This window comes from Chryseobacterium sp. MYb264 (genome assembly GCF_035974275.1).
GTDB lineage: Bacteria > Bacteroidota > Bacteroidia > Flavobacteriales > Weeksellaceae > Chryseobacterium.
Window position 1 is genome coordinate 634,385 of record NZ_CP142422.1, and the last position, 57,671, is coordinate 692,055.

The 57,671-nt window shown below is 35.6% G+C and carries 58 protein-coding genes (2 of these 58 running past the window's edge); 41 read left to right on the forward strand and 17 right to left on the reverse strand.

Translation table 11 applies throughout. The features are described 5' to 3' along the window. Positions 1-659, forward strand: partial view of a type 1 glutamine amidotransferase domain-containing protein gene (locus tag VUJ46_RS02755; protein WP_326983481.1) — the 3' portion only. Its footprint begins 19 nt before the window's first position; only the last 659 of its 678 coding nucleotides appear in the window; its start codon lies beyond the left edge, outside the window; it ends in the stop codon at positions 657-659. Between the two features lie 58 nt (positions 660-717). On the opposite strand, the gene VUJ46_RS02760 is transcribed toward VUJ46_RS02755, so the two are convergent. The 3 genes from VUJ46_RS02760 to VUJ46_RS02770 all read right to left on the reverse strand — a co-directional run bounded on the left by VUJ46_RS02760 (position 718) and on the right by VUJ46_RS02770 (position 4,797). Continuing rightward, on the reverse strand, positions 718-3,567 hold the full coding sequence (locus tag VUJ46_RS02760; protein ID WP_326983482.1) for a heavy metal translocating P-type ATPase: 2,850 nt from the start codon (positions 3,565-3,567) through the stop codon (positions 718-720). 271 nt (positions 3,568-3,838) lie between these two features. Further along, positions 3,839-4,399, reverse strand: a complete 561-nt coding sequence (locus VUJ46_RS02765; RefSeq protein ID WP_326983483.1) for an AraC family transcriptional regulator — start codon at positions 4,397-4,399, stop codon at positions 3,839-3,841. Continuing rightward, positions 4,396-4,797 (reverse strand): acyl-CoA thioesterase, encoded by a 402-nt coding sequence (locus VUJ46_RS02770; protein ID WP_326983484.1) that lies wholly within the window; start codon positions 4,795-4,797, stop codon positions 4,396-4,398. Before VUJ46_RS02770 ends, VUJ46_RS02765 begins: the two co-directional genes overlap by 4 nt. Positions 4,798-5,276: 479 nt before the next feature. Between VUJ46_RS02770 and VUJ46_RS02775 the strand changes: the two genes are divergently transcribed. Further along, positions 5,277-5,645, forward strand: a complete 369-nt coding sequence (locus tag VUJ46_RS02775; protein ID WP_326983485.1) for an RNA recognition motif domain-containing protein — start codon at positions 5,277-5,279, stop codon at positions 5,643-5,645. Between the two features lie 193 nt (positions 5,646-5,838). Further along, the gene (locus tag VUJ46_RS02780) at positions 5,839-6,606 is read left to right on the forward strand and encodes a bulb-type lectin domain-containing protein (protein WP_326983486.1); all 768 of its coding nucleotides are present in this window, start codon (positions 5,839-5,841) and stop codon (positions 6,604-6,606) included. 41 nt (positions 6,607-6,647) lie between these two features. Here the strand turns inward: VUJ46_RS02780 and VUJ46_RS02785 are convergent, their stop codons facing one another. After that, a complete protein-coding gene (locus tag VUJ46_RS02785; RefSeq protein WP_326983487.1) occupies positions 6,648-7,130 on the reverse strand; it encodes a BlaI/MecI/CopY family transcriptional regulator in 483 nt (160 codons plus the stop codon). A 9-nt stretch (positions 7,131-7,139) separates the two neighbouring features. Further along, positions 7,140-7,742, reverse strand: a complete 603-nt coding sequence (locus VUJ46_RS02790; protein WP_326983488.1) for a phosphatase PAP2 family protein — start codon at positions 7,740-7,742, stop codon at positions 7,140-7,142. A 127-nt stretch (positions 7,743-7,869) separates the two neighbouring features. On the opposite strand from VUJ46_RS02790, the gene pdhA reads away from it, so the two are divergent. Both pdhA and VUJ46_RS02800 read left to right on the forward strand, forming a co-directional pair. Next, positions 7,870-8,871 carry a pyruvate dehydrogenase (acetyl-transferring) E1 component subunit alpha gene (gene pdhA / locus VUJ46_RS02795; RefSeq protein ID WP_326983489.1) on the forward strand — a complete coding sequence of 334 codons (1,002 nt, stop codon included), beginning with the start codon at positions 7,870-7,872 and terminating at the stop codon, positions 8,869-8,871. Positions 8,872-8,970: 99 nt separating this feature from the next. Beyond that, positions 8,971-10,566, forward strand: coding sequence for a 2-oxo acid dehydrogenase subunit E2 (locus tag VUJ46_RS02800; RefSeq protein ID WP_326983490.1), 1,596 nt, complete (start codon positions 8,971-8,973; stop codon positions 10,564-10,566). A 1,150-nt stretch (positions 10,567-11,716) separates the two neighbouring features. Here VUJ46_RS02800 and rpe read toward each other — a convergent pair. Then, positions 11,717-12,367, reverse strand: coding sequence for a ribulose-phosphate 3-epimerase (gene rpe, locus VUJ46_RS02805; protein WP_326983491.1), 651 nt, complete (start codon positions 12,365-12,367; stop codon positions 11,717-11,719). Between the two features lie 315 nt (positions 12,368-12,682). After that, a complete protein-coding gene (chrP, locus tag VUJ46_RS02810; protein WP_326983492.1) occupies positions 12,683-13,756 on the reverse strand; it encodes a chryseobasin maturation metalloprotease ChrP in 1,074 nt (357 codons plus the stop codon). A gap of 51 nt (positions 13,757-13,807) precedes the next feature. Between chrP and VUJ46_RS02815 the strand changes: the two genes are divergently transcribed. Next, entirely contained in the window at positions 13,808-14,512 is a 705-nt protein-coding gene (locus VUJ46_RS02815; protein WP_326983493.1) for a DUF4294 domain-containing protein, read from the forward strand. Between the two features lie 34 nt (positions 14,513-14,546). Here VUJ46_RS02815 and VUJ46_RS02820 read toward each other — a convergent pair whose 3' ends face one another. Beyond that, a complete protein-coding gene (locus tag VUJ46_RS02820; RefSeq protein ID WP_326983494.1) occupies positions 14,547-14,963 on the reverse strand; it encodes an NUDIX domain-containing protein in 417 nt (138 codons plus the stop codon). 215 nt (positions 14,964-15,178) lie between these two features. Continuing rightward, complete coding sequence (gene mnmD, locus VUJ46_RS02825) at positions 15,179-15,853, reverse strand: tRNA (5-methylaminomethyl-2-thiouridine)(34)-methyltransferase MnmD (protein ID WP_326983495.1); 675 nt, start codon at positions 15,851-15,853, stop codon at positions 15,179-15,181. 84 nt (positions 15,854-15,937) lie between these two features. Between mnmD and VUJ46_RS02830 the strand changes: the two genes are divergently transcribed. The 6 genes from VUJ46_RS02830 to VUJ46_RS02855 all read left to right on the forward strand — a co-directional run bounded on the left by VUJ46_RS02830 (position 15,938) and on the right by VUJ46_RS02855 (position 22,662). Next, positions 15,938-17,008, forward strand: a complete 1,071-nt coding sequence (locus VUJ46_RS02830; RefSeq protein ID WP_326983496.1) for a branched-chain amino acid aminotransferase — start codon at positions 15,938-15,940, stop codon at positions 17,006-17,008. 207 nt (positions 17,009-17,215) lie between these two features. After that, complete coding sequence (era, locus tag VUJ46_RS02835; RefSeq protein ID WP_267403165.1) at positions 17,216-18,091, forward strand: GTPase Era; 876 nt, start codon at positions 17,216-17,218, stop codon at positions 18,089-18,091. A 69-nt stretch (positions 18,092-18,160) separates the two neighbouring features. Further along, positions 18,161-18,589 (forward strand): DoxX family protein, encoded by a 429-nt coding sequence (locus tag VUJ46_RS02840; RefSeq protein WP_326983497.1) that lies wholly within the window; start codon positions 18,161-18,163, stop codon positions 18,587-18,589. 95 nt (positions 18,590-18,684) lie between these two features. Beyond that, positions 18,685-21,087 carry an alpha/beta hydrolase family protein gene (locus VUJ46_RS02845; protein ID WP_326983498.1) on the forward strand — a complete coding sequence of 801 codons (2,403 nt, stop codon included), beginning with the start codon at positions 18,685-18,687 and terminating at the stop codon, positions 21,085-21,087. Between the two features lie 430 nt (positions 21,088-21,517). Beyond that, positions 21,518-22,198: a Crp/Fnr family transcriptional regulator gene (locus VUJ46_RS02850; protein ID WP_326983499.1), complete on the forward strand. Its 681-nt coding sequence runs from the start codon at positions 21,518-21,520 to the stop codon at positions 22,196-22,198. After that, positions 22,156-22,662, forward strand: a complete 507-nt coding sequence (locus VUJ46_RS02855; protein ID WP_326983500.1) for a GNAT family N-acetyltransferase — start codon at positions 22,156-22,158, stop codon at positions 22,660-22,662. Before VUJ46_RS02850 ends, VUJ46_RS02855 begins: the two co-directional genes overlap by 43 nt. Before the next feature lie 94 nt (positions 22,663-22,756). On the opposite strand, the gene pncA is transcribed toward VUJ46_RS02855, so the two are convergent. Further along, on the reverse strand, positions 22,757-23,362 hold the full coding sequence (gene pncA / locus VUJ46_RS02860) for a bifunctional nicotinamidase/pyrazinamidase (protein WP_326983501.1): 606 nt from the start codon (positions 23,360-23,362) through the stop codon (positions 22,757-22,759). A 196-nt stretch (positions 23,363-23,558) separates the two neighbouring features. Between pncA and VUJ46_RS02865 the strand changes: the two genes are divergently transcribed. The 6 genes from VUJ46_RS02865 to VUJ46_RS02890 all read left to right on the forward strand — a co-directional run bounded on the left by VUJ46_RS02865 (position 23,559) and on the right by VUJ46_RS02890 (position 26,897). Next, positions 23,559-24,701 (forward strand): DEAD/DEAH box helicase, encoded by a 1,143-nt coding sequence (locus VUJ46_RS02865; protein WP_326983502.1) that lies wholly within the window; start codon positions 23,559-23,561, stop codon positions 24,699-24,701. A 229-nt stretch (positions 24,702-24,930) separates the two neighbouring features. After that, on the forward strand, positions 24,931-25,122 hold the full coding sequence (locus tag VUJ46_RS02870) for a hypothetical protein (RefSeq protein ID WP_326983503.1): 192 nt from the start codon (positions 24,931-24,933) through the stop codon (positions 25,120-25,122). 3 nt (positions 25,123-25,125) lie between these two features. Beyond that, entirely contained in the window at positions 25,126-25,467 is a 342-nt protein-coding gene (locus VUJ46_RS02875) for a DinB family protein (RefSeq protein WP_326983504.1), read from the forward strand. After that, positions 25,461-25,922, forward strand: a complete 462-nt coding sequence (locus VUJ46_RS02880) for a DUF1569 domain-containing protein (RefSeq protein ID WP_326983505.1) — start codon at positions 25,461-25,463, stop codon at positions 25,920-25,922. The genes VUJ46_RS02875 and VUJ46_RS02880 overlap by 7 nt, the downstream gene beginning before the upstream one ends. Then, a complete protein-coding gene (gene ytxJ, locus VUJ46_RS02885; RefSeq protein ID WP_326983506.1) occupies positions 25,919-26,296 on the forward strand; it encodes a bacillithiol system redox-active protein YtxJ in 378 nt (125 codons plus the stop codon). Before VUJ46_RS02880 ends, ytxJ begins: the two co-directional genes overlap by 4 nt. Before the next feature lie 4 nt (positions 26,297-26,300). Further along, positions 26,301-26,897 carry a Crp/Fnr family transcriptional regulator gene (locus VUJ46_RS02890; protein WP_326983507.1) on the forward strand — a complete coding sequence of 199 codons (597 nt, stop codon included), beginning with the start codon at positions 26,301-26,303 and terminating at the stop codon, positions 26,895-26,897. A 46-nt stretch (positions 26,898-26,943) separates the two neighbouring features. On the opposite strand, the gene VUJ46_RS02895 is transcribed toward VUJ46_RS02890, so the two are convergent. Then, positions 26,944-28,359 (reverse strand): aminotransferase-like domain-containing protein, encoded by a 1,416-nt coding sequence (locus VUJ46_RS02895; RefSeq protein WP_326983508.1) that lies wholly within the window; start codon positions 28,357-28,359, stop codon positions 26,944-26,946. Positions 28,360-28,451: 92 nt separating this feature from the next. Between VUJ46_RS02895 and VUJ46_RS02900 the strand changes: the two genes are divergently transcribed. The 14 genes from VUJ46_RS02900 (at position 28,452) to VUJ46_RS02965 (ending at position 40,864) form a co-directional block, all read left to right on the forward strand. Then, positions 28,452-29,336 carry a DMT family transporter gene (locus tag VUJ46_RS02900; RefSeq protein WP_326983509.1) on the forward strand — a complete coding sequence of 295 codons (885 nt, stop codon included), beginning with the start codon at positions 28,452-28,454 and terminating at the stop codon, positions 29,334-29,336. A gap of 84 nt (positions 29,337-29,420) precedes the next feature. Beyond that, entirely contained in the window at positions 29,421-29,639 is a 219-nt protein-coding gene (locus VUJ46_RS02905) for a hypothetical protein (RefSeq protein ID WP_326983510.1), read from the forward strand. 310 nt (positions 29,640-29,949) lie between these two features. After that, positions 29,950-30,546: a Crp/Fnr family transcriptional regulator gene (locus VUJ46_RS02910; protein WP_326983511.1), complete on the forward strand. Its 597-nt coding sequence runs from the start codon at positions 29,950-29,952 to the stop codon at positions 30,544-30,546. 54 nt (positions 30,547-30,600) lie between these two features. Continuing rightward, complete coding sequence (locus VUJ46_RS02915; RefSeq protein ID WP_326983512.1) at positions 30,601-31,197, forward strand: Crp/Fnr family transcriptional regulator; 597 nt, start codon at positions 30,601-30,603, stop codon at positions 31,195-31,197. Positions 31,198-31,416: 219 nt separating this feature from the next. Then, the gene (locus VUJ46_RS02920; protein ID WP_326983513.1) at positions 31,417-32,214 is read left to right on the forward strand and encodes a KGG domain-containing protein; all 798 of its coding nucleotides are present in this window, start codon (positions 31,417-31,419) and stop codon (positions 32,212-32,214) included. 79 nt (positions 32,215-32,293) lie between these two features. After that, entirely contained in the window at positions 32,294-32,899 is a 606-nt protein-coding gene (locus VUJ46_RS02925; RefSeq protein ID WP_326983514.1) for a YciE/YciF ferroxidase family protein, read from the forward strand. A gap of 66 nt (positions 32,900-32,965) precedes the next feature. Further along, positions 32,966-33,274, forward strand: coding sequence for a hypothetical protein (locus VUJ46_RS02930; RefSeq protein ID WP_326983515.1), 309 nt, complete (start codon positions 32,966-32,968; stop codon positions 33,272-33,274). 86 nt (positions 33,275-33,360) lie between these two features. Further along, the gene (locus tag VUJ46_RS02935) at positions 33,361-35,496 is read left to right on the forward strand and encodes a catalase (RefSeq protein WP_326983516.1); all 2,136 of its coding nucleotides are present in this window, start codon (positions 33,361-33,363) and stop codon (positions 35,494-35,496) included. A 50-nt stretch (positions 35,497-35,546) separates the two neighbouring features. Further along, positions 35,547-36,047: a CinA family protein gene (locus VUJ46_RS02940; RefSeq protein ID WP_326983517.1), complete on the forward strand. Its 501-nt coding sequence runs from the start codon at positions 35,547-35,549 to the stop codon at positions 36,045-36,047. 11 nt (positions 36,048-36,058) lie between these two features. Then, complete coding sequence (locus VUJ46_RS02945; protein WP_326983518.1) at positions 36,059-36,808, forward strand: SDR family oxidoreductase; 750 nt, start codon at positions 36,059-36,061, stop codon at positions 36,806-36,808. Positions 36,809-36,995: 187 nt separating this feature from the next. Beyond that, on the forward strand, positions 36,996-37,673 hold the full coding sequence (locus tag VUJ46_RS02950) for a response regulator transcription factor (protein WP_326983519.1): 678 nt from the start codon (positions 36,996-36,998) through the stop codon (positions 37,671-37,673). Between the two features lie 4 nt (positions 37,674-37,677). After that, positions 37,678-38,961, forward strand: a complete 1,284-nt coding sequence (porY, locus tag VUJ46_RS02955; RefSeq protein ID WP_326983520.1) for a sensor histidine kinase — start codon at positions 37,678-37,680, stop codon at positions 38,959-38,961. Between the two features lie 72 nt (positions 38,962-39,033). Continuing rightward, positions 39,034-39,819 (forward strand): phosphatase PAP2 family protein, encoded by a 786-nt coding sequence (locus VUJ46_RS02960; RefSeq protein ID WP_326983521.1) that lies wholly within the window; start codon positions 39,034-39,036, stop codon positions 39,817-39,819. Positions 39,820-39,829: 10 nt separating this feature from the next. After that, entirely contained in the window at positions 39,830-40,864 is a 1,035-nt protein-coding gene (locus tag VUJ46_RS02965) for a sulfite exporter TauE/SafE family protein (protein ID WP_326983522.1), read from the forward strand. Here the strand turns inward: VUJ46_RS02965 and VUJ46_RS02970 are convergent, their stop codons facing one another. Further along, complete coding sequence (locus VUJ46_RS02970) at positions 40,865-41,221, reverse strand: winged helix-turn-helix transcriptional regulator (protein ID WP_326983523.1); 357 nt, start codon at positions 41,219-41,221, stop codon at positions 40,865-40,867. 219 nt (positions 41,222-41,440) lie between these two features. Here VUJ46_RS02970 and VUJ46_RS02975 point away from each other — a divergent pair, with 219 nt between their 5' ends. Next, on the forward strand, positions 41,441-42,358 hold the full coding sequence (locus VUJ46_RS02975) for a DsbA family protein (protein WP_326983524.1): 918 nt from the start codon (positions 41,441-41,443) through the stop codon (positions 42,356-42,358). A 44-nt stretch (positions 42,359-42,402) separates the two neighbouring features. On the opposite strand, the gene VUJ46_RS02980 is transcribed toward VUJ46_RS02975, so the two are convergent. Then, on the reverse strand, positions 42,403-43,215 hold the full coding sequence (locus tag VUJ46_RS02980) for an AraC family transcriptional regulator (RefSeq protein ID WP_326983525.1): 813 nt from the start codon (positions 43,213-43,215) through the stop codon (positions 42,403-42,405). 69 nt (positions 43,216-43,284) lie between these two features. On the opposite strand from VUJ46_RS02980, the gene VUJ46_RS02985 reads away from it, so the two are divergent. After that, positions 43,285-44,421, forward strand: a complete 1,137-nt coding sequence (locus VUJ46_RS02985) for an Atu1372/SO_1960 family protein (RefSeq protein ID WP_326983526.1) — start codon at positions 43,285-43,287, stop codon at positions 44,419-44,421. A gap of 98 nt (positions 44,422-44,519) precedes the next feature. On the opposite strand, the gene VUJ46_RS02990 is transcribed toward VUJ46_RS02985, so the two are convergent. Next, positions 44,520-45,377 (reverse strand): AraC family transcriptional regulator, encoded by an 858-nt coding sequence (locus VUJ46_RS02990; RefSeq protein WP_326983527.1) that lies wholly within the window; start codon positions 45,375-45,377, stop codon positions 44,520-44,522. A gap of 139 nt (positions 45,378-45,516) precedes the next feature. Between VUJ46_RS02990 and VUJ46_RS02995 the strand changes: the two genes are divergently transcribed. Further along, on the forward strand, positions 45,517-46,485 hold the full coding sequence (locus tag VUJ46_RS02995) for a phytanoyl-CoA dioxygenase family protein (protein ID WP_326983528.1): 969 nt from the start codon (positions 45,517-45,519) through the stop codon (positions 46,483-46,485). 234 nt (positions 46,486-46,719) lie between these two features. Here VUJ46_RS02995 and VUJ46_RS03000 read toward each other — a convergent pair whose 3' ends face one another. Further along, positions 46,720-47,886 (reverse strand): helix-turn-helix domain-containing protein, encoded by a 1,167-nt coding sequence (locus VUJ46_RS03000; protein ID WP_326983529.1) that lies wholly within the window; start codon positions 47,884-47,886, stop codon positions 46,720-46,722. A gap of 259 nt (positions 47,887-48,145) precedes the next feature. Here VUJ46_RS03000 and VUJ46_RS03005 point away from each other — a divergent pair, with 259 nt between their 5' ends. Next, positions 48,146-51,034 carry a TonB-dependent receptor gene (locus VUJ46_RS03005; protein ID WP_326983530.1) on the forward strand — a complete coding sequence of 963 codons (2,889 nt, stop codon included), beginning with the start codon at positions 48,146-48,148 and terminating at the stop codon, positions 51,032-51,034. A 9-nt stretch (positions 51,035-51,043) separates the two neighbouring features. Beyond that, positions 51,044-51,868 (forward strand): tyrosine-protein phosphatase, encoded by an 825-nt coding sequence (locus tag VUJ46_RS03010; RefSeq protein ID WP_326983531.1) that lies wholly within the window; start codon positions 51,044-51,046, stop codon positions 51,866-51,868. A gap of 131 nt (positions 51,869-51,999) precedes the next feature. Here VUJ46_RS03010 and VUJ46_RS03015 read toward each other — a convergent pair whose 3' ends face one another. After that, on the reverse strand, positions 52,000-52,506 hold the full coding sequence (locus tag VUJ46_RS03015) for a pyridoxamine 5'-phosphate oxidase family protein (RefSeq protein WP_326983532.1): 507 nt from the start codon (positions 52,504-52,506) through the stop codon (positions 52,000-52,002). A 470-nt stretch (positions 52,507-52,976) separates the two neighbouring features. Between VUJ46_RS03015 and VUJ46_RS03020 the strand changes: the two genes are divergently transcribed. Continuing rightward, positions 52,977-54,089: a serine hydrolase domain-containing protein gene (locus VUJ46_RS03020; protein ID WP_326983533.1), complete on the forward strand. Its 1,113-nt coding sequence runs from the start codon at positions 52,977-52,979 to the stop codon at positions 54,087-54,089. A 163-nt stretch (positions 54,090-54,252) separates the two neighbouring features. Next, a complete protein-coding gene (locus VUJ46_RS03025; protein ID WP_326983534.1) occupies positions 54,253-55,440 on the forward strand; it encodes an MFS transporter in 1,188 nt (395 codons plus the stop codon). An 80-nt stretch (positions 55,441-55,520) separates the two neighbouring features. On the opposite strand, the gene VUJ46_RS03030 is transcribed toward VUJ46_RS03025, so the two are convergent. Then, positions 55,521-55,898, reverse strand: coding sequence for a winged helix-turn-helix transcriptional regulator (locus VUJ46_RS03030; protein WP_326983535.1), 378 nt, complete (start codon positions 55,896-55,898; stop codon positions 55,521-55,523). Between the two features lie 160 nt (positions 55,899-56,058). Here VUJ46_RS03030 and VUJ46_RS03035 point away from each other — a divergent pair, with 160 nt between their 5' ends. Next, complete coding sequence (locus VUJ46_RS03035; RefSeq protein ID WP_326983536.1) at positions 56,059-56,991, forward strand: alpha/beta hydrolase; 933 nt, start codon at positions 56,059-56,061, stop codon at positions 56,989-56,991. A gap of 17 nt (positions 56,992-57,008) precedes the next feature. Then, a protein-coding gene (locus VUJ46_RS03040) for an MFS transporter (protein ID WP_326983537.1) crosses the window boundary here: on the forward strand, positions 57,009-57,671 show its 5' portion. The gene runs 504 nt beyond the window's last position; the window shows 663 of its 1,167 coding nt (coding positions 1-663); it begins with the start codon at positions 57,009-57,011; its stop codon lies off the right edge, out of view.

Here is a 57,671-nt window from a genome sequence, read left to right on the forward strand (position 1 = left end):
TTGTGCTTACGAGCCACGACGAATTAGGAAATACAGGATTAAAAACAGGATTTTGGACGGAAGAACTTGCCGCTCCTTATTATGCTTTATCAGACAAAGGCGTAGAAATTACGATTGCTTCTCCAAAAGGAGGTCTGCCGCCTATCGATCCTAAAAGTGAAGATCCGGCTTCTCAGACAGATGCTACGCGAAGAATGGATAATGATGCCGTTTTGAAGAATAAATTAGAAAATACACTTGTGCTTTCCAGCATTGACAGTAAAGATTACGATGCTGTATTTTATCCCGGAGGTCACGGGCCGCTATGGGATTTGGCAGAAGATCAGTTTTCTCAACAGTTAATCGTAGATTTTTATACGAGTGATAAACCTGTTGGATTTGTATGTCACGCTCCGGGTGTTCTAAAAGATGTGAAAATCAATGGAGAGTATTTGGTGAAAGGTAAAAATGTAACCGGGTTTACCAATACAGAAGAAGATGCTGTTCAATTGACGGATATTGTTCCTTTTTTGGTGGAAGATATGCTGAAAAATAATGGTGGAAATTATAGTAAAATCGCGGACTGGAATCCTTATGCTGTAGTAGACGGAACATTGGTGACCGGACAAAATCCTGCTTCTTCAGAGAAGGTTGCAGAAGAATTATTAAAGCTTTTGTAATAGCAAGAGCATATTAAAAAAATTCCCCGAAAATTATCTTTCGGGGAATTTTTTATATTTAATTTTTCACATTTAAATCGACAGAATTGAGTCGTAAAGAATTTAAAATCACAGATAAAGAACTACAACTCATCGCTGCAGCCGCAATCATTGGTGATAAAAGAATTCCGAAGAAAGGATATAATAATCCAGCTGCAATCGGAACGCCCAATACATTATAAATAAAAGCAAAAAACAGATTTTCCTTTATATTTTTCAGAAGCTTTTCGCTTAGTAACTTCGCTTTCGCAACGCCTAAAATATCGCCTTTTAATAAAGTGATTTCGGCACTTTCAATAGCAACATCGGTTCCTGTTCCCATCGCGATTCCGATATTGGCTTGCGCAAGGGCAGGAGAGTCGTTGATTCCGTCGCCGGTCATTGCTACGATTTTTCCTTGTTGTTGCAGTTTTTTAACTTCATTTAATTTATCCTCAGGATGACAATTGGCTTTAAAATGCTTGATTCCCAATTCGTCTGCCACGGCTTTTGCGGTATGTTCATTATCACCAGTCATCATGATCACATCGATGCCTTCGCTTAACAATTGCTGAACTGCTTTTTTAGAACTTTCCTTAATTTTATCCGTAAAACTAATGAATCCCAACACTTCATTTTCCTGAGCAACATAAGAAATCGTATGTGCTTTTTCTTGAATTTTAATCGCCTTTTGTTTTAAATTTTCTGGAATGGTAATTTGATTTGAAGTCAGTAAGCTTTCGTTTCCAAGATAAATAGTTTTTCCATGAATATTTCCTTTTATCCCTTTTCCAGAAATATTTTCAAATTGCTCAACTTTTTCTGCAGAAATCTTCTCGTCTTTTGCTTTTTTAATCACCGCATTCGACAACGGATGTTCGGAATTTTGATTTAAAGAATAGGCTAATTTCAGAATTGAATTTTGGTCACTATTAATCGTTTCAATATGTTCTAAAGACGGTTTTCCTTCTGTTAAAGTTCCTGTTTTATCGGTGATCAGAACATTTACTTTGTTCATTTGTTCGAGAGCTTCAGCATTTTTAATTAAAATACCATTTTTTGCTCCTTTACCAATTCCGACCATCAAAGACATCGGTGTTGCCAAACCTAAAGCACACGGACAAGCAACAATTAAAACTGCAACAGCATTGATAAATGCAAATAATGTTTTTTGACCTTCGGGACCGAAAAACTGCCATAAAATAAAAGTAAGAACCGCAATTAAAATGACAGTCGGAACAAAAACTTTTGCCACTTTATCTGTTAGTTTCTGAATCGGCGCTTTGCTTCGGCTGGCTTCGTTTACCATTTTTATGATTTGAGAAAGCAAGGTTTCATCGCCAACTTTTTCAGCTTTCATAATGAAAACCTGATTTCCATTGATGGTTCCGGAAGAAACTTTATCGTCAATACTTTTTTCCACCGGAATGGGCTCACCTGTAATCATACTTTCATCAACATAGGAATTCCCTTCCATGATTTTTCCGTCAACAGGAATTTTTTCACCGGGTTTTACTTTTAATAAATCACCGATTTTCACCTGAGAAAGCAATACTTTTTTTTCTTCGCCGTTAATGATAAGATTAGCTTCATCAGGCGATAAATTCATCAGTTCACGAATAGCATTACCTGTTTTTTTATGCGCCGCAGCTTCCATCAACTGACCTAAAATAACCAACGTTAAAATCACGCAAACGGCTTCAAAATATAATGGGATTTCATGATTATGACCGCGAATTTCATGCGGAATAATATCTGGAAAAGCCAAAGCAACAATGCTGAAAATGAAAGCGGCAGCAACTCCTAAAACAATTAGACTGAACATGTTTAAGTTCCATGTTTTGAAGGAAATCCAGCCTCTTTTCATCAAAAACCACCCTGAATAAAATAAAACAGGAAGTGTTAAAATCAATTCAAAAATTCCCTGAATCTGATGCGAAAAAGGAAAGTTAATAAACATTCCGCCCATCGAAAGAATGAAAACTGGAATGGTAAAACCTAAAGAAATGAAGAATTTTTTCTTTAAAATATTGTATGTTTCGTCCTCTTCATCGTCCTTGTCAGGCATTCTGACTAAATCCATCCCACAAATCGGACAATCGCCCGGTTCATCCTGAATAATTTCCGGATGCATTGGGCAGGTGTATTTTGCGACTTTCTTCTCAGGATATTTCACCAAATCCATTCCGCAAACTGGGCATCCGACATTGGTGTCGTACACTTTGTCGCCTTCACAATACATCGGGCAGTAATATTTCCCTGCCATTTCATCCGTCACTTTTGGAGCTTCATGATGATGATGATGACTGTAATCATGAGAATGATTGTGTGAATGAGATTCTGCATTTTTAACCAAACCTTCGGTTATTTCCTCTAAATGCATATGACAAACGGGGCAACCCACATTGCCGTCGTAAACTTTATCGCTTTCACAAAACATCGGACAGTAATATTTTCCAATATTATCTTTAAAATTTTCCGGAAGATTTGTTTTGGAAAAAGTAGGTTTAAAGTTAGGATCTTTGGCTAATTTTTCCTCAATCGGAACCAAAAACATATTACAGGTAGGACATCTTTTTCCTTGTTGAAAATACACTTTATCACCTTCACATTCCATCGGACAATAATAAACCGAAGAAGGCGAAACCCTGTCTTGTGGCTTGATGAAAGCTTTTTCGGGATTATTCGGATCTTCTAATTTATAATTTCCGATTTCTTCTAAAGCTTTATTTAAAGTACTTAATTCAAATTCTTGCTCGGAAGAAATGGTTGCGGTGTTGTTTTCTAAATTAACATCCGCTTTTATATCTTCGATGCTGTTCAGTTTTTCAGAAATCTTTTTCTGACAACCGGAACAGGTCATTCCGAGGATTTTATATTGTTTTTCCATGATCCTTTTAATTTACTCTACAAATTTCCAAAATGCAAATGGAAACGTGTTATAAATATAAGGAATATGTTTACAGAATTCTGTCAGTTGGGGTGTAGGGTATTAGAGTTTGAGTGTAGGAGAGTGTGTTAAATTTCTCTCATAGATTTAACAGATCGCGCAGATCTTTGCGCATACCTTTACTATTTAAATTTAAAAAAAATCTGCCAAAGCCGCGAGATCTTAAACTCAAAAAACTCAAACGCTAACACCCTCCGACACTCAAACTCAACTAAACTTGGTCAAGTGGTTTTCTGTTGTGGATTTTCAATTTTTTAAACTCAGTAGGGGTGAAGCCTGTGCTGTTTCTGAACTGGGAAGATAAATGCTGAACGCTTTTGTAGCCCAGTTTTCCTGCAATTTCTGTTAAAGTAAATTCATTATAAAGAAGCAGCTCTTTTACCTTTTCAATTTTTTGAAGGATGAAAAACTGCTCTAAAGTAATGTTTTCGTTTTGTGAAAATGTTTTGGAAAGCGAACTGTAGTCTTTGTGAAGTTTTGACGTTAAAAATTCTGATAAAAGAAAGTTTTCATCAATATCCAATTCGCTGATTTTTACAATAATCAGGTTTTTAATTTTCTCGATCAGTTGATGAGCAGAGTCTTTTATTCTTTCAAAACCCGTCTTTTGTAAGTATTTTTCTAATGCTTGCAAGTTCGTTTCTGAAATTTCTGACGCTGTTTCAACTTCACCAAGATTAATATTTTTAACCTTAATATTAATATCATTAAAAATATTTTCAACAGCAGAAATACATCTGCCACAGACCATATTTTTTATAAAGATTTTCATATCGAATCTTTGTTGCTTAATCGGTCTTTCACAAATTCTACTTGTGTTTTCCCATGGGCAGCCGGATTTCCGTCCTGATCAAGATTTACCATTACAATTCTGTCGACCGTAATAATAGTCTGATGGGTCATCTTATTTCGTACTTCACAAGCCAAAGTAAGCGATGTGGAACCGAATTTTGTCACTTCAATTCCGATTTCGATAATGTCGCCTTGTTTTGCTGAACTTACAAAGTTGATCTCTGAAATAAATTTAGTTACCACTTTTTTATTTTCAAGCTGAATCACGGCATATAAAGCTGCTTCTTCATCGATCCATTGTAATAATCTTCCTCCAAAAAGTGATTGATTGGGATTTAAATCCTCGGGTTTAACCCATTTTCTTGTATGATAGTTCATATTTGAATTTTTCTGATGCAAATTTAGCTTTAAAAACCGGCTTTATCAAAGGATTTATATTTAGTTCTTAAAAGAAGACGATTTATTTTCTCAATCATTATTGCCTGCACCATAAAATTTCGTCAATAAAGAGCAGAAAAACGACCTTCGGTTTCTCTTGAACTTAAAATAATTAAGAGTTAATAGTGAAATCTGACGGTATGAAAATAGAGGCTTCGAGCCCCAGATTATTATAATTATATGCTAAATATTGATTTTTTAACAAATATTCATAAATATTTAGTGATAAATTAATACTATTTAACCAAATAAAAAATAAGCTGAAAATTATATTGAAATAATTTTCAAAAATGTTTTGATTTGAAATTAATAATTGTATCTTGCAGCTGTTTATATTTGGAATCAATATTTGTTCATTAATTTATGTTGCTTTTCTTTTATATACCAAATTATTATTAATTATTTAATTTATTTTTAAAATGAACATTTTTGTTTCAAACATCAATTACGCAACAAAAGAATATGAGTTGCACGATTTATTTGCAGAATTTGGCGATGTAGCATCTGCTAAAATAGTATTAGACAGAGAAACTGGTCGCTCAAGAGGATTTGGTTTTGTTGAGATGGGTGATGAAGAAGGAGCACAAGCTATCGAAGCTCTTAACCAGAAAGAATTTAACGGAAAAACACTTAACGTATCTGAGGCTAAGCCAAGAGAAGAGAAGCCAAGAAGAAGTTTCGATAACAACAGAGGTGGTGGTTATGGAAACAACAGAGGCGGAAACGGAGGTGGAAGTTATGGTGGTGGAAACCGTGGCGGAAACAACGGCGGAGGAAAACGTTGGTAAAAAATATAAGCGGTCTTTTTGAGATCGCTTTTTATTGAATAAGAAGCTGTGAATTTTTGCAGCTTCTTTTTTTTGTTAGCAGTGTGAAAAATATAATTGTGCTCGAAATCATTTGATTAATAAATAATCGTTTTGTGGTACCTGTTTTGGCATACTTTTAGAAAACTTTTTCTATATGTAAAAATTTATTAAAATGAGAAAATATATATTTACCGCTTTTATTATGTCTTGTGGGCTTTTTCTAAATGCGCAAAGTATTTATAGAGGGCAAAATATTGCTCAAAATAGAAAATATTGGGCTGATGATAAAAGATCTTACCTGATTTTTCAGAATGATGGTAATTTAGTTTTTTATAACAGGCAAGGAAAATCAATTTGGGATTCAAAAACTACAAATAGAGGAGCGAAGGCAGTTTTTCAAGATGATGGTAATTTAGTAGTTTATACTAATAGAAATGGTGTAGCATTTTCATCGAATACTGGTGGAAGAAATGCCGATAGATTGGCGATACAGAATGATGGTAATCTTGTGATTTATAATAGAAATAATCCGTTATGGGCTTCCAATACCAATCGGAATAATAGTCAAAACGGTAATAATGGAAATGGCTGGGGGTTTAGAGGGAGAAGTGGTAGTGTAAATCCAGGATATGAATTTAGAAGAAATAATAAAGTTTATTCCTCTAATGGTAATTTCTATTTAGTATTTCAAAATGATGGTAACTTAGTTTTATCAAGGAATAATGGAGAAGCCATTTGGTCAACCGGAACAACTAATAAGGCGAGTAGAGCAGAATTTCAAGATGATGGAAATTTAGTGGTTTATGATTCTTACAATAAAGCAGTCTGGAGCTCAAATTCATCAAGAAGAGGAGATACAAAATTATATGTTCAAAATGATGGAAATTTGGTAATTTATCAGAATTCTTCACCTATTTGGAGCTCAGGAACAGGGAGGTAATATATAACTAAAAAACGCATTACAAAAAGTAATGCGTTTTTTTATTTCAAATCTTTTTTCTTCTTTTTCTTTTTTTCTTTATCTTTTTCCTTCTTTTTATCTTTTTTAGGATTTAAGATTTCATTGGCGTATTCAAACTCAGGTTCTTTTAATTTGGTAGGTTTTATTTCTATTTTAAGATCAAAATATGCTTTAAGATCATCCTGAGAAATCATTTTTTCATTAAATAAAAATTCCAAGATCTCTTTTCCTGAATCGTTGAAAAAATGATGGGAAAGTTCCTTAATCAAAAATTTTTTATAATCGTCAAAAGGTACAACCACAGAATATTTGAAGATTCTTCCTTGTTTTTCAGTTGATAAATACCCTTTTTCAACCAATATTTTTACATAGGTGGAAACGGTATTCTGGTGCGGTTTCGGCTCCGGATGTTGCTCCATAACGTCCTTTAAATAAAAGGAGTCCAACTTCCAAAGCAATTTCATTAAGTTTTCTTCCGCCGCTGTTAGATGATTTATTTTCATGTTAAATTCTTAATGTTGAAACTGTATATTGCAATAAAGGTAAAGAAAAGATACCATAAAAGCAATTGCAGCGCCCATAAATACTTCTTTCGGGGTGTGTCTCTTTAAAATTATTCTTGTAATTCCTACTAAAGCAGCGATGCCTAGCCAAAGAAATCCGAATGTTGTATTTAATGAAAAAAATAAGGCTGCAACAAAAACATTAAATGCTGTATGCATGGAGCTTTTGATGAAATAATTACTGATCTGTAACGCTAAAAGAAGTATTAAAATAAATAACATGACTAGATCAATCAGTCCGTTTTTAAAATAATTATAGCCAATGTAAGCAATAACACAAATTCCTATAAAGATATACAGTGTTTTTCTTTGAACCCGATTAGAAACATCCATATTGGTGTATCTTCCGGTTTTTACATTCCACACCAACCAAATAATTACCGGGATAATAATCATTAATAAAATAGGAAGGAAATAGGTGAGAGAATTGTGAAATGATGAATTTCTAAGACTTGTATACAAGAAAAATATAAACAAAGAAACCAAAGGATTGAAAAAATCTGAAATGATTTTTGAAATTTTATCTACTACTGAAGGCCTTTTTTCTTCCATATTTAAGTTTGATGATGTAAATATAACATTATAACTAAAAAAACAATGGCTAGGTATACAATAAAAACAAAGTTTTTTTTATAATTTTGCTCTACTATTTCATAATAAATAAGCAAGAGCTCAACACATGAAAGAATTTTCTAAAGAGGTATACCTGAAGTGGTATGAAGATATGACAATGTGGAGAAGGTTTGAAGACAAATGCCGTTCTCTTTATCTAAAGCAAAAAATCAGAGGTTTTTTACATTTGTATAACGGTCAGGAGGCTATACCTGCTGGTTTCGCGCATGCAATGGATTTAACTAAAGACAGTATGATTACTGCTTACCGATGCCACATTCACCCAATGGCAATGGGAGTAGATCCTAAAAGAATCATGGCAGAACTTTGTGGCAAGGCTACAGGTACGTCAGGAGGTATGGGTGGATCTATGCACATTTTCAGCAAGGAGCACCGTTTTTACGGAGGTCATGGTATCGTAGGAGGTCAGATTCCTTTGGGGGCTGGTATTGCTTTCGCAGATAAGTTTTTTGACAGAAAAGCAGTAAATATCTGTTACTTCGGTGATGGAGCTGCGAGACAGGGGTCATTACATGAAACGTTTAACATGGCGATGAACTGGAAGCTTCCAGTAGTTTTCGTTGTAGAAAACAACCAGTACGCTATGGGAACTTCTGTAAAGAGAACAGCTAACCACGAAGATATCTATAAACTAGGACTTGGGTACGAAATGCCTTGTCTTGCCGTAGATGCTATGGATCCTGAAAAAGTGGCTGAAGCTGCTTATGAAGCGATCGAAAGAGCTAGAAGAGGAGACGGGCCAACTTTCATCGAGGCTAGAACATACCGTTACAGAGGTCACTCTATGTCGGATGCTGAGCCATACAGATCTAAGGAAGAAGTGGCAATCCACAAAAATGATGACCCAATTGAATTGATCAAACAAAGAATTTTATCAAACGGATGGGCTACAGAAGAGGAATTGGAAGCTACAGAAAATAAATCAAGAGATTTTGTTGAAGAGTGCGTAGAATTTATGGAAAATTCTCCATACCCTGATGCAGATAAGGTTTATGAGTATGTTTATGCTCAGGAAGACTATCCATTCTTAGATAAATTAGAAAACTAAAAAATAATTTGCTGATACGATGATATGATAGGTTACCATAATCTTTCACTTTTCTTATCATCACATCATCCACATTAACAAATTAATACATATTAAATTATGGCAGAAGTTATTACAATGCCACGTCTTTCCGATACAATGACGGAAGGAAAAGTGGCTAAATGGCATAAAAAAGTAGGAGACAAGGTAAAAGAAGGAGACATTTTAGCTGAAATTGAAACGGATAAAGCGGTTCAGGACTTTGAATCTGAAGTTGAAGGTACTCTCTTGTACGTAGGTGTAGAAGAGGGGAATGCAGCGGTTGTAGATTCAGTTTTAGCGATTATTGGTAAAGAAGGAGAAGATATTTCAGGATTAACAGGTGGGGCTGCCGCTCCCAGTACTTCTGAAGATAAAAAAGAAGAGCCTAAAGCAGAAGCTGCTGCTGCTCAGGAAGCTTCTACTGAAGTTCCTGCAGGAGTAGAAGTTATTACTATGCCAAGACTTTCTGATACAATGACAGAAGGTAAAGTGGCTAAATGGCACAAAAATGTAGGAGATACAGTAAAAGAAGGAGATCTTCTTGCTGAGATCGAAACAGATAAAGCGGTTCAGGATTTTGAATCTGAATTCAATGGAGTATTATTAAAACAAGGTGTTGAAGAAGGAGGTGCTGCTCCCGTGGATTCAGTATTGGCGATTATCGGCCCTGCAGGAACAGATGTTTCTGGTGTAGGTGCTGCAAAACCGGCTGCTGCTTCATCAGAAAAGCCTGCTGAACAAAAAACGGAGGCTAAAACAGAAGAAAAAGCTGCTCCGGTTGCTAATGCATCATCTTCAGACAGAGTTGCCATTTCTCCGTTAGCTAAGAAAATGGCTCAGGACAAAGGGGTTGATATCAATGCTGTACAAGGTTCAGGAGAAAATGGAAGAATTGTTAAAAAAGATATTGAAAATTATCAGCCATCTGCGAAACCAGCGTCTTCAGCTCCGGCTGCAAGTGGTGCTGCTCAGGTTGCGTTAAGCTTCGTTCAGGGTGAGGATACAGAATCTCAGAACTCACAGGTAAGAAATATTATCGCTAAGCGTCTTTCTGAAAGTAAATTCTCTGCGCCTCACTATTATCTGATGGTTGAAATTAACATGGATAAAGCAATCGAGGCTAGAAAAGAAATCAATTCTTTACCGGATACTAAAATTTCTTTCAATGATATGATCATTAAAGCAACTGCTGTTGCCTTGAGAAAACACCCGCAGGTAAATTCAAGCTGGGCAGGGGATAAGATCATTCACAGAGGAAACATCAATATCGGGGTAGCGGTTGCCATTCCTGACGGATTGGTTGTGCCGGTTCTTAAGAATACAGACCAAATGACGTATACTCAGATTTCAGCTGCTGTAAAAGATATGGCTGGAAGAGCTAAGAACAAAGGCCTTAAAGCTAATGAAATGGAAGGTTCTACCTTCTCCATCTCAAACTTGGGTATGTTCGGAATTGAAACGTTTACAAGTATCATTAACCAACCAAACGCTGCAATCCTTTCAGTAGGAGCAATTATTGAGAAGCCTGTTGTGAAAAACGGACAAATCGTGGTTGGAAATATCATGAAGCTTTCATTAGCTTGTGATCACAGAGTGGTAGACGGTGCTACTGGTGCTCAGTTCTTACAGACTTTAAAAACATATTTAGAAAGTCCATTAACTTTGTTACTGTAATTTCTAAAGTTTTGAATATTAAGAGGCTGTCCAAAAAGTTTTGGCAGCCTCTTTTTTTTGTCGATTTTCTTCGTACCCCTATAGAGAAGGTCTATGCAAATATTAAATTCTCAAAAGGGATGTTTGACTTTTAGGACAGCCTCTTTTATATTCAAACTTTTATGGTATCCTTTGGTTGCAGCTATTGATGTATCCATTGAAAAACTGGAGATGAAAGCAATACGATTACTGTATGCATGGCAAAAACAGTTTCTTATGTATTCCCAATTAAAATCTTTGCGTACTAAAAACATAGAGTATTAAAAATACCTTTGCAGCTTTGCGAAAAACCAACAGAGACGGTATCAGTTCAATCTGTGGCAAAAATTTAACCACAAATCGAAGATTAGACGGAGTCAAAAGTCACAAAAGCTTTTTAACACTTTAGATAAGTAAAGCTTAAAATTAAACTGGATAGAAGTACACTTAAGTTTTTGAAAATCTAAGATTTTCTACTGAAGAGTTCTAAATCTGAGCCATCTGTGGGAAATAATACCATTTTATCTTTGAAATTTTCTTTACATTATTCAACCCCTACGGTGTTATAGCATCATTAAATACTTGTTCGTCGGGCTTCACCCGACGCTACTGATATATAACCCCTCCAGGGTTTATTAAGATAAGTTCAGAAAGAAAAGAGTATAAAATTCGTGAATTCGTCGCCGTTATATGCAGTCCTCAATTTTATCTTTGATAAAATCCTTGCGCCTTAAAAACATAAAGCATTAAAAAAATCTTTGCGGCTTTGCGAAAAACCAACAGAGACACTATTGGTGCATTCGTGGCAAATCATTATTTCTAACGCTAAGTTCGTCAGGATATTTTTAAATGATACTGCTGGTTTTCCGTTCGCAACGTCGTTCTACTTGTCGTATACTTTTGTTATTTGAACACAATGTTCTCTGAGTTTTTTTAAGGCTCCCCAAGCCGTTCTACTTATAAAAGACCGAAAAGGTTAAGCAAAAAAAATATCAGCAGCATAAAGGAAGATCTGCGGGAAATAAAAAAAATCGTGCATTCCTGGCGATAAGGTGCACCCCTCAATTAAAAATCCACGAAAACTAAATTTTCATGGATTTTATTCGACTATGATAGAATGGTCGGATATGAACTAAATTTTCAAGAGTTCGATGGTCCTTTCAGGGTTTTCCGACGAGAAAACAGCATTTCCCGCTACCAAAACATCTGCTCCCGCTTCAAATAATTTTGCTGCATTGTCAATATTTACCCCGCCATCAACTTCAATCAGAGCAGTGGAATTGTTGCTTAAGATCAAATCTTTAGTTTCGGCAATTTTTTTATAAGTATTTTCAATGAATTTCTGTCCTCCGAATCCTGGATTTACACTCATTAATAATACTAAATCAACATCTGCAATTATATCTTCCAACAGGAGTACTGGAGTGGAAGGATTCAGAACAACGCCGGCTTTTGCTCCTTTGCTCTGAATTAAATGGATCGTTCGGTGAAGATGCGTGCAGGCTTCATAATGAACGGAAACCAGATCTGCACCATGATCGATAAATTCTTCAACATATTTTTCCGGTTCTACAATCATCAAATGTACATCAACAAATTTTTTAGCGTGTTGCTGTACAGTTTTCATGACGGGAAATCCAAATGAAATGTTCGGAACAAATCTTCCGTCCATTACATCCACATGGAGCCAGTCGGCCTGAGAATTGTTCAGCATTTCAATGTCTCTTTGCAGATTCCCAAAGTCTGCGGATAAAAGGGAAGGTGCAATAAGCTTCGTTTTCATTTTTACTTTTATATTTTACCAGAATTTCTGTCTTAAAAAGGATTAACAACAAGAAAGTAATAAGTGAAGAAACTTCCCAATATAACAGCTTCTGTAATTGCTAATTTAATATGGTTGATTTTAGTAACTAAAAGCCTGTCTAACATATATAATCCTAGGGGCACAATACTTACAATAATAAGTGTTTCAAGAATCATATTGTAGGCAGAGCCACTTTTTGGAGGGCTAAACTGCTTGTAAACGATTAAAAATAAGATACTTAAAATTGATATGACGGTTGGTTTTCGGATTAAATAATTAAAGAAGCTTTTCATCCTAATGATATTTTAACTTCATTTCCGGCTTTATCCTCTGAAGGGTTTCGTAAATTAGTTTAATTACATTTCCTACGTCTTCTTTAGAAACCATTTCAACGGTGGTATGCATATACCGCAAAGGAAGGGAAATTAAGGCACTCGGAACGCCGCCGTTAGAGTGTGCGAAAGCATCAGTATCCGTTCCTGTCGCTCTGCTGGCTGCTGCTCTCTGGAAAGGGATTTCTTTCTTTTTAGCTGTATCAATGATTAACTCTCTGATAGTGTGATGAATGCTAGGTGCAAAGAAAACAACCGGTCCGTCACCACATTTCTGATCACCTTCTTTCTTCTTTTCAATCATCGGCGTGGTGGTGTCGTGGGTTACATCTGTGACAATAGCGATGTTGGGTTTGATAGTGTCTGCAATCATATCCGCTCCATAAAGACCTACCTCTTCCTGAACAGAATTGATAATATATAATCCGAATGGAAGTGATTTCTTGTTCTCCTTTAATAATCTCGCTACTTCAGCGATCATAAAACCTCCGATTCTGTTGTCTAAGGCTCGGCAAACGAAATATCTGTCGTTCATTTCAAAGAATTCGTCAGGATAGGTGATCATGCAGCCAACATAGATGCCCAGTTCTTCCACTTCCTTTTTTGATGTTGCTCCACAATCAATGAAAATATTTTCAATCTTAGGAGTCGGCTCATTCTGATTACCTCTTGTATGAATGGCCGGCCATCCGAAAACACCTTTTACGATCCCTTTTTCACCGTGAATATGAACTACTTTTGAAGGAGCAATGGTTTGATCGGAACCTCCGTTTCTAATTACGTAGATCAATCCGTCATCTGTGATATAATTAACATACCATGATATTTCATCGGCGTGAGCTTCGATTACGACTTTAAATTCCGCTTCAGGATTAATAATTCCGTAGCAGGTTCCATAATGATCTACCTCAATTTTATCGACATAGGGTCTGATATAATCCATCCAGACTTCTTGTCCCTTATGCTCATAACCTGTAGGAGAGGAGGTATTCAGATATTTTTCTAAAAATTTTAAAGATTTCTTTTCAAATTTCATAAAAAGGAATGATTTTTGCGTTCAATTTTTGTTCTAATACGTGTAAAAATAATGAATTTTACTAAGATTGTTTGTCTTTTTTTGTTCTTTTTTGGAGTCAGTATCTTTGGTCAGACAGATTCGGTGATTGCCAAACCGTTGAGCCAATATCCTCCCGAGCTTTTGAAAGTGGATGAATTTGGTAAAAAGTATTATTATGATGAAAGGCAAAAAATGAGGGTGTATGATATTAACGGGGAAACTGTTGTTGTCATGGACGAGCTTGTTCTGGTAAACAGACCTAAGTTTAATAATCAACTGGACAGAAACTATTATTATTTCCTTAATAAAAAGCTGTACAGGGTATATCCTCTTTTTGTAACTGCTTTGCAGCAGTATCGGGATATTCAGAAAGATATGACGGATCTCGACAGCAAGGCAAAAAGAAAATATGTTCGTGAAAGACAGAATATGCTTGCGGAGCAATATGAAAAGCAATTAAGAGATCTTACTACGACTGAAGGACAGGTATTTGCCAAATTGATGAACAGGGCTACAGGAAAAAATGTCTATGAAATTATTCGTGAGCTGAGAGGTGGATTTAGTGCTTTTTGGTGGAATTTAAAAGGAAAAATGGCGGATATTAATCTTAAAGATGAATATAATCCTCATAAAAACAGAACCGACGAATTTCTGGAATCACTTTTACAATCGAACTGGAATTCAGGATATCTGCAGCCTTATCCGGGAGCCAATCAATTTAGAGTATCAAGATAAGAGTTGGTCATAAAAAACAAAATTCCTGTATATTTTACAGGAATTTTTCTTTTAATTTATCGAAAACTATCTTGTCTACAGGAAGTACGAAAGGATTATCAGGTCTGTCAATCTCAATCCATTCTGTATTTTCGATGCAAGGATCTAAAATCAGAAAATCACCTTCATTGACAATATTAACAAGATAATATACGGTGAGCAGCTGTTCGTTTTCTTTGAACCTTGAAACCAGAAAATGATCCTGCGTATAAAGATGTTCCACAATATGTATTTTTACATTCAGTTCCTCATCGAATTCCCGATGCAAGCATTCCAGAAGTCCTTCTCCGAATTCTAAGCCGCCTCCGGGAAATTTCATTAAAGCTTCTCCTGCATATTCTTCAAATAGTGTAAGCACTTTTCGATCTTTTACTGCACAAGCATAGACTCTGATGTTTATCTTATCTATCATATATTATAATTTGCAAAGCTAATGTAGGAATTTTTTGCTGGATGAGGGAGGTCTGAAACAGGAAGTTTTACTTCTAGCAGCTTTTTATCATTAATTTTTTTACGATTCGTGTCCTTATATATGTATAGCATTATATTAAGGACATAAATTGAAAGTCTCCCAAACTATCAGTGGTTAGTAGCGAAGCCTACGTCAGCCATTTGTTAGCTTCCATTTTATAATTTCACCGCATTAATCATTTCCCTTTTTCCCGGAGGTCCCTGCTTCTTTTCCACTTTGAAATTCAGTTCCTGAAGGATTCTTCTGACGCTTCCTTTTGATGAATAGGTTGTTAATAATCCATTAACTGCCATTTTGTCGGAAACCATCTCGAATAAAGGCTTTTCCCAAAGATCTGGCTGTACGCGGGCACCAAAACAATCGAAATAAACAAGGTTGATTTTAGGTAAATCTATCTTGTTTAGGTCAAAAAAGTCACATTTTATCTTTTTAATGCTGAAATTATTAACAATTTCTACTGACTTTTCCCAATCTGCCAGATGAATTTTTTGATAAATATTTTTAAATTCAGGATGATCAAAATGCTCAAAATAGGCCAAATTGTTCATTTCGGATTCATTTATCGGATATTTTTCGAGGGTAAAATAGTTAATGACATGATTTTTGTCAGTTTTTAAATGTTCATTAATTGTCACTAAAACATTTAAACCTGTTCCAAAACCCAGCTCTAAAATGTTGATTTCGTAATCATTTATTGAATTTAGTCCATTTTTGATAAACACGTGTTCAGCTTCCTGTAGAGCCCCGTGATGGGAATGGTAGTTTTCATTTAAATCACTGATAAATAGTGTTTTACTGCCGTCGTTTGTGGTTTTTATTTCTCTTTTCAAGCTATTTTTTTACAAATTTACTTCAAAATTTTTATATTTAGAAAATTATGTTAAATTTGTGGAACATCATAAAAAATTTTAGAAATGATAATTCAAAAAACTGAAAACTCCAGAATTTCTACATTCGACCCAAACAATTTTTCATTTGGAAATACTTTTATTGATCATATGGTGATCTGTGAGTATGAAAATGGAAAGTGGGGTGATGTGAAATTAGTTCCTTATGGTCCTATCCCTTTTACTCCTGCTATGATGGGGGTAAACTACGGACAAGCTTGTTTTGAGGGTATGAAAGCCTATAAAGACAAAGACGGGCAGGTTTTCCTTTTCAGGCCTGAAAAGAATTTTGAACGTATCAATAAGTCTGCAAAGCGTCTTGCGATGCCTGAAGTGACGGAAGAAATGTTTTTGGAAGGTTTAAAAGCATTGGTGGATATTGACAGAGACTGGATTCCTCAGGGAGAGGGGATGTCTTTATATATCAGACCATTGATCTTCGCTACAGAAGAAGCGTTGAAAGCCAGGGTATCTGAAAAATACATGTTTGCTATTGTAGCAACACCTGCAAAGATGTATTACACAGAACCGGTATCTGTAAAGATTTCTGACCATTACTCAAGAGCGGCAAGCGGTGGTGTAGGTTCTGCAAAAGCAGCCGGAAACTATGCGGCGTCTTTCTACCCGACTCAGTTGGCTATTGAAGAGGGCTATGAGCAGATTATCTGGACTGATGATGCTACTCACGAGTATTTCGAGGAAAGTGGTACAATGAATGTATTTGTAAGAATCAACGATACAATCTTTACGCCACCTACTTCTGAAAAAATCCTTGACGGTGTTACAAGAGACAGCTTCATTCAATTGGCTAAGAAAAGAGGTATTGAAGTGAAAGTAGAGCCTATTAAGGTAGCTGATGTGGTAGAGGCACAGAAAAGCGGTGCTTTGAAAGAAGTTTGGGGAGTAGGAACGGCTGTGGTAACAACAGTGTTTCAGGCTTTAGGCCATAACGGTGAAAAACTGGAGTTGCCTAAACTTTCTGACGAGGAAAGCTACGCAGTGATCCTTAAAAATGACCTAGTAGATTTGCAGACTAATCTTTCTGAAGATTCATTCGGATGGAGAGTATTGGTAGACCACGTTTTGGAAACGGTGTAATTAAAACTTAAAACTATATGAACAGGAGCCGGAGTTTTTCCGGCTTTTTATATTTACACCACTCTGTCCTGCTTGAGGATCCTTATCGGGATTCGTAAATCAGAGGGTTACTCACCTTGGTATATTCATCTTTCTTGATAACTTTTCTGTTTAAGAAGGAAAGACCGATTTTGTTTTAGTAACTTTGCAGCTCGTAAAATAATTTTTATGCATAAAGCAGGATTTGTAAATATAGTTGGAAAGCCAAATGCGGGAAAATCTACACTTCTGAACCAATTAATGGGAGAGAAGCTGGCGATTGTAACCCAGAAAGCACAAACAACAAGACATAGAATTTTTGGAATTTATAATGAAGAAGACCTTCAGATTGTGTTTTCAGATACGCCGGGAGTACTGGATCCAAAGTACGGTCTGCAGGAAAAAATGATGGATTTTGTGAAGGATTCTTTGCAGGATGCAGATGTTTTTCTTTTCATTGTGGATGTCACAGACAAAGCGGAGCCTTCAGAGTTTTTAATTGATAAGCTGAATAAAATTCCGGTACCGGTTTTATTATTGTTAAATAAAGTGGATCAGACAAACCAGGAAGGACTTGAAAAATTAGTCAATGACTGGCATAACAGGATTCCCAAGGCCGAAATACTTCCAATATCTGCGCTGAACGCATTCAATACCGAGATTATTTTACCTAAATTGAAATCTCTATTGCCGGAAAGCCCGGCTTATTATGACAAAGATATGTATACGGATAAGCCCGAGAGATTTTTCGTCAATGAAGCCATTCGTGAGAAAATTCTTTTAAATTATGATAAAGAAATTCCGTATTCGGTAGAAGTTGTTACAGAACAATTTAAAGAGAAAGAAGGCATAATTTTCATTGATTCTATTATTTATGTGGAAAGAGACACTCAAAAAGGTATTTTGATAGGTCATAAAGGAGAAGCGATTAAAAAAGTAGGAACAGAATCACGGATCGATCTGGAAAAGTTTTTTGCGAAAAAAATTCACTTAAACTTATTTGTAAAAGTAAAAAAAGACTGGCGAAAAAACGACAGAGATTTAAAGAATTTCGGATATAGGTAGACTAAAAAGTCAATATTCATCGTTGTATTAAAAGATTTTTATTATCTTTAAATTTAAATTATACAAGAAATGAACTATTCAAATTCAAAATCCAGCCCGGTTTATATAGATATCATTTTATTTATTGTAAGATTATTTATCGGGTTTGCGATGATTTCACATGGGTTTGCAAAATTGCAGATGCTGTTTAATCCGGGGGAAATTCAATTTTTCGATTTCATGGGTTTAGGTCCTAAAATTACATTGATTCTCGCTGTTTTTGGTGAATTTGTTTGTTCCATATTTCTTATTTTAGGATTGTTCTCAAGATTTGCTCTTGGCTTTCTAATCTTTACTATGGTCATTGCCGGGTTTGTTGTACATGGAGCAGATCCTTTTGAAAAGAGAGAATTAAGTTTAATCTACCTGTCTGTTTATGTATTGCTAATGACTTTCGGAGCAGGGAAATTTTCTGTAGATGATATGATCGAAAAACGTAAAAGAGCTAACGATTGGTAAGGAATAAAAATATAAACGTACAAAAGAGACTGTTACAAACGGTCTCTTTTTTTATGGATTGAAAATGCTTATTTTCGTAAAAAAAATGAAATATTATGAAGATAAAGCTGACTATTTGCCTTCTTGCGTTTCTTAATTTTTATGAAGCCCAGGAAAATATTGCCTACCAAAAACCATCTGCCGAAATTCTGAAATTGGCGGATTATGAAAGACCTCCAAGTGTTCTGATGAACAGTAAAAAAGACTGGATTGTGTTTACATACCGTCCCACCTATAAAACGTTGGAAGACCTTAGCCAGCAGGAAATGAAATTAGGAGGACTAAGGATCAATCCGGTAACCAATATTTCAAGCACGGTCACTTATCTTAATAATCTGAAGATTAGAAAAATAAGTGACAAAAATGAAGTTCAGGTAAAAAACCTGCCTGTAAATCCTAAAATCACCTATACTTCATTCTCTCCGGATGAGAAAAAACTGGCTTTTACTCATACTACAGGTAAAGGAGTTGAGCTTTGGATCGTGGATCTGGAAACGGCTACGGCAAAAAAAGTAACAGCGGATAATCTGAATGCCAATTTGGGGGTTCCCTATGTCTGGGCGAAAGATTCTCAAAGTTTTTTAGTTAAAACACTTCCTCAAAACAGAGAGTCTCTGATTGATGCAAGCAAAGATTTACCTACAGGCCCCATTGTTTCGACGGCTGACGGAAAAGTATCTCAAAACAGAACCTATCAGGATTTATTAAAAAATCCTCAGGATGAAAAGAATTTTGAAATTCTTACGTCTTCTGATATTTATAAAGTTGATTTTAACGGAGGTTTAACCAAAGTAAAAGATAAAGATCTTTACTCAGGAGTAAACTTTTCTCCAGATGGAAATTATCTGATGGCAACAACGATTAAGAAACCGTTTTCATACATTGTTCCTTTGTATAGGTTCCCGATGACGACGACTGTTTATGATGCTAAGGGAAGCATAGTGAAAGTGGTGAATGAAGTTCCGCTTAACGAAATTATGCCGAAGGGTTTTTCGTCTGTAAGACAGGGGAAAAGAGATTTGGGATGGAGAAGTGATATGCCTGCAACACTGGTATATGCTGAAGCTTTGGATGGGGGAGATCAGTCTAAAACGGCTGATTTCAGAGATGAAATCTTTACTTGGGAAGCCCCTTTCGATAATGCTCCGAAATCATTCTTTAAGACAAAGCAGAGATATGAGGATGTTAGCTGGACGAACGATCATTATGCAATTGTTTCAGAAAGCTGGTATGATACAAGGAATGTAAAATCTTTCCTGGTAGATCTTAATAACGGAGAATCTAAGATCATTGACGATAGAAATTATCAGGACGTTTACAGTGATCCAGGGAATTTTAATACCACTAAAAATCACTACGGAAGATACGTTGTGGATATTAAAGACGGTAAATCCTACCTTATTGGGGATGGTTTCACAAAAGATGGTCAGCATCCTTTCATCGATGAAATAGATATGAAGACGTTGAAGAAAAAGCGGTTGTATACTTCAAACGTAAAGAATATGAAGGAAGAAATTATTGATATTCTAAATCCTTCAAAAGGAGAGATTTTAACGACACAACAATCGGCAAGTCAGTATCCAAACTATTTCAAGAAAAATATTAAATCAAATAAAGCAGAAGCGGTAACCCATTTTGCCAATCCTTTTGAAAGTATTAAAGATGTATACAAAGAGGTCATCACATATAAAAGGAATGACGGAGTTACCTTAACAGGAACTCTCTATCTTCCGGCAAACTATGATAGAAAAGCAAAAACGGAAAAATTACCTTTGCTGATCTGGGCGTATCCAACGGAGTATAAAGATAAAAATACAGCCGGACAGAATACCCAGAACCCGAACGACTTTACCTTCCCATATTACGGATCTTTTGTGTACTGGACTACGAAAGGATATGCCGTCCTTGATGATGCTTCTTTCCCAATTATCGGAGAAGGAAAAACGGAACCAAATGATACTTTTATTACGCAATTGGTTGCCAACGGAAGGGCGGCCATTGATGCGGTGGATCAGCTAGGCTATATTGACAGAACCAAAGTTGCGGTAGGAGGTCACTCGTATGGTGCATTTATGACGGCTAACCTTTTAACGCACTCTAAAGATTATGCCTGCGGAATTGCAAGAAGTGGTGCTTATAACAGAACGTTGACGCCTTTCGGATTTCAAAGTGAGCAGAGAAATTACTGGGATGTTCCGGAAATCTATAACACGATGTCTCCGTTTATGAATGCAGATAAAATGAAAACTCCAATGTTATTGGTTCACGGTGATGCCGACAATAACCCGGGAACATTTACACTACAGACGGAAAGATACTTCCAGGCATTGAAAAATCTTGGAGCTCCTGTGAAAATGGTACTTTTACCAAAAGAAGCTCACGGATATTCCGCTAAAGAAAATATTCTGCATTTGCTTTGGGAACAGGATCAGTTCTTGGAGAAATGTTTAAAGAAATAAACTGTAAAACTCGTTCAATAAGAATGAGTTTTTTTGGGGCTATCGATCGCTAAAGTTTTACCTGTCTTTTTATAATTGAGAAAAAACTGCTCCACTGATAAAAAAAGATAGAAAGTTGATCTATTTTCTCCCCAAGTTTTTGGCTTGATCCCTTATTGCCCAATATCCAAATAGAGAAAGATTCTTTATTTCCGTGGTTAGGCAACTTCTGGGAGACAACTTGTTACGGTAAATAGTTTTCACGGAAGTCTTCAACATGACGACTCCGCTTCCTGAAAATAGGGCTCATTGATCCAGAGTGTGTCATCTGTATCAAAAGCAATGGTTGTTATTGAATTGTTCATATTCTGTTCACTTTAGTTTTTGTAATTTTCTGCCGGCAAAATTCATAAAAAATACTAACCAGAAAGGACATTGGTCCAAAAAAAATATGTTAAGAACCAATCAAACATTTTTAGATTATTTAGAAACGCTTTATGTTCATCAGGAACATAAAAACGATATCATCATGAGATCTTATGAAAAAGGAGAAAAGATCCTGACACAAAATGAGGTTTCAACAAGAATAATGCTCGTAAAGAGTGGTATCACCAAGTGCTTTTTCGTTGAAGAAAATGATAAGGAATATATTGTGGAATTTTTGGGAAAAGGAGAGATTATTGGTGAAATTGAAATGTTAAAGAATGTTTCATGCCTTTGCAGTATTGAGGCCATTACCGAGGTCACTGTATATTCTATGAGGATTCCTTATTTTAGATCTCTGATCCAAAATGATCTCACTCTTAATAATTTACTGTTGGATGTCTTTGCAGAACGTATTGTTAATACATCAAGCAGAGCATCTTACCAGCAGCTGCACACCACAGAGCATACCTTGTCTCAGCTTTTAGAGGTAAAATCCAAGGAAATGGAGATTTCGAAGGAAGATATGGCTGCTTATCTGGGAATTACAGTGAGAAGTTTGGATCGTGCTTTGAAGGAGCTTCAGGAAAATGAAGAAGAAGAAGAATCCATTGCCAGAGAAAGAAAATCTTCATGTATCTTTGCAGAAATAGGCTTTGATAATAAATGGAAGAACTTATATTCAGGAATGCAGAACCCGGGGATTTGAAGAAAATCGTTGAAATTTATAATTCCACCATAGAATCGCGAATGGTGACAGCAGATACCGAAGCAGTATCTGTTGAAAGCAGAAAACAATGGTTTAATGATCATAATCCCGAAAAAAGACCACTTTGGATGATCGAAGATTCTGAAAAAAATAAGATAGGATGGGTCAGTTTTACCTCTTTTTATGGTCGCCCGGCTTATGACGGTACGGTAGAAATCAGCATCTATATGGATGAAAATTTCCGGAGAAAAGGGTATGGTAAAAAAACCTTAGAGTATTGTATAGAGCACGCCGGAAAATTTGGAGTAAAAACTCTGCTGGGCTTTATATTTCTTCACAATGAACCGAGTATAAAACTCTTCCGGTATTTTGGGTTTGAAGATTGGGGGGTACTCCCTAATGTTGCCGTTATGGACGGGATAGAAAGAACACTTAAAATCTTAGGAAAAAGAATTGACTTATAAAAAAAATCTTTGCAAACGGTATAAAAAAGGCTTTGAAGTATAACTATCAAAGCCTTTTTTATATTGATAAAAAAATCGCTGATTAGTGAGATGGTTAGCCCAAAACAGTAACCCCTTTCTGGATCATTTCATAGATCGCATCTCTGCCATTATCAGGTTTTACGTTTACCGCGCGTGTTCCGTTGAAGTGAAGACAGGTTACATATCCGTTAGCAACCGCATCCGTACAGGTGAATTTCACACAATAATCCATCGCTAAACCTACGATTTCAACCAATTGAATTTCGTGATATTTTAAAAAATCATCCAACCCTGTTTTCATAAAATGATTATTGTCCTGAAAACCGCTGTACGCATCAATTTCAGTGTTTTTTCCCTTTTGAACGATATGCGTTACTTTATCTTTATTTAAATCTTTATGGAAATCTGCTCCAAAAGTATCCTGAATACAGTGATCCGGCCACATAAACTGAGGGACACCATTCAGGATAATGCTTTCGCCAACCTTCCTGCCATTATTGCTGGCAAAACTTTTATGATTAGCGGGATGCCAGTCTTGGGTTAAAACAATTTGATCATATTCATTTTCCTCCATCAGAAGATTGATGTAAGGAATCACTTCATTTGCTCCCGGAACGGCTAGCGCGCCTCCTTCACAAAAATCATTCTGTACATCGACTATTATTAATGCTTTTTTCATATTTATAATCCTTGAATTTTTTTGATAAATTTACAAAAATCTACTGCTCAAAAAACTTTCCAACTTTTATTTATCGGACAAATCGGCATTTTATTAATAAAAATTAAAATAAGAGCTAAAAATAATTGCAACAGAAGTCGGTTTCAATCGGTAAAGAGCTGCCAATAGCTTACCTTTGCAGGAAATAAGTTTTTTTATGTCATTTGAATCTTTAGGATTATCACACAATATCATTCGATCAGTCAATAAATTAGGTTATCTGAAGCCATTTCCTATTCAGGAGCAGGCAGTTCCTGTTATTTTGCAGGGCAAAGACCTGATGGGAATTGCACAGACAGGTTCCGGAAAAACGGCTTGCTTCGTCATGCCTATTTTAGAGAAACTGCAAAATGCTGAAGTTAAAAAAGATCGTAATGTAGAAGTTTTGATATTGGTTCCTACAAGAGAATTGGCGATTCAGATCGATGAGGTTTTCAGAGCTTTTACAGATACTTTAAAGCGTGAAATCCGTACCATGGCGGTTTATGGCGGAGTTTCCATCAATCCGCAGATGAAAGGAATGTTTGGAGTAGAAGTTATTATCGCAACGCCGGGCCGTTTGTTGGATTTGATTGAACATAAAGCAGTAAGCATCTCAAGAATCAAACATTTGGTGATTGATGAAGCAGATAAAATGTTTCAATTAGGTTTTGGTGAAGAAATGAATAAACTTTTTGCCATGATGCCTGTCGCTAAACAAACGACTTTATTTTCGGCAACTTTAAATGACAAAGTTTCAGAAATGAAAGAACGTTTATCAATCAATCCTGTCATGATCGAGATCAAAAGAGAGGAAGTTGAAATTGATAATATTGAACAACTGGCTTACCACGTTTCTCCGGAAAATAAAGGTCCGTTTTTGAGATATTTAATTAAAGAAAAAAATATTGAAAAAGCTTTGATATTTGTCTCTTCTACAAGATCTGCGGATAATTTGGTTGAAAAATTAAAGAAGAATAAAATTAAAGCGGTTGCGATTCACAGTCAGAAATCGCAGGGTGCAAGAAGAAATAATCTGGAAGAATTTAAATCAAGCGGAGCTCAGATTTTGGTGGCAACAGACTTGATTGGTCGGGGTATTCATATTGAATCTTTGCCTTATGTCATTAATTACGAATTGCCGAGATCGCCGTTAGATTATATTCACAGAATCGGTAGAACGGGGCGTGCGAATGAAAAAGGAACCGCAATAAACATTCTAACAGATGATGAATTGCAGCATTTCAGAGTGATTCAGAAGAAAATGGGGAAAAAGGTGACTTTGCAGAGGACTGAGGATGTTAATTTGCACGGTTATTAATTAAAATATAGAGCTTCAATTTTATAATTGAGGCTTTTTTATTTAAAAAACTTCGACAGAGTTTGTCATTCCGTAGGAATCTCAACATAATAGTAAAGGTTATAATTTAAGTTTAAATAAATGGCAAGTAATCAATAGTTTTAAACAGTTAAAACCTATCAACGAAAATTTTCAATAATTGAAATTTAAAATAATAAATTTACCTTTTAAAGTAATAAGATTAACAGAAATGAGCAACTTAGAACAAAAGAAATTTCCGATCGGTCAGTTTCAGCAACCCGAACATATTAGCGATACAGATATATCAGATTATATTAAGGTAATCGAAGATTTTCCTAAAAGAATAAAACTTGTTATCGCTGATTGGTCCGACGAGCAGCTAGATACTCCCTATCGAGAAGGCGGCTGGACCGTGAGATAGCTTGTGAATCACTTGGCAGACAGCCATATCAATAGTTTTACCCGTTTTAAATTGGCTTTAACAGAGGATAATCCAAATATTAAACCTTACGATGAGGCAAAATGGGCAGAGCTTCCAGACAGTCTTTCAATGCCGATAAAACCTGCTTTAAGAATGCTGAAAGGAACTCACCAAAGATGGACGGCTTTATTGAAACAGCTTTCTTATGAGCAGTTTTTGAGAACTTTTCATCATCCGGAGCAAAACGTAGATTATGATCTAAGAAACTGCCTGGCGATGTATGTTTGGCACTGTAATCATCATTTTGCGCATATCAATAATCTTAAGAATGAAAAAGGTTGGTAAAGAAAAGTCTTCACAATCGGATTTACTTTAACGAAATTATAGAGAGAATTTCAAATCTTAGCGAAAATTCTCAACGAAAATGGGGAACTATGGATGTTTCTCAAATGCTTTGCCATTGCCATTTGGTGTTGCAAATTCCGCTTCAGAAAATTGAAATTCCGGAGATTAATCCCTTTTTTAAAGCCATCGGAATTTTAACTAAAAAAGAAATGCAGATTTTCAATAACGGAATTCCCCGAAATATGCCAACTTTTCAAAAACTAATCGTTAATTTTGAATGTAATTTCGATGAAGGCAGAAAAAACCTGTTAAAGACGCTGGATGAATACTGGGAAGTGTATCAAAAAGATAATTTACCAAGTAGTCATCGGCTTTTCGGAGAAATGAAAGAGAAAGATTGGGGATTTTTGGAGTACAAACACCTCGATCATCATTTAAAACAGTTTAACGTATGAGTTTTTTTGATAAAATATTTGGCGGAAAAAGTGAGGCTTCGGAACAGAAGTCTTTCTGGAAAAAGATAGAAGATGAAGCAGATTTAAAAGCGGCGATTGAAAATTCTAATACTCACAAAATCGGAATTTTCAAACATTCTACAAGTTGTTTTATCAGCAAAACAGTCTTGAGAAATTTTGAAAAAGAAGTCGAAAACCAAGATGAAAAAGTAGAATTATATTATCTTGATCTGTTGGCTCACAGACCTTTGTCTAATAAAATTGCTGAAGACCTGGGAATTCGTCATGAAAGCCCTCAATTTATCGTCATAGAAAATGGAAAAGCAGTTAACAATGCTTCTCATCAGGATATATCTCTAAGTCAGCTTCTGTAAACACATGAAAAATATTAATAATTATCTGGCAAAAGTATTAAATGTTCCCTTAGAAAAAGTGAACATGTGCAGTCTGCACTACGAAGTAAAAAAAGTCTCTAAAAACCAGTTCCTTCTGCAATATGGCGAGGTTTGCAGACATATTTATTTCGTGGAAAAAGGATTGCTGAAAATGTATTCTATCGATAAAAACGGGAAAGAACATATTATTCAGTTTGCTCCTGAAAGCTGGCTGACCTCCGACCGAAGCAGTCTGTATTTCAACGAAAAATCAATTTATTATATAGAAGCGGTTGAAGATTCTGAAGTCCTTCTGCTGCATCCCGATTTCATTAGCAAATTGGTTGGAGAATTCCCCAACAGCCTTGAAAAAAGTGATATTTTGGTGCAGAAGCATATTAAAAGTCTTCAGGACAGAATCAACTCTTTATTAGGTGAAACCGCCGAAGAACGGTATATGAAATTTATTAAAATGTACCCTGATTTGTTGCTGAGAGTTCCACAATGGATGATTGCTTCTTATTTAGGAATCACGCCTGAAAGTCTTAGTCGCGTGAGAAAAGAACTGGCGCGAAAAAATTTCGTTACGGATAATAAATAGCTTAAAAATATTCAAGGCTAGTGAGCAATCTGCTGATTAGCCTTTTTTATTGAATCAATTTTGCGAGTTTTCCGACTTTTATTAAGCTTGATTCTGTATTTTCATTCCACGGAAGTCCAATGCAAAGGCGCATACAATGATTAAACTGCTCCTGAAGCGTAAACATTCTTCCCGGCGCAATGCTGATATTTTGCTTGATCGCTAAATCGTACAATTCATTGGTTTTAATTTTCTTATCAAATTCCAACCAAAGTGAAAGTCCGCCCTGTGGACGGCTGGTTTTTGTACCGTCAGGAAAATGTTCAGCAATGGTCTGTGCGTAATTCTGATAATTATTCTGCAATGTTCTGCGGAGCTGATGCAGATGTTTTTCATATTTTCCGGATTTTAAAAAATTGGCAACCGCTTCATTAACGATGGTGATCGATGAGGTAGCATGAAGTAACTTCATTTTCAGGATTTTATCTTTGTATTTTCCGGGTGCGATCCAGCCCACACGATATCCCGGAGCCAGTGTTTTGGAAATCGAACTGCAATAGAGAACGTTTCCTTCCTTATCAAAAGATTTGCAGCATTTAGGACGATTTGAACCAAAATAAAGATCTCCATATACGTCATCTTCAATCAATGGAATATTGTTTTCAGATAACAGTTTTACGACTTCCTTTTTATTTTCATCCGACATTAAACTTCCCAACGGTGCATTGTAATTCGGAATTAAAAGACACAGATCTATTTTGGGAATTACTTTTTTCAATGCATCAATTTCAATTCCGGTAATGGGGTGCGTGGGCAATTCTAAAACTTTCAAGCCTAAACCATTCGCCAGCTGTAAAATTCCTGGATAACAAGGGCTTTCAATCGCAATCGTGTCACCGGGTTTTCCTAAAGCCATCAGGCAAAAAGATAAGGCATTCATTCCGCCATTGGTGGTTACAAGATCATTTTCGCTTAAGTTTCCTCCCCATGTCAGCGAGCGGACCGCGATCATTCTTCGAAGTTTTAAGTTGCCCTGAAGTTCTTCAAATTCAGTTCCGCCTTCTTTGAGTTCTCTCGTTGCGGTGATAATCTCCTTTTTAAGTTTAGCCTGAGGAAGCAGATCTCCTGAGGGAATCCCGATGGAAAAAATGGTCATGTCTTTTTTACCGATATTTTCGTAGACTTTACTGATGAGTTCATCAGGTTCTACATTATTGGCAATTAAAGATGGGCGGCTGATTTCCGGAAGCGGAAGTTTTACCGACAATAATTTGCTGACAAAATATCCCGATTGAGGTTTAGATTCGATTAAAGATTGTGATTCCAGTTCGAGAAAAACACGCTTGGCAGTGTTCATACTGATTTGATGTTCCTGGCAAAGCGTTCGTACAGAAGGTAATTTATCTCCTGATTTTAAAACTCCGTTTCTGATTTGCGAAGCAATACCTCCAGCAATTTCTGTGTATAAAAATTCTTTATTCATATTAAACTGTGCTCATGCAAATATACAAAACTGAGACTGTGTTTATTTGTTTTTCCTTTTTAATTTTGAACCAATAATAAATTAGATTTCAAATGTTAGCCAATACAATATCAAAAGACCAAAGCATCAATGGATGGATCAACGGTTTTATCGGAGTCGTGATCTTCAGTGGCGGAATGCCAGCAACAAAATTAGCTGTGATGGAAATGAGTCCGCTTTTTGTAACGATTGCAAGAGCGGGAATTGCAGGAGTTTTAGCACTTTCTGTTATTTTAATTAATAAAGAAAAACGTCCGGCAAAAGATCAGTTTTTCTCATTATTACTGGTTTCTATCGGTTGTGTGATCGGGTTTCCTTTGCTGTCGGCTTTAGCGGTGCAATATATTACTTCAGCTCATTCGATTGTGTTTTTAGGAATGTTACCGATGATGACGGCTATTTTCGGAGTGATGCGTGGCGGAGAAAGGCCTCATCCTATATTCTGGCTTTTTTCGATTATAGGAAGTGCTTTGGTGGTTGGTTTTGCGGTGTTTCAAGGGATTTCGGCAAATCCGATGGGAGATATTTTAATGTTTGCTGCAGTTGTTTTATGCGGTTTAGGATATGCGGAAGGTGCTAAATTATCAAAAACATTAGGCGGATGGCAGGTGATTTCTTGGGCGTTGATCTTAGCTTTACCCATTATGATTCCTTTGTTTTTCATTTATTTTCCTCAAAATGTAAAGGAAATCAGCTTTAGCGGTTGGTTTGGCTTAGGGTATATTTCAATATTCAGTATGTTTATTGGTTTTATCTTTTGGTACAAAGGGCTCGCGCAAGGGGGAATCGCCACGGTGGGGCAGTTACAGCTTTTACAGCCGTTTTTCGGGTTGGGGTTGGCTGCTTATTTTCTTCACGAGCAGGTAAGCATGGGAATGCTCGGAATTACCGTTGGGGTGATCCTTTGTGTTGCCGGAACGAAAAAATTTGCGAAATAGATTATTTCTCTACAGTATGACTCAAGTCATAAAATACTATTAAAATGTTTGTCTACTTTTGGAGTACACCAAAAAATAAATATTATGAAATCTATTGTAGCATTCGCTTTAGTCGCGGGATTTTTAGTAGTAAGCTGTAAAAAAGAAACAACTTCTACTACAACAAATACAGATACTGTAATGTCTGACACAGTGGTAGAAACTATGCCAACAGATACCACAACAGTAATGGCTCCCGTAGACAGCGCTTCCACAGGCACTACTAACTCCAAAAATATGGATACTGTAACGACCAGAAAATAATTAATTTCAGGATGTTACAATCCGAACTTTAAATCATCATTTAGATTTAACGAATTACCCACCTTGAAAATGGATAGTTTTTTATTCATTTTATGAGGCGGGTAATTTTGTTTTCTTAATTAATAAGTTTTGATTTGTAAAGATTAAATTTTAAAAACAATTTAATTAAAACTGAATATCATTTAAAATAATTTAAAAATTAACGTTGTTTAACTAAAAAACACCGATTGTGGCTTGGCTTTTGATGTATATAAATACCAATGATATTTTACGACTGATGATTATAAAGAAACATTAAAAACAAACAATTATGGTTATTGATGAAGATATATTGTACTCTATGGGTGCAATTATCAAAGCCTACAGGCCTTCAGAAAGTATTTTCAACGAAGGCGATTTACCAAATTATTATTATCAGGTCATTAACGGAGATGTAAAGCTTAATAATTATAACGAAGAGGGAAAAGAAATTATCCAAGGGCTGATGGGTAAAGGGCAAAGCATCGGCGAGTCTCTTCTTTTTATGGATAAACCTTATCCTATCAACGCTGTGGCCATTACATCTTGTAATATTCTAAGAATTTCAAAGTGTACTTTTCTGAATATTTTAAAGCAATATCCCGAAATATGTTTAGGTTTATTCGAATATATTTCACAAAGACTTTATTTTAAACTCATAATGGCACAGAATCTGTGTACACAAAATCCTACACACAAATTGATTTCATTGATGGATTATCTTAAAAGCTCGGAAGAAGAGCAAAGTCCATATTCATTTCAGGTTCCTCTTACGAGGCAACAAATGGCGAGTATTACAGGGTTGTGTGTAGAAACTGTAATTCGGTCTCTTAAAAAAATGGAAAAAGATAATATGGTACAAATTGAAAACAGAAAAATATTATATTAAACAAATTTACCCACACTTAAACACCAATTAAATAGTATGAAAACCGTAAGCTGTATGAAAATTGACGAGAAAGTCTTACACTCTTTTGACGCAGAAATTATAGATTATCGGGCTAAAGAATTCATTTTCCATGACGGAGATTTGCCATTGTATTATTTTCAGATACAAAAAGGAACGGTAAAGCTGAATCATTATGATGAAAACGGAAAAGAATTTATTCATAATATACTCAGTGACGAGCAGAGTTTCGGAGATTCTTTATTGTTTCTTAAAAAAGCCTATCCGATGAATGCGATCACGCTTACTCCATGCACCATTATCAAGCTACCTAAGAAAAGTTTTTTCCGACTTTTAAATGAAAATCCGGAACTGAATCGTGAGCTAAATTCATGTTTTTCGCAGCAATTGTATTTTAATCTGCTGATGATGCAGAGCTTGTCATCTACCAATCCTACCGCAAGAATTTTAGGTTTGATGGATTATCTTAAAAGTTTCGATCAAGCAGAAGATCTTTATTCTTTTCATGTTCAGCTAACCAGACAGCAGATTGCCGATCTTACAGGGCTTCGCGTAGAAACAGTGATCAGAACGTTGAAAAAAATGTCGGAAAATAATTCTATAAAAGTAGAAAATAAACGAATTTTCTACTAATATGTGATTCAAATCATAAGATACTTTAAATATATCCTTTATATTTGATATATATTAATTCATTATTTCAAAGACTTTTATATAAGTCAATTTAAGGAAAGATTTAAGCCTTTATTTTTTAGATTTTAAACTTATAAGCAAAACCAAAATGTTGTTGCCCTATACTAGTCATGGGCAATGATGTCATCACTAAATATTAATACACAAAACAAAACAGTTATGAACACTAGAAAATCAAACAATCGTAGTTCGAGAGGAAACTCGAATTCATCATCCAATCTTGAGGAAATTTATCAGCTAGGTTACGATCATGGGTATAAAGATGCCCAAAACGAAGAAGATTATGATGATGATTTCTCAGAATATGAAGATTATTTTGATGAAGATTATGACGACGACGATGACTATGAAAATAGTTATGATGACGACAACTACGATGATGATGATTATGACAGCGATTACGATGATGAAGACGACGATGACAACAGCGGTCGTGGAAGAGGACGAAGCCGAGGAAATAGCGTAAACGGAAACCAGCAAAGAGACAACCAGGGAAGATTTACTTCAGGAAGCGGCGGAAATAGAGGAAGATCAAATTCAAACTCATCGAGCAGATCCAACTCTAATTCAAGCTCCAGATCTTCAAGAAGTTCATTAGACAACGATAATTACGATCACAGACATGATAATCCGGGAAGACCAAAAGGCAGCAGAAATAGTAGTGGAAGGTCAGGATCTAATTCTAATTCCGGTTCAAGATCTTCAAACTCAAACTCAGGAAGATCAAATTCTAATAATAGCGGAAATTCAAGAAGTACGAATTCTGGTAACAGATCAAACAGCAACAGCAGTTCAGGTCGTCGTTCCAATTCAGGATCAGGCTCATCAGGAAGAGGTTTTGCATCTATGAGCAAAGAAGAACGTACGAGAATCGCTCGTATGGGCGGGCAGGCTTCTCATGGAGGCGGAAGATCTTCGGGCAGATCAGGCTTTGGAGGCAGACGTAATAATTCATAATTCTTTTTCCATTGATTGCCTCTTTATGTAGTTAAAGGGGTAATCTTTTACCAAATTTTATTTAAACACCAAATCAATCATGGCAACAAAAACAGCACAAGCAACCACAAATACAAGTTCAAAAACAGAAACTGCTACCGCAGAAAAAATGAAGGTAGACAATGCTACTGTAAAGAAAGACGAAATGAAGAATGCCCCTTTGCACAAATTCTTTATAGACGCTCTTAAAGATATCTATTTTGCCGAAAATGCAATTATAGACGCTTTAGACAAAATGCAGGAAGCAGCAACCACGGAAGAGCTGAAAGAAGCTTTTGAAGACCATCAGCTTCAGACCAAAAAGCATGTAAGCCGCCTTGAAAAAGTTTTCAAATTACTGGATGAGGAACCTCAGAAAAAAGAGTGTGAAGCCATTAAAGGAATTATAAAAGAAGGCGAAGAAATCATCAAAACAACAAAAGAAGGTTCTATGACGCGTGATGCAGCCTTAATTATTGCAGCACAAAAGGTAGAACATTACGAAATTGCAACGTACGGCGGTCTTGCCCAATTGGCTATTACCATGGGACACGACAAAGTGGCCGATTTGCTGGAAAAGACACTTCAGGAAGAAGAAGATACAGATTACGACCTAACCGAAATTGCAGAGACTTACATCAATTTCGATGCAGAGCAGGAAGGGTAGTTCATTTTTGCTACTAAGCCATATGGTGCATCTGTATGGCTTTTTCAACCCAAGATATTCAAATATATGATGGATCATCAAACGGTAATACGATCGTTAAAGTCTAAAAGCTTTACGAAGATTATCAACAAAGGAGAATGGTTTGAAAACGGCGCGACGATCTATGCTAAAGAAATAAAAGACGACATCTACCTAATTTTTGTAATGCTAAAAGATGTTGAATTTGAAAATATTAAAGCGCTGATTGCCCATTTTGAATGTTTCAGTAACATTGGGATAAAAAAGCCCAACCAAATCATGTTTTATCTTTCCATTCAAGAAAAAGAGGATTTACATTATTTCAAAAAATATTTAAGACAACAGATTAAAGTTTAGATATTTAAGAAATAAAACAACAAAAAACACATTTCGGGAAAAATTATTTCACAAAATCAGTTAATCACCAATTACCCAATTTTATTATGAAAAAGAATGAACCAAGCAACCAGAAATTAGAACAACTGGAACTGCACAGTACTTCAAATGAAGAACAAAAACTCACGACCAATCAAGGACTTAAAGTAAACAATAATCAGGATTCTCTGAAAGTTGGAGACCGCGGACCAACTTTATTGGAAGATTTTATTTTAAGAGAAAAAATTACGCATTTCGATCATGAAAGAATTCCGGAGAGAATTGTTCATGCACGAGGTTCGGGCGCTCACGGCATTTTTACCTTAAATAAAAGCCTTTCAAAATACACCAAAGCTAAATTTTTAACTGAAAAAGGCAAAGAAACTCCCATTTTTGTTCGTTTCTCAACGGTTGCAGGAAGCAAAGGAAGTACAGATCTGGCGAGAGACGTAAGAGGTTTTGCCATTAAATTTTATACCGAAGAAGGAAATTATGATCTGGTAGGAAACAATATGCCTGTATTTTTTATTCAGGATGCAATGAAGTTTCCGGATTTGGTACATGCCGTAAAACCTGAACCGGACAACGAAATTCCGCAGGCGGCTTCTGCTCACGATACTTTTTGGGATTTTATTTCATTGATGCCGGAAAGTATGCATATGATCATGTGGCTGATGAGCGACAGAGCGATTCCGAGAAGTTTAAGAATGATGGAAGGCTTCGGCGTTCATTCGTTTAAACTAATTAATGAAGAAGGGAAAAGTCACTTTGTGAAGTTTCATTTTAAACCTAAATTGGGCGTTCATTCCGTGGCTTGGGACGAAGCGCAGAGAATTTCTGGTGTAGATCCCGATTTCCATAAAAGAGACCTTTGGGAATCTATTGAAAGCGGTGCGTTTCCTGAGTGGGATTTTGGCGTACAGTTGATTCCTGAAGAAGATGAACACAAGTTTGATTTTGATCTTTTAGATCCTACAAAGTTGGTTCCTGAAGAATTGGTTCCCGTTGAAATCATCGGAAGTTTTACATTAAATAAAAATCCGGACAACTTTTTTGCTGAAACAGAGCAGGTGGCATTTCACCCAGGGCATTTGGTTCCCGGTATCGATTTCAGTAATGATCCGCTGCTGCAGGGAAGATTGTTTTCTTATACCGATACTCAGTTGTCAAGATTAGGTTCTCCTAATTTCCATGAAATCCCTATTAACAGATCCGTAAACGAAGTTCATAACAACCAACGCGACGGTCACATGAGACAACAAATTGTGAAAGGAAAAGTAAGTTATGAGCCTAATTCTATGGGCGGTGGTTGTCCGTTTCAGGCGATGATGAAAGATGGCGGTTTTACGTCTCATCAGGAGAGAGTTTCGGGAACAAAAATCAGAGAGCGAAGCAAAAGTTTCGTTGATCATTATTCTCAGGCAAAAATGTTTTATAACAGCCAGTCGAATCCAGAAAAAACGCATCTTCAGAAAGCTTTGGTTTTCGAATTATCAAAAGTGACGATTCCTGAAATCCGAGAAAGAGTAGTTGGACAGTTGAATTTCATCAATAAAGATTTAGCGCAAAAAGTAGCTTCTAAAATTGGCGTTGAGGTAAAACCTTTAGATGTTCCGAATCAAAGTTTGCCTGCCGATAGCAATCCGGATGATCTTCAAAGTGAAGAAAGAGAACCGAAAACAAAAAGTTCAGAGGCTTTAAGTATGGCCGAGACAGTAAAAGATACCATTAAAAGCAGAAAAATTGGGTTTATCATCGGAAACGGTTTTAATGCAAAAGCGATTAATTCATTAAAAACAAAACTGGAAAGTGAAGATGCGGTGGTAGAAATTATTGCTCCGACCTTGGCTCCGGTAAAAGGCGATGATGATTCTGTTATTACTCCTAAACATTCTTTAACGAGTATCGCCAGCGTTTGTTTTGATGCTTTGTTTATTGGAGATGGAGAAAATTCGGCAAAAGAACTTTTAGCATCAGAAAATAAACATTTGACCTTGCATTTCGTAAATGAAGCCTACAAACATTGTAAGGCAATTTATTTCGGGTCAGGAACAGAAAATATTTATAATAAAAGTAATGTTTCGGATAAAGAGCATGAAGATCCTGCGATTGTAGTTTCAGACGATCAAAAGCCGGAAAAGAAATTTATGGATGCCATTGCTCAGCACAGAGTTTGGGATCTGGAAGAAGAAAGAAATGCTTAATAAAAATACACCTTTACACACACTTATATATCACTTCAAAATGTAATGCTATGGAATTTCAAAAAAACCTTCTAGAATATATCAGTCAGATGCTTATCACCACAGGAGAAACTATTTCGGTAGTGGAAAGCGTAACTTCAGGATGCCTGCAACTGGCTTTTTCACAAATGCCGAATGCTTCATTTTTTTATAAAGGCGGAATGACGGCTTACACGCTGCCCGAAAAGGTAAGACTCCTGAATGTAGATCAAAAAGAAGCAGAAGACTGCGACTGTGTTTCAGAGAATATTGCTGAGACCATGGCATTACAAATTGCGAAGCTTTATGATTCAGACTGGTCGATTTCCACTACAGGATATTGCACACCCATCCGAAATTCGGCGTATCGAATATTTGCGTATTTTTCTTTTGCGTATAAAGGAGAAATTATTCTTACTAAAAAATTAGAATTACATCCTAAAACGCAGGCTTTAAATGCTCAATTATATTATACGGAATTTATTTTGGGCTGTTTTAAAAGCGAGATCGGTAAACTGGTAACGGTAAAATAAAACGAAACACGATGAATTTAAAATTAATTAATAAATCAGTTCTTATCACCGGTGCAGACAGCGGAATAGGAAAGGCTACCGCTTTACTTTTTGCAAAAGAAGGAGCAGATATTGCCATTATTTATCATGAAGATGACGAAAGCGCTGAGAAGACAAAAAATGAAATTCTTTTGTTGGGCCGAAAGTGTATTATTTTCGCTGGAGATATTAATGATTATGAATTTTGTGAACAAACCGCGGAAAAAGTGGCAGATCAATTTGGCGGAATTGATATTTTAATCAATAATGCGGGAACACAGTTTCCTTCAGACAATATTGAAAATCTGGAAGAAGAAAACATCAGAAAAACCTTTGATTCTAATATCATCGGAATGATTTTACTGACGAAAGTTGTTTTTCCTTATTTAAAACAGGGCGGAAGCATCATTAATACCACTTCAGCCACCGCTTATCAGGGACATCCCGAATTGCTGGATTATTCAGCGACAAAAGGGGCCATTGTTTCTTTTACACGCTCACTGGCTCTTCAGGCAAAACCTAAAGGAATTCGTGTAAATGCTGTGGCTCCGGGACCTGTAGCTACGCCACTAACCGAAGATACTTTTGGTGAAGAAAAAGATGATCCCAATAAACCGCCATTTGAAAGAAATGCCACTCCGGAAGAAATAGCAACCAGCTTTTTATTTCTCGCGAGTGACGATGCAGCGCAGATTACAGGGCAGGTGCTGCATCCCAATGGCGGATTGATTATTAACGGTTAAAAACATAGAATAAGGCATAGCAATATGCCTTATTTTTTTGGATCAGTTAATTATAAAAATTTAATGATTCATCTTTGCTCATTTGAATATTTAAATTAAAACTTTACATTAAAAAAAATCAAGCTTTCATAATATTCTGTAATTTTAATTCAAAATTTCTTCAAAATTGAATCTTTAAATTAGCTGAATGAAAATTCTGATCATAGAAGACGAACCCGAGCTGGCAAAAAGCATTGCAGAATATCTTTCTGAGGAAAATTATCTTTGCGAGTTTGCAACAACCTTTCATGAGGCTTTTGACAAGATCAAAAGCTTTACCTATGACTGTATTTTACTCGATATTTCTTTGCCCGACGGAAACGGAATGAAGATTCTGGAAGAGCTAAAGAAAGAAAATAAACAGGATGGGGTGATTATTATTTCTGCTAAAAATGCCTTGGATGATAAAATCAGAGGACTTCAGATCGGGGCGGATGATTATTTAACCAAACCTTTTCATTTATCTGAACTTTCTGCGAGGATTTATTCCGTGATCAGGAGAAAACAATTCAGCAGCACGAATGTTATTATTCAGAATGAATTACAAGTTGATCTTCTTTCAAAGACTGTTTTGGTGAAAAATAGTCCTGTTATTCTGACCAAAAAAGAATTCGATCTTCTTTTATATTTTCTCGGAAACAAAAATAAAGTGATCTCTAAAAGCGCACTGGCAGAACATCTTTCAGGAGATTTTGCAGATATGTTGGATAATCATGATTTTGTATACGCTCATATTAAAAATTTAAAGAAAAAACTGAGCGATGCAGGATATGATAATTATTTGAAAACAGTGTACGGAACGGGCTATAAATGGGTTTCAAATTAATGATATGAAGAATCTTTTAACCAAAACCACCAAACCGTTTCTTATTTATGTGCTTATTGTTTTTGCCGTAAGTATTCCCGTGTATTACGTGGTAGTTGATACTATTTGGTTGAGTGAATTGGATGAACATAACGAATTAATTGCCGAGAAATCTGCTTTTGAATTAAATAAATTAAGTTCTTCCGATATCGAACTGGAAAAAAGTATTGCCCTTTGGAACAAAATTCAACATGGAACAGATATTCAGAAAATTCCTTTTAATACGTTAAAATCCGACAAAAAATACACCGTTGAAAGAAAAATAAATGTTAATGATAAAGAGCCGGAACGGTTTAGATGTCTGAAAACGGTAGTTTACATTCATAAACAGCCTTATCTTTTCACGATAGAGACGAATGTAGAAGAGACTAAAGAAACAGTGATCAGTCTGGCGATTACCACCATATTTTTATTTCTGATCATGGTTGTTGGTTTGTTGGCTTTAAACAGAAGATTGTCGAATACAGTCTGGCAGCCGTTTAATGATACGCTGAATAAATTAAAATCATTTAATCTTAACGATCAGGCGAATATTTCTTTTGATAAAACAGATATTAAAGAATTTGAAGAACTTAATCTTGCTTTGTCTAAACTGATCGATCATAATATTTCGGTATATAAAACCCAGAAAGAATTCACAGAAAATGCCTCTCATGAATTGCAGACGCCGTTGGCTATTCTTCAGAACAAGCTGGATCTACTTCTTCAGGATGAGGATATTACGGAAAGGCAATATAAAATTATTGAAGAACTGAATAAAACGTTAACCAGAAGCTCCAGAATTAATAAAAACCTTCTCTTATTAGCTAAAATTGAAAATCAGCAATTTGCTCAGGATGAGAATCTTTTTCTCAATGAAATGTTGAGCCAAAGTATTGATGTTTTCAAAGAACATTTTGAGCAGAAAGATATGAGTCTTCAACAAAATATTCAGGATGAGGTGAAAGTGTTCGGAAATAAAAATTTAACGGAAACTCTTCTTAACAATCTGTTTGTAAATACCATTCGTCATACTCCGATAAGTGGTGAAGTGCATATAAAGCTGACCAAAAATAGGTTAGAAATTTCCAATTCAGGAAAATCTTCCTTGTCCGGCGAAAACCTTTTTAAACGTTTCTCCAAATCTTCTACAGACAGCAATGGAAGCGGTTTGGGATTGGCCATTATCAAAGAAATCTGTAATCGACAACACTGGAAAATAAGTTATCATTTCGAAAATAATCTTCATTTTTTTACTATCACCTTCTAAAATTCAAAATTTCTTCAAAATTGAGTCTGAATTTTGTGTCAGTAATTAATATAAAAGAGACAGAATTCACTTATGAAAGGTTTATTTCTAAGCTTGACACTGATTGTTGTTGGCTTTCAAAAAAATTATGCTCAAGATAGCTTGACAGTTGATAGTATTCAACAGGAACCGGTTGTTGCAGCAATACATTCGGAAGACAAATCCCATCAGTTTAATTATAAAAAACTGATTGTTCCTGCTGCTTTTATCACATATGGAGCGGCGAGTTTAAGTATAAACAGCCTTAAAGAGCTTAATTTTTCCACAAGAACCGAAATCAACGAGCATCGGCCAGATCATATTAAACTGGATAATTATACACAGTTCGCACCGGCAGCTTTGGTTTATGGACTGAATGCATTAGGTGTTGAAGGAAAACATAATTTCCGTGATCGAACGATTATCTACGGAACATCCATGTTAATCACTTCAGCTATCGTCGTTCCGTTGAAGCATATGGCGAAAGAGGAAAGACCGGATCAGTCTGACAATCTGTCTTTTCCTTCCGGGCATACCGCCATTGCCTTTGCGTCTGCACAGTTTATGTTCAGGGAATATAAAGACACTAATTTTCTTCTTGGAATTTCAGGATATTCATTTGCTGTTTTCACAGGAATTTACAGAATGTTAAATGACAAACACTGGTTTGGTGATGTAGTTGGTGGCGCTGGCTTCGGAATTCTATCAACCGAACTTGCTTATTGGCTTTATCCTAAAATAAACACGCTTCTGGGCGGTAAAAAACAAAAATCTCAAACCATGCTTATGCCTTACTATCAAAAAGGAAACGCAGGAATTGGGTTTGTGAAAAAATTTTAAATAAAACATCATGGCATTCAATATCATCATACTTTTCTTAGGAACCATTTTCGCCTTTTGGATCAGCGCGATCTGCGGAGGCGGTGCGAGCCTTATTTTAATCCCTATTTTAAATTTACTGCTTCCGGGTTCGGTAGTTCCTTTTTCCTTAACAATAGGAACCTTTACGAGCTCTGTTTCCCGAATTGCAGTTTTCAAAAAACATATCAAGTGGCAAATTTTCTTTTGGTTTGTTCCTTTTTCTATTCCGGCGGTTTTATTGGGAGCTTGGCTGATTAAATTTGTCAATCCCAATTACCTTCAGCTGATTGTCGGCTTTTTCCTTATCGCCAATGTTCCTGAATTATTTAAATCTAAAAAGAAAGAACCCGACGATCAAAAACCTTATCCTAAATTTTTATTGATTATCATAGGATTTTGCGCTGGATTTATTTCAGGTATTACAGGTGCAATCGGTTTGCTGTTTAATCGTTTTTATTTAAGATTTGGCTTAAAGAAAGAAGAAATTGTGGCGACAAGAGCCATTAATGAAGTGTTTTTACATTTAATTAAACTCATTATTTATATTTCGCTGGGACTTTACTCAAAACCAGCGCTTTGGTTGGGATTAGCGATTGCAGTGGCAACGATTATTTCTTCATATACCGTAAAATATATCCTTCCGTATTTAAGTGAATTTTTGTTTAAAAAAATAGGGTATGGCGCGATGGTAATTTCCGGAATTATGCTTTTGGTAGGAACTTCCGATAAAATTATTCAGCAGGATAAAATTTCATTTTCAACCACTCATCAAAGCAGCGAATCAGAATCTGTTATTTCATGGCGAAACACCGATTTTGTGATAGAATTTGCCTTCGATGACGGTTTTGAAGTGGAAAGACCAATACAACCGGATGAGCTGCCTTCCCGTCTTAAACAGAAATATGATTCTTTACAACCTTTGTACGATAAAATTCATCTGGAAAAGGTTTTCACGCTTCAGAATGATCCTGCGTATGAATTTTATTGCTATAAAAATGGAGAGCTGACCAAATTTGAGATTTAATTATTGGTAGAGCGATTTTCTGTATTCAATGCCCCATTTTGCAATTTCATCGATGATAGGTTCCAGCGTTTTTCCGTATTCTGTGATTTCATATTCCACCGTTACAGGTTTGGTATTCAAAACAGTTCGTGAAATCAGATGATTCATTTCCATATCCTGAAGCTCTTTGGAAAGCATTTTTGAGGCAATGCCATCTACCTCGCGAATAAGATCCATAAAACGCATCTTTCCGCCTTGCATCAACGTTCCAAGAATATGGAATTTCCATTTTCCGGAAAGTATTTCCATCGCATCTTTAATGGCATTAATTCTCGCTTTGCAAAGCATGGTAGAATTATAAAGGGGTTCTTTTTTCATGGGTTTTAAAACTTGTTCAAAAATACAAAATCAGACTTTGGTTTCCAACTGGAAAGTAGTTTCCCGAAAGAAACTGATGGTGATTTTCTTAATTTACAGCTTTATTTTTGCTAAAGAATTTTAAATCTAAAAATGAGTGTATTTAAATTGATTTTCAGTTTAATAGTTCTGATGACAGCCATTCAAAATTGTGATGGACAAACAAAAAAAGAGAAAGTAATGACAGACAAATTAAAAACGACCAATCCGCTTTTATGCGATGTTGAAACAGGAATGTGCGAAATGCCTGAAGTGGAAAATGCAGAAAATATAGCGATTGATATAGCGAGCGAGAAAGTGAAAATTATTTACTTTACTGATCCTATTTGTTCATCATGTTGGGGAATTGAGCCTCAATTAAGAAAATTAAAACTTGAATATTCAAAAGATGTTGAAATTGAATATCATATGGGCGGACTTCTTCCGGATTGGAGCTATAACAGTGGAGGAATCAGCAAACCTTCTGATGTGGCGCATCATTGGGATGAGGTGAGCGAATATTATGATATGCCGATTGATGGCGATGTATGGTTGGAAGATCCGTTGAATTCTTCTTATCCTTCATCGATTGCGTTCAAAGCGGCACAATTGCAGGACAAAGCAAAAGCGATGGTTTTTTTACGTGAATTAAGAGAATTGCTATTTTTAAAGAAGAAAAATATTGCGAAATGGGAATATATTTCAGAGGCTGCCGAAAGAGCAAATTTAAATATCGATCAATTAAAAAATGATTTTGAAGGCAAGGCAAAACAATTATTCGAGGAAGATCTGCAGCTGGCAAGGGAATATGGTGTCAGAGGTTTTCCTACGTTATTTTTTGTTCAAAACGGAGAAATAAAAGATAAAATCTACGGAACAAAGCCTTATGATTTGTATGAAAGCACTATTAAAAAGATTGATAATAACCTTGTTAAATACGAATATCCAAAAAGCTGGGAATCCTTATTTTCAAAATATAAATCTTTAACAGCAAGAGAATTTTCAGAATTATCGGGAACCGAAAGATCCGAAAGTGAGAAAGTTTTAAATGAACTTTTTTCTCAGGGAAAATTGGATAAAATTAAAACTAAGAATGGTTCTTTATGGTTTTTAAAATAGAAAAATTGTAATTCAAAAATATTATTAAAGTCTGGTATAATCTATCAGGCTTTTTGTTTTTTATTAATCTTCGGCTTAGATTTCATGATTCCATAATAAGATGAGGTGAAAGCAGATAAGCTTTGGTAACCAACAGAATATGCTATCTGACTTAAAGTGAATTGTTTCGTATCAATTAGTTCGATACTTTTTAAAATTCTGACCAATTGATGATATTTCTGAAGCGTAATTCCGGTCTCATTTTTAAAAATTCGTTGTAAACTTCTTACCGACATTTGCGCTTTTTCAGCTAAAGAATCAACATCTAAATTGTATTTAAAATGCGTATTGATCTCATTACAAACGGGAATTAATCTTTCATCTTTCGGAACCGGAATTTCAAGATTATTGCTTTCCTTACAGAAATTAGGCAAACTCTTTAAAATGGCTTTAAAAAATAAATCCTGTTCTTCATCTTCAATTAAAGATTGGGTCCATTTTGAAGCGTACAGCAACATTTCTTTCAAAACTGACGGAACCGCAAAAACATGAACCTGCTGATAAAAATCTTCATCAAAAACCGTTTTAAATAGAAAAACCATAAGATTTACCGTTTGCGCTTCCGAAGTAATTCGGTGTGATTTTCCTGATGGAATCCAGATTACATGATTTTGCGGAACCAAATATATTTTCTGATCGATATGAAAATACTGATAGCCTTCTTCTACAAAAGTAAGTTGCGAACGATTGTGTGAATGCTCATAATCATCATGTTTCCAGTTTTTTTCATACCAAACATAAGCCTCTTTTTCGATCATATCGATATATTGGCTGTTTGTTTTTTCGATTAATCCGCATTTTACTTTGTCGTTTTGCATAGCATTTTTGGCAAATTTAATAAAAACGTCATTACTAATTTTGTAAAATAAATTTTATACTTCATCGAAATGAGAAAACTATTTCCACTTTTTATCTTAATTTTATTATTAAATAACACTAACGTTATGGCACAAAATAAAGCTAAAGTATTGGTTCTTATCCATTCAGATAACGGAGGAACCTACGAAATGGCAAAAGAAATTGCCAAAGGAATTGAAAGCGAAAATAAGGCAACTGCTGTTGTAAAGCTTGTAAAAGAATCTCAAAATCAAAAACTTAAAAATATTCCGGTGGCGAATGTGAATGAATTATCTTATTATGACGGAATTGCATTCGGCTCGCCGGTATATTTCGGAAATATCAGTACCGGAATGAGTGAATTTTTATCTAAAACAGTTGATCTTTGGACGAATCATTCTTTAGAAGGAATGCCTGCAACGGTTTTCATGTCAGCGGGAAGCGGCGCAGGAAAAGAATTGGCATTACAGTCTTTCTGGAATAGTCTAGCCGTTCACGGAATGGTGTTGGTTTCCAATGGAATTCGTGGTAATGAAGGCATTAATAAATCTATTCCGCAAGGAAATACGGTGTTGGGAACAACGACGATGGCTTCTTTAAAAGATGTTGAAAGACCAACAAAAGACGAACGAAATTTAGCTCAACTTCAGGGAAAAAATTTCGCTAAAGTAGCATTGGTATTAAAAGGAACTTTTGCAAAAAAAGAAGTCGCAATAATTGAAAAACCTGCGGATTTTAATCAAATTTTAAAAGAAAAAAACATTGTTTTGCCGCAAGTTCCAAAACCTGCGGGAAATTACAAACCTTTTGTACGTTCAGGAAATCTTATTTTTATTAACCAAGTTGCATTAAAAGACGGAAAAATTTTCAACGGTGGAAAATTAGGTGTAGATGTGAATGAACAACAGGTAAAAGATGCTACAAAATTGACGATGTTAAATGTTTTAGCGGTTTTAAACGATGCCGTTAACGGAGATTTAAGTAAAGTAAAGCAGTGCGTTCAACTGACAGGAATTTTCAATACAAAAGACGATTATACCAATCATGCAGGATTGATGAACAGTGCTTCAGATTTGGTGGTGGATGTTTTTGGTGAGAAAGGAAAACATGCCAGAGGAACGCTGGGAGCATCTTCTATTCCTGTGAATTCTTCTGTGGAAATCCAGGCAATTTTTGAAGTGGAATAACACCTTGCTCTCAATATCAGACTTCAAGATGATAGACGGATAGAGAATAGATAAGTAAAATAAAAGTCTATGATCTATTCGTCTATTTTCTAAAAGTCTTACACATCATTTTTGTTCATCATATTCTTCTTTTTAAACTCCGTTGGCGTTTCTCCCACAAGATTTTTAAACAGTTTATTGAAGTAAGAAATGCTTTCAAAACCAACATTGTAAGCAATTTCTGCGACGCTTACATCGCACAGTAACAAGGTTTTTGCCTGATTGATTCTGTATTGATTCACAAAATCGGTAAACGTCATATTCGTCTGCTTTTTAAAATAACGACAAAAGGCAGACGTACTGAGGTGAACCATCTCTGCTACACTATTTACATCAGGATTTTTATCATAATTTTCATGAATATAATTATAAACGGTTCCCATTCGTACTTTATCATTCAGGAAAAATTTTACTCTTGTATCTTCATTATTTAATTGTTCAAATTCATTCGAATCGGCGAGAATATTTAAAATATCAATCAATCCTAGTAATCGATCGAAAGATTTCATTTCCTGTATTGCTTTGAGTTTTTCAACGGCTTTTTCCTTTGTTTTTCCGTGAAATGAAAACCCAAGATGGGCGCGCTCCAGCAAATTTTTAATATTTTCAAACTCAGGAGTGGAAACGATCGTATTTTCAGGGAAATTTTCATGAAGCTGAACAACGATTTGTTTATATTCAGTTTCAATTCCGTAATCAAAATTAAGGTGAGGAATATTGGGACCAATTAATACCAAATAACTTCCCACAAAGCCTGAAATATGTTTCCCGACATGGCTGATTCCGTTGATCGCTTCCACATAAACCAACTCGATTTCAGGGTGATAATGCCAGAAAAAATAATTCCGGAAACAGGGGGTATGAATTTTAAACGATTGTCCTTTATCAAAAGGAATTTGTTCTTTTTCAATTTTCATCTTGTTGTGTGTTTTTCATTTTAAGAACAAATTAACTAAAAAAAAGTCAATGGAGAGCAAGAATTTAGCATTTACGATAAATTCACCCAAAAGTTTATTGCACAACTTTGCTTCATTAACAAATTAAAATACAGAGATCATGGAAAAAACAGTAGAAACAGCACCAATGATGAATATGATGGGAGGGAAACAGGCAGACCCGGGAAATCCCTCAACTTTAACGAAGAATAATCCTCAGCTTTTTAAAAGAAAAAATAACGAACCGCTGAGAGTTTTGTCGGAAGAAGACTGGAAATTCTGGATTGAAAACGGATATATCGTCATTAAAAATGCAATCTCAAAAGAGCAGGCTGCAAAAAGTGCAGAATTTTTATGGGATTACGAAGGTAAAAAGGCAAATGATAAAGAAACCTGGTATACAACACCTCAAACGGCCCATAAAATGAAAGAGCTGAATAATGCCGGAATGGTGGAAGTTTACAATACTCCGATTTTATGGGAAAACCGTCAGGCGCCCAGAGTTCATCAGGCTTTTGCAGATATTTGGGGAACCGAAAATCTTTGGGTAAGTATCGACAGAGCTAATCTGAACTTCCCGATTCGTCCGGGATTTGAGTATAAAGGTTTTATCCATTGGGATTACGATCCCGAGACGAAACCTCAATATGTACAGGGTGTTTTGGCGTTGGCAGATCAGACGGATGAAAACATGGGTGGTTTCCAATGTATTCCTGAGCTTTTCAGAGAATATGATACCTGGAAATTGTCGCAGCCAGAAGATAGAAACAGATTTATTCCTGATACCACAGGTTTTACACCAACAAAAGTGAAAATGGAAGCCGGCGATTTATTGATTTTCAACAGTTCAGAACCTCACGGAATTCGGGCAAATAATAGCGATAAAGTGAGAGTTGCTCAATATATTTCAATGGTTCCGGCGGATGAAGATAATGATGAGCTTCGCCAATGGAGGCTGAATTCCTGGCATGACAGAATTTGTCCGGATGGTGACGGATTTCCGGGAGATCCTTTACAGCGAGAGAAAAATTACCCGATTGCAGAGCTTTCGGAATTGGGGAAAAAGTTACTTGGACTTAATAAATGGTAATTTGACAACAGCAGTGAAAATTTTTCACTGCTTTTTTATTTCTTTTTTAGAGGTTATTTAAAATTATAACGCAAAGATTTTATGGCTTTCTTTTGATTTTTAGAATACAAAAGCAAATGAATTTGCCTCGCGAAGCTTGGAAATATAATACGCTTTTTCAAATCAACTTGTTGATTCTTCTTTGCTCACTTGAATATTTGTTATATCTAAATTAAAACTTTGCATCAAAAAAAATTAGCTTAATTCAAATTTCTGTTCTGAAATATTTTCAAAACTATTCTTTTGATGTTCTTTTATCAAACCTTTATAATATTCAGAAGGAGTTTTACCGATAATTTCTTTAAAATACCGATTAAAAGAGGATTTAGACTTAAAACCCGCTTCGTAAGCAAAAGATAAAAAATTAATATTTTCATTCTTTTCAATGGCTTTTTCTACCATTTTTTTGAAATATTCGATACGATATTCGTTGATGTAGCGATAAAATGGTTTATGTTTGTAACCGTTCAGCATTTCGCTGATTTGATATTTATTGATGGATGTTTTCAAAGCCAGCTCATCCAAAGTAAGATCACAATTTCTGAAAAGTTCTTCTTTTTGTACAGAATCATCCATTTTCAACCATAAATCATTGAATTTTACTTCATAATCGATGGTATTTAAAACTGAAGATTCTTTAGCAATATCAATTTGATGATCAAGATTTGAATCAATTGGTTCTAAATGATTTACTTCCGTTGAGAAACTTTTTCTAATAATTAATAAGCAGATAATCAATAAAATAAAATAGGCAAGACATCTCATTGAAACATTGATGATCTGTAAATGTTCGGGATAAATCTGAAGTAAAACTTTAGAAACAACTACCATTAATTCCATAAAAAGAATACAATAAGAAATTCTTGTAATGACGTCGTATTCTGATAATTCTAAATTATTGATTCTGTTTTTGTTAGAAATTAAAATAGCTTTTAAAGGATAATATAAATTAACGGTAAAAATAGAATACAGACTGAAATTATTGTAAATATCAAGCAATCTTTGATCCACCCGATTAAGAACCATAAAAACACAGGAAACCGTAAAATAAGCAATCATTAATACAAAAAGCGGAATAAAAAGAAACCATTTTTTCGCCAGAGAAAATTTTTTTTTTGTTTTGCTTAAAGTGTATAAATAGATCAACGGACCGTAACAGATAGAAATAAACGTATTCATTTGCTGTCTGATACTTTCATCAGGTATAAAATTGAAGATCACAAACTTTATAATCAGATGCACAGCAATCGCCGAAAGCAGAAACATGAAAAGGTAATTTGAAGTGGCTTTTTTCTCTCTGACCTGCAAAAGCCAAAGCGCAACAATTGCCTGAAAAGCCCCAATAATAACGATATATTGCATTTTCCCTTAGGTTTATACAAAATAAATACAAAACCATCACTTATACCTTCTCAATCTTATTATATATCTATTAAAAATTTAATAATGAAATTAATATTTGGTTAATAGATAAATAATAAATAGTTAAAATGGTTTAATTTGTTAATAATCAATTATTTGAAGGTATCAAACCAACGAGTGACACGTTTGGATTTATGATTTTTTTCACAGGACGAATTGAAGTGCGGATCTGCCCAATTTTACCATAAAAAAAATTCCTATGAATAATTCTATTGGTTTTTCAAATCAGAAGTCGAGGATTATACAGATATCTGCTTTTTTTCTGTTGGCTTCTTTTGGAACCATTCATGCACAAACCATCAAAGGAACTGTGGTTGGAAAAACAAACGGAGCGCTTCCTGGAGCTAATATTTCGATTGTAGATGCTGATGCGAAATCTGTTTCGTCTTTAGATGGAGATTTTAATTTATTATCTCCAAAGTTAGGCGAGATTAATGTAAAAGTTGAATATATCGGCTATGAGACGAAAATTTTCCCTGTAACCATTAAAGAAGGAACGAATGATCTGGGCTACCTCACAATAAATCCTGAAGACAAAAAAGTAAAAGATAAGGTAAGCGATATTCAGGAGGTTGTGATTGCGCGACCTAATGCACTAACTCAGGCGAAAGCGTACGAAATCAAGAAAAATAATAACGCGATTATGGAAGTTATCGCCGCCGATGCGATTGGTAAACTTCCGGATAGAAACGCCGCAGAAGCTGTACAGAGAGTTCAGGGTGTTGCGGTGGCAAGGTATCATGGGGAAGCAGATCAGGCAACGGTGCGAGGAACTCCTTTTGCATGGACTTCCGCTTTATTCAACGGAAACCGACTTCCTAGTGCCAACGTTTTAGGAAACAGATCTTTCGTTTTGGATGTTGTTCCTTCTGAATTGATTCAGTTTGTACAGGTTTCAAAAGCGGTAACGCCTGATATGGATGGCGATGCGATTGGCGGAAGCATCAATTTCATCACAAGAACGGCGCCGGCAAAGAAAACATTAAGCGTAAGTGGAGCAGGAGGGTATAATAATTTCTCTCATAATGCGACGTACAACGGTTCTATCGTATATGGCGATCGCTTTTTCAAAAATAAATTAGGCGTTATCTTATCGGGTGCGATTTGGGACAGACAATGGGGCGCAGATGCTTTTGATGTGACGTATAATACAGGTGCTGAAAATGATGTTCAGAAGAAATCGATCAACTCGGTGATGATGAAAAGGTATATGGGAACGAGACGAACAATTGGTCTGAATGGCGGTCTGGAATATAAATTAAATGCCAATAACAAGTTCTATTTCAGAGGAATGTTTAATAAATTTGATGATATTCGTCCAGTTTACGAATCGTATGTAGATTATACCAACAATCGTTATCAGTACAATTTCAGATATTCTCATTATCAAACGGAATTATACGGAATGGAGTTAGGCGGGGAACACAGCATCACTCCAAAACTGAATATTGATTGGATGTTAAGCGATTATCAGGCAAAATATTTCCTGGATACGCCGCCAACTAATGAAATAAAAGGGCTTCCAATAGCGACTTTCAGACAAAAAATAACAGGCGGATTTACCAATCTTTCCAATGATGGAAAACGCTATTGGGGATTTGATTCACCAAACGGAATTGGCGGAGAATATATGGATTATACCTCCGATACAGCCAATCCGAACGAAGTAATGAGCGCAGATAAGTTATTGCTTTCTCAATTGGTCATTGCAAAATTGGATAATAATGAAAGGGATAAAATCGCAAGAGTTAATTTAAAATATGATGTTAATTCAAATATTACATTGAAAATTGGCGCAAAATACAGAGAAAAAGACAGAAATAGCACTTATGGTTACAATGCTGTTTTTATTCCCACGACTTCATCATTGTTAAATCTTTCTCAGCTTTCAACTTCTGAACCACCGAAAGGAACAGCATTTTTAGGCGGAATGAATGGTAATTTTGATCAATATGTGATGAATCCGCCAACGAAGGATCAATTATTCCAGATGTTTTCTCCTGCGTTTCTTCAGGAAAATGGTTTTAAAGATTATTCAAGTGCTGAAGCCAATGCCACAAGTGTTTACACAGGTGAAGAATCGGTTTTTGCAACTTATGCAATGGCAGAAATTAAAGCCAGCGATAAATTTAAAATCGTAGGAGGTTTTAGAAATGAAACGACGAGACTAACACTAAAAGGAGCAAAATCTACCAAAGAAGGAAGCTCAAGCGTCATTACGCCGTCTGTGGTCGAAAGTAACTACAACGCTTTTCTTCCGATGTTGCATTTGCGTTATAATTTTTCGCCAAAAGCGAGCGTGAGATTTGCCTATACAAAATCATTCATTAGACCGAATTTCGGAGATATGTCGCCGGGTTCTACGATAGATAATACCACAAACCCGATGAGAATTACAAGAGGAAATCCTGATCTGAAGCCTACTTTCAGCCATAATTTAGATTTGATGGGAGAGTATTACTTCAATAATATCGGAATTCTTTCTGGTGGAGTTTTCTACAAAAAAATCTCAGATATTGTATTTTCAGACACTTCGATGATGAATGTGGGCGGAACAGATTATATGGTTTCTCAGCCTAAAAATCTTCAGGATTCTAAATTATTCGGTTTTGAAATAGGAATTAATAAAAGACTAGATTTCTTGCCAGGCTTCTGGAACGGTTTCGGAGTTGAATTTAATTATACATTCATCGATTCAAAAGTGGAAGTTCCGAGAACGGATAAAAATGGAGTTATTCATTTTGATAAAACAGCGCTTCCGAATCAATCCAGAAATTTATTCAATGCGATTCTGTATTACGAAAGCAACAAAGTGATGATTCGTCTGGCCGGAAATTATCGTGGAAAATCGGTGGAAACCATCAACCAAAGTTTAGGTCCGGATTATTATATCTGGTCTGACAAAAATTTCACCATCGATTTCTCCGCAAGCTATGACATCAGCAAAAAAGTGAAATTATTTATTGAATTAAACAACTTAAGCAACGAAAGTCTGAGACTGTATATGGGTGATAACAAACAGAGGATCACTTCTAATGAATGGTACGGCAGCAGAGGACAAATGGGCGTTCGTTGGCAAATATTTTAAAATGTAAACATGAAAAAATTAGTATTAACAGCAGCAATTATTGCTTTTGGAGCAACAGCAAATGCGCAAATTAAAGACAGTATTCGCAGAGTGGTAAAAATGGAAGGAGCCTACAATTTCAGAGATACGGGAGGCTATAAAACAGCAGACGGCAAAGAAGTAATGTTGGGGAAGGTTTTCAGAAGTGACGCTATTGATAAGCTTTCTGATAAGGATTTAAAAACTTTTCAGGATAAGAAAATCACGACGGTGGTAGATTTCAGGGGAATTGAAGAAGCGAAAAAAGCTCCGGACAGATTGCCGCAAAATACAAACTATCTTCTATGCCCGGCGGGAAGCAACAATCTTCCGAATGCTCAGGATATGGTGAAATTTTTGAAGGATAAAAATTTCCTTTTTGATATGTATGGCGAAGGTGGATTGCCTTATTTCGGTGAAAGATACAGACCTTTATTTGTGAAATTACTGACAATGCAACCCAACGAAGCGCTTTTATATCATTGCACGGGAGGTCGCGACAGAACAGGAATGGCTTCAGCATTATTCTTAAAAATATTAGGCGTTCCGCAGGATGTGATTGAAAATGATTATGTGGCTTCCAACTATTATTTAGCTAAAAATCCAACGATGAAAAATATGTATTCGGGATTGTCTAAAATGGCTGGAATGAGTGAAGCAGAAATTAAACAACAAATGGAATTACGTCCGGAACTGATCAGAAATTTCTTCGCTGCGATCAATAAAAAATACGGAAGTGTAGAAAATTTCTTTCAGGTTGAAATAGGAATGGGACCGAATGAAATTGCTATTTTAAAACAGAAATATTTGAAATAAAGAATGGTGAATTAACAATTCATTTGCTTTAGCAAAATTCACAATTCACCAATAAAATACTAGATTTAAATTTGAAAAAGCCGTCTCAATAGCTGAGGCGACTTTTTCTTATATAATAAATAAACTTGCTGTTAAACGGTGGCGTTTCCTTCCACGCCATCCGAATTATCGGTCTTTTTACCGGTAATCGCGGCAGCCACAAAACTGAATAAACTTACTAGTTTTCCGGCTTTTGTATCCCAATAATAGGTTTCCTTCGGTTCCACACGAATAATAGAAACATTGGGGTCATCTTTTCCATCAAACCATGCATTGGCCATTGGCGACCATTTGTCTTCAATGGTAGATTTATCCTTATAAATAGAGGCATCTCCATACACCGAAAGGTATTGAGAATCGCTGTTGTTCATAAAGAAAAGCTGAACTCTTTTGTCTTCTTTTATTTCAAAATTTTTGTTGCTGGCTTCACTGCTGATAAACCAAAGATTTCCTTCATCATCAGTTTCCTGTAAGCCCATCGGACGCGAGTTGACCGGAATTGTATCGAGCTCTGTACAAAACATACAGATTTTTGCTTTTTCCGATAATTCTTTAATTTTTTGAATCGCTTCAACGTGATTAAGATTTTCTGTTGACATAATATTATATTTTAAGTTATTTGGTGTAAGAAATTATTTAAAATCAAAATTTTGATTTCTAATTACCATTCAAATATGTGACCAAAAGAAAATTTTAAAGTGTTAAAAAAATAAATAAGTGATCTTTTATTTAAAGCTTATTTAAACTTTTTTACCACAAAAGAACCAAAATATTTTTGCACTCTAGTTATTTTAAGTTGGGTAGCTAAGTATAAAAAAGAGCATATAAGTAAAAAGAAATCAAATATTTTTGTTTTGCAGACTTTTGAAATGCTTTTAAAAAACCGAATAAAGTCTTTTGCTTCTTTTGCGGTTAAATTCAAAGTTAGTTTAAACAGGTTTTAAACTTAAAAAAGTGTATCTTCTTCATTATAATTGATTAAAATGTCTTCATTTATACAAGTATTGTCAGCATTTTAACTATTATTCAGCTATGAAAAATCTTATTTTTGTATTATAGTAAATATTGTATGCGCTTATTATTTTCACTTGTTGCTACGGCGGTTTTTAGTTTTCATTCTTTTGCTCAGAATCGGGAAGCTGCTTTTCAGAAAATCATGGATTCTGCCTATAAAGTCAATCCTGAAACGCTTGGGATGATTGTTCATATAGAATCGCCAGCTCAGAAAATTTCCTGGAGCTATGCAGTTGGTCACAACGGAAACAATAATTCTTCAAAGATCGATCCGCAACAACCACTTTTGATAGCCAGTAATACAAAACCTTACATTTCATCAACCATTCTTCAGTTAATTGAACAAAATAAACTGAATATAGATGAACCTGTTAAAAATTTACTAAGCGAAAAAACAGTCAAAGCACTTTCTGGGAACGGTTATAATTTGGATAAAATTAATCTGAAACATCTTTTATCTCATACTTCGGGTATCAATGATTACGTAACGGAGGATTATTTTAAATTTATTGATGAACATAAAAAGTATAATTGGACAAGAGATGAGCAGATTGCTTTGGCTTCAAAACAGCCGAAAGTAGGAGAACCGGGAACGGTTTTCAGATATGCTGATATCAATTATGTTGTGCTTTCTGAAATTATTGAGATAAAAACAGGAAAACCTTTCTATAAAGCTGTTCGCGAACTTTTAGATTATAAAAAATTAGGTTTGAAAAACACTTGGTTTGTTCAGTTGGAAAATAAGCCGAAAAATAGTTTGCCTTTGGTGAATCAGTTTTGGAGCGGCCACCATTGGGAAATTAAAGATTTAAACCCTTCCTGGGATTTGTATGGCGGCGGCGGAATGGCTTCTAATGTTGATGAAATGGCAAAATATTTTCAATTATTATTCAACGGAAAAGTGATTAAAAATCCTGAAATTTTAAAACTAATATACACCGATGTTCCACCCAATCTTGAGATCAATTACTGTTTGGGAATCCGAAAAATAAAAGTAGGAGATATGATGGCGTATAATCACGGCGGTGGTTTGGGAACAGATGTCATTTACCTTCCGGAGCTTGATTCAACAATTTCCATCGCTTCATTAGATGCCGAAAAACGACCGGTTGTTGTGGGAGCGGAGAAACTTTTAGCTAAGAAATTAAAGACTTTCTATAAAAAGTAATCAATGAAGAATTTTAACTAATTTAAAAATAATTACAAATTATTTTCATCATCCAAATTCACATTACTATCTAAATCTTCCATCGATTTATTTAATGAAACTTAATCTGAAAATCTTAATATTTATAGTAATTTCGTCGTTCAATTAAAACTTTCAGGTATACATGCAGATTGATTCTACCCCTCGTATTTCACGTACCGTTATTTGGCTTATGTCGATTATTTCCGGATTGGTTGTGGCCAATAATTATTATAACCAGCCTTTGCTAGGACTTATTTCTAAAGATTTAGCTATCACCGAAAGCGCTGCAGGAAAAATTTCAGTTTTAACCCAGTTGGGATATGCCGCCGGATTATTGCTGATTGTACCTTTGGGAGATAAGTTTCTCCGTAAAAAACTGATTCTTATTGATTTATTGCTAGTTTTTGGTTCATTATTGTGGATGACTTTCGCTACCGAATTGTGGATGCTCTATGTTGCCAGTCTGCTGATTGGGACGACCTCTGTTATTCCGCAGTTATTTGTTCCTATTGCGGCCGAACTTTCATCGGATGAAGAAAGATCTGGAAATATAGGACTGGTAATGTCAGGATTGTTGCTGGGGATTCTTTTGTCCCGTTTCGTGGGCGGAATTGTAGGCGAAATTTGGGGATGGAGAGCCATGTTTGGAATTGCTGCCGGATTAATGATCGTTGTCTGGCTTGCCGTTTATAAGATGTTGCCTGAAATTCATCCTAATTTTAAAGGAACTTATAAAGAATTGATGCGTTCTGTAGCAAATTTAGCGAGAACTCAGCCCGTTTTACAATTGGCTTCTTTCCGAGGTGCAATGGCTTTCGGATCAATGTGCGCTTTGTTCACCACCTTGGTATTTCATATGGAAAAACCTCCTTTCAATGCGGGAGCTTCCGTAGTTGGCAGTTTCGGATTGGCAGGAGCTGTTGGAGCATTAGCTGCTGCAAAAGTGGGCAAACTTCAGAAATATTTTGATATCAACCGAATTATTTTTTATTCTTTACTGATCGTTTTGGGAAGCTGGGCATTTACCTATTTTGCCGGAGAAACCTATTGGGGGCTGATTGTTGGGGTTGTTCTTGTCGATTTAGGCGTACAATCCAGCCATATTATGAATCAGACAAATTATTTCATGATTAAATCCAATGCTGTAAACCGATTGAACACCGTGTATATGGTTTCGTATTTCATCGGTGGATCCTTGGGAACCTGGACGGCCTCTTTGGCATGGCAACAGGCACAATGGGCGGGCGTTTGTACAGTAGGCGCTACGATGGGTGTTTTAGCCTTAATTGCCCATTTATTATTCTGCAAAAAAGTAAATGCTGCTCAATAATATTTTTAATTTTTAACCACAAAAGTTTACTTAAAATAATTAATGTATAAATGCTTTTGTGGTTAAAAATCATTATTTCCTTAGTCTTCAACAAGACTTTCTTCCTGAACTAAACTTCTGTGTTTATTTCCCCATTTGCTCAATTGTTTCCATATTGGGATCAGTTCATTAGCAATTTCTGTCATTTCATAATGGACTCTTGGCGGAACTTCTGCATAAACGGTTCTTTTTACCAGCCCTTCCTTTTCTAATTCACGAAGTTGAAGCGTAAGCATTCTTTCTGTAATTCCGTTGATACATTTTCGAAGTTCACTGAAACGCAGTTTTCCATATTCTAATTTACACAATATCAATAGTTTCCATCTTCCTCCGATTTTGCAAACGGCATAGGTAAGATCGCACTCTGTAATATATTGTTCATTAATGCTATTCGTCGAATTTTCCTTTCTTTTTCCCATTACTTACAAATTTGTTCGTACCATACAATTAGCTGCGTACTGTGCAAATGTAAGACTTCTATTTAATTTTGCATCAAACTTTAAAGACTCCATGAAAAAACTCGTCGGAATAATGCTCCTGTCAGGATTGATTTCCTGCAATACGATAAATAATAAAAAAATGAATACAATTCAGTTAAATCCAGAAATAGCCAAAATTCTTGAAAACCTACAGCAAATCCATGTTTTTGATGGTAAAGATATTTTAGATATGAGCCGAAAAGGCTATGAAACGATGGCTGTTCAGCTTGGTGGAAAAAAAGAAGCGGTAAGAATGATCGAAGAATTTAATATTCCTCAAAACGACCACGAAATTCCTATCCGAATTTACAGACCTAACGAAATTGAAAGTGAAAAATCATCAGCCATCGTTTATCTTCATGGCGGTTGGTTTATTTCCGGAAGTTTTGAAACTCATGATGCTATCGTTCGTCAATTGGCAAATGCAACAGGTTCTGCTGTCATTTTTGTTGATTATCGTCTGGCTCCTGAATATCCTTTTCCTGCAGGTTTTAATGATGCTCAATTGGCCACGGAATGGATCATTAATAATGCAGAACAACTTCATTTAGACAAAAATAAGATCGGAATCATTGGCGACAGTGCCGGAGGAGCTTTAGCGACAGGAGTTTCAACTCAATTAGGTGAAAAACTGAAATTTCAGGTACTGATTTATCCCGCAGCAGACAATACATTTCAAACAGCATCATGGAAAGACTATGAAAATGGACCGATTATCAATAAAGAAGAGGGAATAAGAGCCTGGAATTGGTATCTGGACAACACTTCCTATCATCAAAATCCATTAGCCGTTCCCTTATTAATTAAAGATTTTAAAAATACGCCGCCAACTTTTGTTTTATTGGCTGAACATGATCCGTTACGGGATGAAAGTCAGCAATTGGCAGAGCAGATGAAAGCTTCCGGAATTCAGGTGAAGACGGTTGTTTATAAAGAAATGGTTCATGGCTTTATGCACATGGGCGCTGTCTTAAAAGAAGCAAAAGAGGCTGCTCAGGAAATTGCGGCATTTACGAAAGAAAATTTAAAATAATCGAAGAGAATTTTTACATGAAAAAATATGCATACGTTGGCTTTTTAGGCTTTTTAGCCGTTATTACCACCGAATTTGGAGTGATTGGGATTTTACCGCAAATCGCTGAACACTATAAAATCAGTATTGATAAAGCAGGCTATTTATTAAGTGCTTTTGCTTTAATTATCGCACTTACAGGACCATTCATGACCTTATTGACCTCAGGTTTTGATCGTAAAAAGATCATGTTCACCTCCATCGCGATATTTCTTTTTACAGGTTTTGTATCCTCATTTTCGCCGCCATTTTGGGCTTTGATTCTGGTCAGGATTCTTCCTGCTTTTTTACAGCCCGTTTATATCGCGACCGCTTTATCCGTTGCAATCTCGAATGCTGAAGATGATAAGAAAAATGAATTGATGAGCATTGTTTTCAGTGGAGTGACTGTTGCTATGGTTACTACAGTTCCTTTTGCAACTTGGATTTCCAGCCTTTGGTCGTGGGAATATTCATTCATGATTCAAACCGTTGTCAGTTTTATTGCTTTGGTTATCATTTATTTTACGCTTCCTTCCATGCCGGTAAAAGAGAAAAAATCGTACGGAACACAACTTAAAATCCTTACTCAGCCTACTTTTGTGCTAAGTACAGCAGCCAATTTTTTCATGATTACGGCATGGTTTTCTACCTACAGCTAT

What these genes read in the sequence shown, in the direction of transcription:
- VUJ46_RS02775 (WP_326983485.1), top strand. Translation starts at nt 5,277, where the DNA reads ATGAACATTTTTGTTTCAAACATCAATTACGCAACAAAAGAATATGAG.
- VUJ46_RS03020 (WP_326983533.1), top strand. Translation starts at nt 52,977, where the DNA reads ATGCGCTTATTATTTTCACTTGTTGCTACGGCGGTTTTTAGTTTTCAT.
- VUJ46_RS02780 (WP_326983486.1), top strand. Translation starts at nt 5,839, where the DNA reads ATGAGAAAATATATATTTACCGCTTTTATTATGTCTTGTGGGCTTTTT.
- VUJ46_RS03030 (WP_326983535.1), bottom strand. Translation starts at nt 55,898, where the DNA reads ATGGGAAAAAGAAAGGAAAATTCGACGAATAGCATTAATGAACAATAT.
- VUJ46_RS02965 (WP_326983522.1), top strand. Translation starts at nt 39,830, where the DNA reads ATGGCATTCAATATCATCATACTTTTCTTAGGAACCATTTTCGCCTTT.
- rpe (WP_326983491.1), bottom strand. Translation starts at nt 12,367, where the DNA reads ATGAAAACGAAGCTTATTGCACCTTCCCTTTTATCCGCAGACTTTGGG.
- VUJ46_RS03010 (WP_326983531.1), top strand. Translation starts at nt 51,044, where the DNA reads ATGAAAAAATTAGTATTAACAGCAGCAATTATTGCTTTTGGAGCAACA.
- VUJ46_RS02910 (WP_326983511.1), top strand. Translation starts at nt 29,950, where the DNA reads ATGGTTATTGATGAAGATATATTGTACTCTATGGGTGCAATTATCAAA.
- VUJ46_RS02970 (WP_326983523.1), bottom strand. Translation starts at nt 41,221, where the DNA reads ATGAAAAAAGAACCCCTTTATAATTCTACCATGCTTTGCAAAGCGAGA.
- VUJ46_RS02935 (WP_326983516.1), top strand. Translation starts at nt 33,361, where the DNA reads ATGAAAAAGAATGAACCAAGCAACCAGAAATTAGAACAACTGGAACTG.
- ytxJ (WP_326983506.1), top strand. Translation starts at nt 25,919, where the DNA reads ATGAGTTTTTTTGATAAAATATTTGGCGGAAAAAGTGAGGCTTCGGAA.
- VUJ46_RS02950 (WP_326983519.1), top strand. Translation starts at nt 36,996, where the DNA reads ATGAAAATTCTGATCATAGAAGACGAACCCGAGCTGGCAAAAAGCATT.
- chrP (WP_326983492.1), bottom strand. Translation starts at nt 13,756, where the DNA reads ATGAAATTTGAAAAGAAATCTTTAAAATTTTTAGAAAAATATCTGAAT.
- VUJ46_RS02925 (WP_326983514.1), top strand. Translation starts at nt 32,294, where the DNA reads ATGGCAACAAAAACAGCACAAGCAACCACAAATACAAGTTCAAAAACA.
- VUJ46_RS02850 (WP_326983499.1), top strand. Translation starts at nt 21,518, where the DNA reads ATGTTAAGAACCAATCAAACATTTTTAGATTATTTAGAAACGCTTTAT.
- pdhA (WP_326983489.1), top strand. Translation starts at nt 7,870, where the DNA reads ATGAAAGAATTTTCTAAAGAGGTATACCTGAAGTGGTATGAAGATATG.
- VUJ46_RS02920 (WP_326983513.1), top strand. Translation starts at nt 31,417, where the DNA reads ATGAACACTAGAAAATCAAACAATCGTAGTTCGAGAGGAAACTCGAAT.
- VUJ46_RS02840 (WP_326983497.1), top strand. Translation starts at nt 18,161, where the DNA reads ATGAACTATTCAAATTCAAAATCCAGCCCGGTTTATATAGATATCATT.
- VUJ46_RS02915 (WP_326983512.1), top strand. Translation starts at nt 30,601, where the DNA reads ATGAAAATTGACGAGAAAGTCTTACACTCTTTTGACGCAGAAATTATA.
- VUJ46_RS02820 (WP_326983494.1), bottom strand. Translation starts at nt 14,963, where the DNA reads ATGATAGATAAGATAAACATCAGAGTCTATGCTTGTGCAGTAAAAGAT.
- VUJ46_RS02940 (WP_326983517.1), top strand. Translation starts at nt 35,547, where the DNA reads ATGGAATTTCAAAAAAACCTTCTAGAATATATCAGTCAGATGCTTATC.
- VUJ46_RS02990 (WP_326983527.1), bottom strand. Translation starts at nt 45,377, where the DNA reads ATGAAAATTGAAAAAGAACAAATTCCTTTTGATAAAGGACAATCGTTT.
- VUJ46_RS03000 (WP_326983529.1), bottom strand. Translation starts at nt 47,886, where the DNA reads ATGCAATATATCGTTATTATTGGGGCTTTTCAGGCAATTGTTGCGCTT.
- VUJ46_RS02760 (WP_326983482.1), bottom strand. Translation starts at nt 3,567, where the DNA reads ATGGAAAAACAATATAAAATCCTCGGAATGACCTGTTCCGGTTGTCAG.
- VUJ46_RS02870 (WP_326983503.1), top strand. Translation starts at nt 24,931, where the DNA reads ATGAGCAACTTAGAACAAAAGAAATTTCCGATCGGTCAGTTTCAGCAA.
- VUJ46_RS02985 (WP_326983526.1), top strand. Translation starts at nt 43,285, where the DNA reads ATGAGAAAACTATTTCCACTTTTTATCTTAATTTTATTATTAAATAAC.
- VUJ46_RS02765 (WP_326983483.1), bottom strand. Translation starts at nt 4,399, where the DNA reads ATGAAAATCTTTATAAAAAATATGGTCTGTGGCAGATGTATTTCTGCT.
- VUJ46_RS02895 (WP_326983508.1), bottom strand. Translation starts at nt 28,359, where the DNA reads ATGAATAAAGAATTTTTATACACAGAAATTGCTGGAGGTATTGCTTCG.
- VUJ46_RS02980 (WP_326983525.1), bottom strand. Translation starts at nt 43,215, where the DNA reads ATGCAAAACGACAAAGTAAAATGCGGATTAATCGAAAAAACAAACAGC.
- VUJ46_RS02830 (WP_326983496.1), top strand. Translation starts at nt 15,938, where the DNA reads ATGATAATTCAAAAAACTGAAAACTCCAGAATTTCTACATTCGACCCA.
- VUJ46_RS02930 (WP_326983515.1), top strand. Translation starts at nt 32,966, where the DNA reads ATGATGGATCATCAAACGGTAATACGATCGTTAAAGTCTAAAAGCTTT.
- porY (WP_326983520.1), top strand. Translation starts at nt 37,678, where the DNA reads ATGAAGAATCTTTTAACCAAAACCACCAAACCGTTTCTTATTTATGTG.
- pncA (WP_326983501.1), bottom strand. Translation starts at nt 23,362, where the DNA reads ATGAAAAAAGCATTAATAATAGTCGATGTACAGAATGATTTTTGTGAA.
- VUJ46_RS02785 (WP_326983487.1), bottom strand. Translation starts at nt 7,130, where the DNA reads ATGAAAATAAATCATCTAACAGCGGCGGAAGAAAACTTAATGAAATTG.
- VUJ46_RS03005 (WP_326983530.1), top strand. Translation starts at nt 48,146, where the DNA reads ATGAATAATTCTATTGGTTTTTCAAATCAGAAGTCGAGGATTATACAG.
- VUJ46_RS02845 (WP_326983498.1), top strand. Translation starts at nt 18,685, where the DNA reads ATGAAGATAAAGCTGACTATTTGCCTTCTTGCGTTTCTTAATTTTTAT.
- VUJ46_RS02900 (WP_326983509.1), top strand. Translation starts at nt 28,452, where the DNA reads ATGTTAGCCAATACAATATCAAAAGACCAAAGCATCAATGGATGGATC.
- VUJ46_RS02865 (WP_326983502.1), top strand. Translation starts at nt 23,559, where the DNA reads ATGTCATTTGAATCTTTAGGATTATCACACAATATCATTCGATCAGTC.
- VUJ46_RS02890 (WP_326983507.1), top strand. Translation starts at nt 26,301, where the DNA reads ATGAAAAATATTAATAATTATCTGGCAAAAGTATTAAATGTTCCCTTA.
- VUJ46_RS02770 (WP_326983484.1), bottom strand. Translation starts at nt 4,797, where the DNA reads ATGAACTATCATACAAGAAAATGGGTTAAACCCGAGGATTTAAATCCC.
- VUJ46_RS02945 (WP_326983518.1), top strand. Translation starts at nt 36,059, where the DNA reads ATGAATTTAAAATTAATTAATAAATCAGTTCTTATCACCGGTGCAGAC.
- VUJ46_RS02975 (WP_326983524.1), top strand. Translation starts at nt 41,441, where the DNA reads ATGACAGACAAATTAAAAACGACCAATCCGCTTTTATGCGATGTTGAA.
- era (WP_267403165.1), top strand. Translation starts at nt 17,216, where the DNA reads ATGCATAAAGCAGGATTTGTAAATATAGTTGGAAAGCCAAATGCGGGA.
- VUJ46_RS03035 (WP_326983536.1), top strand. Translation starts at nt 56,059, where the DNA reads ATGAATACAATTCAGTTAAATCCAGAAATAGCCAAAATTCTTGAAAAC.
- VUJ46_RS02800 (WP_326983490.1), top strand. Translation starts at nt 8,971, where the DNA reads ATGGCAGAAGTTATTACAATGCCACGTCTTTCCGATACAATGACGGAA.
- VUJ46_RS02855 (WP_326983500.1), top strand. Translation starts at nt 22,156, where the DNA reads ATGGAAGAACTTATATTCAGGAATGCAGAACCCGGGGATTTGAAGAAA.
- VUJ46_RS02790 (WP_326983488.1), bottom strand. Translation starts at nt 7,742, where the DNA reads ATGGAAGAAAAAAGGCCTTCAGTAGTAGATAAAATTTCAAAAATCATT.
- VUJ46_RS02960 (WP_326983521.1), top strand. Translation starts at nt 39,034, where the DNA reads ATGAAAGGTTTATTTCTAAGCTTGACACTGATTGTTGTTGGCTTTCAA.
- VUJ46_RS03025 (WP_326983534.1), top strand. Translation starts at nt 54,253, where the DNA reads ATGCAGATTGATTCTACCCCTCGTATTTCACGTACCGTTATTTGGCTT.
- VUJ46_RS02905 (WP_326983510.1), top strand. Translation starts at nt 29,421, where the DNA reads ATGAAATCTATTGTAGCATTCGCTTTAGTCGCGGGATTTTTAGTAGTA.
- VUJ46_RS02815 (WP_326983493.1), top strand. Translation starts at nt 13,808, where the DNA reads ATGAATTTTACTAAGATTGTTTGTCTTTTTTTGTTCTTTTTTGGAGTC.
- VUJ46_RS03015 (WP_326983532.1), bottom strand. Translation starts at nt 52,506, where the DNA reads ATGTCAACAGAAAATCTTAATCACGTTGAAGCGATTCAAAAAATTAAA.
- VUJ46_RS02995 (WP_326983528.1), top strand. Translation starts at nt 45,517, where the DNA reads ATGGAAAAAACAGTAGAAACAGCACCAATGATGAATATGATGGGAGGG.